The sequence below is a fragment of the Microvirga solisilvae genome, from assembly GCF_022808595.1.
GTDB classification, from domain to species: domain Bacteria; phylum Pseudomonadota; class Alphaproteobacteria; order Rhizobiales; family Beijerinckiaceae; genus Microvirga; species Microvirga solisilvae.
In genome coordinates, this window is sequence record NZ_JAKUCN010000001.1 from 677,497 (window position 1) to 733,347 (window position 55,851).

Here is a 55,851-nt window from a genome sequence, read left to right on the forward strand (position 1 = left end):
CTACACGCTGGAGGACGTTTTGGCCTTCACGATCGTGGGCGGCGTGGAAAACCGCATCAGCTCCACCGACCACGAGAAGATCGCCATCATTCTCAGCGAGGACGGCGATGCGATCATCTTCAACGATTATCCGGCCTGGGGCTACAACGACACCGCGATTGTCTTTGCCGATGGAACGACCCTGTCGTCGGGTCAGATCCGCGATCTGGCGTTTGGCAACCGGGTCCAGCTTGCGCCGGTCGTCACGAACAACACGAGCCAGACAGCGGCCGTCTCTCAGGCAAACGCGCACCATCCGTCACTGATCCTCTACGGCAACAATGATGGCGACACCATCATCGGCGGCCTGGGCACGGATATCATCTACGCCAATGAAGGTGTGAACGCTCTTGGCGGCTTCGCCGGCGATGACTCCCTCTATGGCGGCAACGTCCAGGACACGATCGTCGCAGGCGAAGGCAATGATAGCGCCTTCGGCAACGGTGGCGACGACGTCATTGTCGGCGGCGCGGGATCCGACAAGCTCTATGGCGCCGGTGGTGTCGATCTGATCTTCGGCGACGATGACGAAGGCATCGATCTGCCGTCCCTCCTGACCACCTACAACATCCCCACGGATGACGAGGAAGTCAGCGCAGCGCTCAGGATCACCAACACATGGTGGGGCGGCTTCCAGGCCGAGATCACGATCACGGCGAACAGAAGCGTCAACGCCTGGGACATCTTCCTCAAGAGCCAATTCAACATCGAGAGCATCTGGGGTGGCGCAACAACGGCGGAGGCCAGCTCCACCGACGGTGTCGCCTATGAGATCGGCAATGCGAACTGGAACGGCTCGCTCTATGCCGGTCAGAAGACGACGATCGGCTTCACGGCACGCACCGGCGTGAACGGTGTCGTCAATGCGACTCAAATCCTGAAGGGTCTGTCGATCACGGATTCCCTGTCGTCCGTCTCACTGACCAATGCCAGCCTCACCAACCTGCTCGGCAACACGATGCGCGGCTATGCGGCAGCCGATACCCTCGTCGGTAGCTCCGCTAACGACACTTTCTATGTCGACAACATTGGCGACAAGATCGTCGAGAGTTCCACGTCGAGCAAGCAGGACGAGGTTGTCACCTCCGTCAGCCACGCTCTCGCAAAGAATGTCGAGAACCTGTCGGCGGCCGGCTCCTCCTCCGTCAACCTGACAGGCAACAGCCTGAACAATGACATCGAAGGCAATGCGGGCAAAAACGTCATCAAGAGCGGCACGGGTAACGACACCGTCTCCGCCGGTGCCGGCCATGACTCGGTGAATGGTGGCGACGGAAACGACAAGCTCAATGGCAGCACAGGCAACGACACCGTCGCCGGTAGCACCGGGAACGACACGATCAATGGCGGTGCGGGCAACGATGCCTTGTATGGCGGCCTCGGCAGGGATTACTTCGTTTTCAGCGACAAGCTGAACAAAGTCGGCAATGTCGACAAGCTGGCTGACTTCAACGTGAAGGACGACACGATCCTGCTGGAGAACGCTGTCTTCACGAAGCTCACCAAGACCGGCACGCTGAACAAGGCATTCTTCGCCCTCGGCGCCGTCGCGAAGGATGGCAACGACTACATTCTCTACGACAAGGCGACCGGATACCTGCGCTATGACGCGGACGGCTCCGGCAAGGGCGCATCTATCGTGTTCGCCAAGATGGCAGCAGGATTGTCTCTGACAAACGCCGATTTCTACGTCATCTGACGATAAAAGGCCGGAGTTTATCGAAACCACTCCGGCCTTTTAATTTATTGGTCACCGCTCGGTTAGATCGAGAAGGACAGAACCGCCTTCGTTCCCGCGTGCTGTCGATCGAACTCGATGGCCGATTGCAGATTGGACGCCATCGCCTTCACGATCTTCGTCCCGAGGCCGCTGCCCTGAACCTCGCCAGTTCCCTTCCAGCCCACACCGTCATCCTCGACGGAGAGATGCACCTGCTCACCCGAAGCTGAGAGCACGACGCGAATATCGCCCCTGGCGCCTTCCGGATAAGCGTACTTGAAAGCGTTCGTGACGAGCTCGGTTACGATCACGCCCACAGAGACTGCCTTGTCCGTCGGAATCGGGATCGGCTCTGCCCGAAGCAAAATCGTGTGCTCGCGGCCGGCAGCCCGCATGGCGCCTTCCAGCTCCTCGACGAGCCCTTCGAGATAGGTATCCATCTCGACGAAGCGAACGTCGTTCGACGTGTAAAGGCGCCGATGGATCTGACCGATCGCCGTAATGCGGCTCTGGGTTTCAGCCAATGTGTCCCGTGCCGTCGTGTCGCCCGCAACGGCGCGCTGCTGCATGGCCACGAGCGAGGCCACCAACTGCAAGCTGTTTGCCACGCGGTGGTTCACCTCGCGCAGGAGCATCTCGGCCCGCTCACGTGCCTCGCGCATCTCCCGCTCGGCGGCTTCCTTCGCCCGACGCAGTCGCGCAGCCTCGAGGGCCTGCTCCGCCGCCGTGCGCAGCAGGTCGAGGAACACGCCGCCGACATCCTTGATCACGTAATCGGCAGCTCCGGCCTTAAGTGCCGCAACCGCAATACGCCCTTCGTCCGCACCGGTCACATAGATGACCGGCGGCGGATCGGGGAGAGTCTGGATATCCGCCAGAACATCGAGCCCCTGCCTACCCGGCATGAAATGATCGAGCGCGATCACATCAAAGGGAGCGGCCTCAAGGAGCCGAAGACCTTCGTCGCCGCTCAGGGCGTGTGTCACCTCGAAGCTATGGCGCGAGAGCGACCGCTCGACCAGGCGGCCGAGGCCCGGATCGTCGTCGATATAGAGAAGGCGAATGGGCTGCGTTTCGCTCACTGCGTTTCCGGAACCTGAATGACGGAAAGGAAGAGGCCAAGCTGGCGGATGGCCTGGGAGAACGACTCGTACTCGACCGGCTTGGTGATGTAGACGTTCGCGCCCAGGTCGTAGCAGCGCTGCACCTCGCGCTGATCGTCCGTGGTGGTCAGAACGACCACCGGTGCGCGCTTGAGAAGCTCGTCGCTTTTCAGTTTCGCCAGGATGTCGACACCGTTCATATCCGGCAGGTTGAGATCGAGGAGAACCAGAAACGGACCGTCATTGCGCACATTCTCGCTGAACAGGTGCTCGATCGCTGCCGTCCCATTCGTGAAGGTGCGGATCTCGTTGCACACGCCGGCACGCCGGATGTTCTTTTCGATGAGGCGGGCGTGACCTTCGTCATCCTCGACCATGATGATGGTGACGGGGTGCTGATGGGGCATGTTACGCGGCCTCCGAACTGACGCTGATATATTTGGGCAGAGTCACGGTGAAGGTCGATCCCTGCCCTAATCTTGATGTGACCGATATGGTGCCGCCGAGCCTTCGCACGAGAGCCCGCACATGGGCAAGACCAATTCCCTCGCCCTGCTGATCCTGGGTGCCTGAGCGCCTGAAGAGATCGAAGATCCGCTCGTAATCCTTTTCGTCGATCCCGCGGCCGTTATCCTCGACTTCGTAGCGTATCATATGGCCAAGGTCCCGGCCTCGCACCACGATCCGCCCCGCGCGCGCGAGATCGAGATACTTCACGGCATTGTCGATCAGATTGCCGAACACCTGCTCAATGGCAAGGCGGTCGCTGGTGATGTGAGGAATGTTTTCAAAGATCAGCTCGGCACCGCGCTCCTGCAGCTGATGCGCCAGACTCTGACGCTGGGCCTCCAGCAGTTGATCCATGCTGATAGACTCCGGCACCAGAACCCTCCGGCCTTCACGAGAGAGGCGGAGAATGGCGTTGATCAGCTTGTCCATCTTGACCGTAGAAGAGCGGATGAAGCCGATAGACTCCGCGAGGTCACTCTCGATGGCCGAGCGTGCCTCCGGAGTGATCAAGGCAGGTTGGGCTTCCGACACCTTGCCATAAAATGTCTCGATCTCCTCGTGCGCATTCTCGAGCTCACTCGTGAAGCCCATGATGTTCACGAGCGGCGCGCGAAGATCGTGGCTGACGATATAGGCGAAGCGCTGGATTTCTTCGTTCGCAGCATCGAGCTCCGTCACGCGTTCAGCGAGCATCGCCGCCAAGCGGCGTGTCTCCTCCTCGGATTGGAGCGCCCGCTCACGGCTTTCCCGCAATGCTTCTTGAGCCTGCTTGAGATCGTGAATATCGGTACAGGTTCCGTACCAACGCGTGATACGGCCCTCATCGTCACGCACCGGCTGCGCACGTCCCAAGACCCAGCGATATTCGCCGGAGCGATGCCGCAGCCGGTATTCGATATGATAGGGCTCGCCCGTTTCCAGCGACCGGCGCCAAGTCTTCCAGGCGAGCTCCCGATCCTCGGGATGGAACATGCCGTTCCAGCCAACGCCGTCGGTCGAGCCTTCAGGAACGCCCGTATATTCGTACCAGCGCTGGTTATAATAATCGTGGAAGCCATCGGGGCGCGTCGCCCAGATCAGCTGATCGATGGAGTTGGCGATGGCGCGGAAGCGCTCCTCGCTCTCCCGCAGCGCATTCTCCGCGCGACGATGATCCGTGACGTCGTGCCCCTGCACGAAAATTCCGGAAACCGTGCCGTCTCGGCTGAAGATGGGTTGGTACACGAAGTCGAGGAAATGCTCCTCGGGTTGGTCCTCGGGGCTTTGCTGGAGAACAATACGCACTCCCCGGCCGACGAATGGCTCGCCCGTCTGATGGACACGATCCAGCAGGCCAATGAAGCCCTGCTCCACCACCTCGGGCAAAGCCTCACGGACCGACTTTCCAATCAGGTCGTTACGCCCCACTACCTGACGGTAGGCCGCGTTGGCCATCGTGAAGACATGGTCCGTTCCGCTGAGAGCGGCGATGAAGCCAGGCGCCTGCTCGAAGAGTTCCTGCAGATGCTGGCGTTCCTTGGATAGGCTCTGGTTGACCTCCTGCACGGCCTGGGCACGCCGGAACATGTCGGTCTCGATCAACGCGGATGGGCCTGTCAGGAGCGCAGAAGTCTTGGCCAGATTTCGCAGCTGGTGGAGTTCGGTGACGTCCACCGTGTGCTGGAGGATCGAGATCAGCTCTCCCGCCTCGTTGAACAACGGCGTATGCGTGGCGCTCCAGAAGCGCTCGTCGAACCCCTGTCCATCCGGCAAGGGAATGGCATAAGAGATGAGTGGAATATGATCCGTCACCTTCTCGGCGATGACGCGTTCGAAAGAGCCTCTCAATTGCTTGTGACTTGCCGAGTCCGGATCGCTGGGGAAGGCCTCGAACATGTTACGGCCAACCAGTTCCTCCCGCGTCCGCATCGTAGCCCGCAGGTAAGCCTCATTCATCCCCATGATTACGAGCGAGGGATTGAGCAGGACGTAGGGATTTGGAGAAGCGTTGAAGAGAGCCTCAAAGTTTATTGATTTCAATGTTATAAGCTGGTCGGCAGCCAGCCCCCTCGAAGTGTTGCCGTCTAGAGCTCTGCTTTATTTAGGACGCCTCGAGGCCATGGCCAGATTAGCCGCCTCTACCGCTTCCCTAAGTCGCAAGCGCTTGATTGGAACAAATTCCCATTCACGCCTCCGATACAGCTAATCTCCGTACTCAATCCGGATTTTCGCCGCCGCCTGACGGGCCAGATCCCTCGCCTCTTCAACTGTCGCGCCCGAGGCTAATGCCACACCCATGCGGCGGTACGGTCGCGTGGTGGGCTTGCCGAAGATCCTGACCTCGACTTCGTTCTTCTCGGAACCCAGGGCAAGCGCATTCTTCAACCCCTCGATGGAGAAGCGGTCAGCCTCGCGATCGGAGAGAATGACGGCCGAAGCCGTTGGTCCGTTCAATCGGATGTGCGGGATCGGCAGGCCGAGCACGGCCCGGGCATGGAGGTCGAATTCCGACAGGTTCTGCGAGAGGAGCGTCACCAATCCCGTATCGTGCGGGCGTGGCGAGAGTTCGGAGAAGATCACCTCGTCCTTGGTCACGAAGAACTCGACGCCGAAGATGCCGTAGCCTCCCAGGTTGTCGACAACCTTGCGCGCCATCTCCTGCGCATCGGCAAGGAGCTTTTCCGTCATCGGCGTCGGCTGCCAGGATTCCTGGTAGTCTCCCCGCTCCTGCCGGTGTCCGATGGGCTCGCAATACGACACGCCCTCGCGGGAACGGATGGTGAGGAGCGTGATCTCGTACTCAAAAGCGATGAACTCCTCGACGATGACCTTCCTGCGGTCGCCACGCATATTCGCGACGGCGTAATCCCAGGCCTGTTCGAGCTCCTCAGCGGTGCGGACAGTGCTCTGTCCTTTGCCCGAGGACGACATGACCGGCTTGATCACACAGGGCAGCCCCGTATGCGCCGCCCCTGCCTTCACCTCCTCAAAACTCTCCGCATACCGATACTTCGATGTCCGCAGACCCAGCTCGGTGGCTGCGAGATCGCGGATGCGGTCGCGGTTCATGGTGAGTGAGGCGGCGCGCGCGGAGGGAACCACCGTGAAGCCCTTGTCCTCGAAATCCTGCAGCACCTCGGTGCGGATAGCCTCGATCTCGGGAACGATCAGGTCGGGCTTGTGCTTCTCGATGGCGCTTTTCAGAGCCTCGGCATCGAGCATCGAGAAGATTTCGGCCTCGTCCGCGACCTGCATGGCCGGTGCGTTCGCATAGGAATCGCATGCGACCACATGGCAGCCATACCGTTTGGCCGAGATCGCGAATTCCTTGCCCAATTCGCCCGATCCGAGAAGGAGAATTCTGGATGTGAACACCATTGATGCTTTTTCCCTCGAATGGGCACGAAACACAGGCCGCTCGAATGCGTTCAGTGGAAGCACGATTGCGGGCTTCTTCCAGGACCCACCAGGCGACCCAGCGTAAACCTGCGCTGGGTGCATTCCTGCCGTCACGGATGCGCATTGTGCGAACACAAGGTTCATACGTTAAGGGGAAGCCCAGGAGAAGCGGAATGCTTGGAACGAAGAAAACACAAAACCGCTATGGCCAGCGGGTGACCCGCATGGAACCCCCGACTCTGGACGAGGCCATCGCCGCCGCCCAGGGCCTGACGGATGACCTCGAGTGCCAGATCGAAATTGCCTCGCAGCTCATGGGCATGCCTGAAGATCAGGTCAGGCCTGAGGTCCTCAAGCTCTCTGTGAAGCCCCAGCAGCTGCAACGGGTGGCGATGGCGGACCGGGTTTTGGATCGGGGCGAAGGAACCAAGGTCATCGTTGTCGAGCGCCGCCGGCCCCGTATGGCTGCCCGATAGAATTCAATTTCAAGGCTTGGCGTTGTGGTTTAAAACGCCAATCATCCTCATTCTTTGAAAATTTTCAGCATGGTCAAAGGCATCGTTCTTGCTTTCCTTGCCTTTGCCGTCTTCGCCTGGGGCGATGCGGTCGTGAAGGTCATCGGTCACGATCTCGACCCGTTCGAGGTGACCTTCTTCGGCTATCTCATTCCGCTGCTGCTCTCTCCCGCTTTCATGAAGCCGGGCGATAGGTTGTCCGATATTGTGCGCTGGAAGCGTCCCTGGGCCATGGCTCTCAGGGTGTTCTTCATCTCGGTGACGACGCCGTTGAGCGTCATGACCTTCATCAGGCTCCCCTTCGCGGAGGCCTTCGCTCTCCTCTTCCTGATGCCGAGCCTCGCGACGGTTCTGTCGATCTTCGTGCTGAAGGAAAAGGTTCGCTGGCGACGAGGCCTCGCGGTCTGCGCCGCCTTCCTCGGCGTCCTCGTCATCGTCCGCCCAGGCTTCCGCGAGCTTCAGCTGGGTCATGTGTTCGCCATCGCCGCAGCATTCTGCGCGGCAGGCGGCGTGATCATGGGGCGGATGATCGGCACCACGGAAAAGCGCTATCCGCTGATCGGGAGCGTGTTCCTAGGAACAACCCTTATCGCGGGCATCCTCATGGTTCCCGGCTTCACATGGCCGACACCATCGCAATGGGGATTGCTGCTGGCCTTCGCCGCCACCGCCTTCGTGGCTCAGGCATTCTTCGTTGTGGCGACCACCTATGCGCCTGCGGACAGATTGGGAGCCACCCAATACAGCCAGATCCTGTGGGCCCTTCTCATCGGGGCGCTGTTCTTCGATGAATGGCCGGATGCCATGGCGCTTCTCGGCATCGTTATCGTCGTCGGCGCAGGATTATTTATTTTCGCGCGCGAGCAGACGCTGAAGAACGAGCAGATCGTCTCCGCTGCCGCTGTGCCTGAGCAGCAAGCTGCACCGCTTAAATCCGCTTCCTAAGAACGGCGCTATGCCGCGAGGATCACGGTTCCTTTCGGGTCGCAACCCCAGCTGGTTGATAAGGCCGCACCGATTGAGACTGAATGCGCACGAGAGCGGCACTCAGCCGTGATGCCTCTTCGTAGCGCGTCTCATCATAAGGCGGGGTGTCGGACCGTCCGCTGGCGAGATGCTCGGCTGTTCCGGCCAACCGGCGAAGGGGCGTCGCCACCCATGTCGCCAGCAGATAGAGCAGCCCGAGAGCTACCAGCATTCCGGCTCCAAGAATGCTCCAGAAAGTGCGGGTGATCGTCCGCGTCGGATCGAGCACTGCGTCCGTATCGGCCCGCACGATGATGCTCCAGCCGAAGCTCGGCATGTCGGCGTAGGTGACGGAGGGAATGACGACCGTAATGTAATCCTTTCCATCCGGCCAGCGCTCATGAAGCGAAACCGAAGCCGCCTGCCCCGCGGCGATGGCCGAACCTACGGAAAGCGTCGACCCGCGCAGCCCTTCAGGACCCGAGAGCACCGTGCGGTCACGGGAGACGAGGAGCATCTCCACTCCCGGACCCTTTGTAGCCTGCAGACCGTCCTGCACGAGCCTCCAGTCGAAATGCGCTCCGATCACGCCGGTTACCGCCCCTTGAGCATTTTTGAGTGGGGCTGCGAAATCGACGAAACGGCGCGGCTCTCCGATGGCAGGAAGAAGCTTTTCGAGCAGCACGGCAGCATGGACATCCATCGCAGCAGGACCATTGAGGCCACGACGGAACCAGGGACGCTCTGCAACGCTCACGCCCTCGAGCATCCCCTGGGAAGCGGCCACCACCTTACCTTCCACATCGGCGATACCGATCCACGTATAGCGCCGGTCGATTTGCGCCAATTGATCAAGCTGTCGGCGGGCTGCCTCGGGATCGTCCATGCTGACGATGCGTCCCATGCCTTCGACGGCCTGCCAAAGCTGATGCATGTTGCGTCCGAGTTGTTCGGCGGCGATCTCGCCGAGAACCCGCAGGCGCGCACCGTTCGCCACCTCCGCCCGCTGACGCATGGCATCCGCGAAGATCGTACCCGCAACCACCGCCGGCGCGAGCAGCAGAAGGCCGCCGCCGACGAAAATGATGGTTTTCAATCCAAGACGCATTGCAAGGCCCTATTCACTTCCGATGCTGCTCTCATCGCGATGCGAGAGTGCGCATCCATCCCCTGATCATGACCGAAAGGTTGCCCTGCCCCGCGCCGGGACGCAGATCGGCCGTATGAAGTTTTCGAAGAATGGCGTCGCGCTGCTCCGATGTCGGACGCAAGGCAAGGCGATAGCCGTCATTCGTCTCCGCCCCGACCCGAAGAGCGACATCGCCCACGTCATCGAGGCTGATCGTTCCCATCTCTCCAGTCGAGAGACCGGAAAGGCCTCGGACACGGGCATGATCGACGCCCAATTCGAGAACCCACGAATGGAAACGCTGCATGCCCACCGACACCATTGCCATTTCCACATGCTCGCGCTGGGGCCTGTTGGCGCGTGGGCGCTCGACGCAGACGAGCATGGTGATGGCGAGAACGAGGAGATTGTAGATCGTCCAGAACAGGATGACTCGGATGCCATCGCCTGCCCGCGACACATGCGCGAAGGCGTTGTCGTTCACGAGCGGTAGCAATAGCCCAACGACGGTGAGGACGAAGAAGATCGCGAAGGGCTTCATCATCGGCCACTGGATGACGGTTCTCGTACGGTCGCCGCCCTTGGCCGTCACGCGGAACTTGTGCGGTCCCTTCGTCAGCAGCCCCATCGCCGCAGCCCTCGTGATCGGCCAAGCCGCGATAAGCTGTGACACGTCGTTGAGCACAGGCCAGATGAGCCCGCCGGAGATCCAGTTCAGGGTGATCAGGACGGCGGCATAATATGGCAGGTAATAGGACGTGATGTCCGTTACCGAGGCCTGGACGACGATGATGCCGAAATACCAGTAGAGCAGCGGACAGACGAGGCTGATCAGGCGGAACGGGAAAGTCGTTGTCCAGAACAGAAGCGAGTCGAGCAGGCTCACGCGCTGCATGAAACGAAGATGGCGCGAGGTAAGCGGATTATAGACGTTGCGCACGATCTGCATCATGCCAAGGCACCAGCGCCCGCGCTGCACCACATATTCGTGGAGACCTTCGGGAGCCAGCCCTTCGGTCAAGGCTTCGTTGAGATAGATCGTGCGGTAGCCGTGACTGTCGAGGCGGATGGTCAGCAGGAAATCTTCCGTGACGCTTTCCGTGGGCAGCCCGCCGATTTCCTTGAGGGCCGAGACGCGGACCATGGACGAGGTGCCGCAGCAGACCGCAACACCCCAGGCATCGCGCGCAGGCTCCAGATGGTCGAAGAAGAAGCGCTGCTCGTCGGGATAAGCCGATGCGATATGAAGATTATGCTGGATCGGATCCGGATTGAAAAAGTGCTGAGGGGTCTGCACCAGGCCCACACCGGAATCGTGAAACAAGGCCACGGCACGGCGCACGAAGTTGCGGTGGGGAACGAAGTCCGCGTCGAGAACAGCGACGAAGTCCGGCGCATCCTGATCCTTCAGGCGCTGCGCCAGGGTGTAATTGATGTTACCCGCTTTCGCGTGGTTGTTGTCGGGTCTGGTTCGATGCTCGGCGCCATAGCGCTTGCAGACATCGCTGAGCCATTCGCGCCGTCCGTCGTCGAGCACGAAGACGCGCACATTCGGATAATCGAGCGCTTGTGCTCCCGCGAGAGTTCTCTCCAGAACCTCGAGTTCCTCGTTGTAGGTGGCGATGTAGAGATCGACTCGGGGCGGATTGCTTCCCCACCATGCGAGGTTGCGATCCGCTTCCTCATGACGGTCTTTCCGGCGTGTGAGGAACATATAGGCCAGCGTCGAGGACAGCAGGGTCAGAGCCTCGATCCCGACGAAAATCCATCCGGCAATGGCATCGATAAGGCCTGCCGTCTCCAAGGACGGAACCGTCTCCGTGATACGCCAGAATATATAACGCCAGCCCAGAACCGCGGTCAGCCCGAGAAGAAAGACGCGGACCCAGGTTTTCTTTGGTGAGGCAAGCGGCAAGAGCAGCATGGCCAGGCCGATCACGACGGCCAGGCCCGCAAAACTGGATGTATATTTGTCGAGAACGAGCATCAGAGACCGAAGCCGGAGAACGTCTCACGAATGCCCGACAAAGGACCACTCGAGAAAAGCACCCTGCCCGTCCGTCCGACCGAGCATGACAATTCGGGATCGTTGGCCAGTTCAGGAACGTTCAAGGCCACATCGAAACGCGTCAGGTGTTCCGGGCTGGGGCCGATCGCCAACGTATCGTAGAGGCTGGCCGCACCGGAGCCGCCGAGCCGGGTGATCGTCGCGCTGAAAATCCGGCTGTCGCCATTGAGCCGGAAACGCGCGGGCATTCCCACTCTCAGGTCGGAATAGACCCTTTCGCTGACACTGGCCGTCACCATCACGGCCGAGCAATCCACGAGCCGGACGAGATTCTGACCGCGATTGACGTGCTCGCCGCCGCTTGCCAGGAAATTCCAGACGATCCCGGGATTTTCCGCCGAGAGGTCAGCCGAGGTCAGGCGGTTGACGCGCACACGCTCGGCCGTGATCTGATCCGTCGTGAGCTTCAGGCGGCGCTCCGCATTCACAGCATCAGCCTTGATTTCCGACAGCTTGAGATCGAACTCACGGATGCGCTGAATCGAGAACGGCGCATCATTGTAGGAATCGCCGATGAACACGCCATTCTGAGCAGACGATAGTTCAGCCGAGAGATAAGTGACGCGTTCACGCGTGCTGGCGATCTCTTGCTGGGCCACATCGTATTGGGCCTTGGCACGGTCGAGGGTGATGGCGGTCTGGACGCCGCGACCACTCAGCTCGCGGGTCCGGTCCAGCGCACTCTCAGCCTCGCGGAACTTCGCCTCCGCCGAGTTCAAGGCAGCCTGCGCCTCGGCGATGCGGGAGAAGAGCTGGCGCACACGCCCGTCCTGATAGGATTGCGCTTGAGCCTGCAGAATCTTGCGGGCCTCCTCCACAGCAGCGGCTTGAGCCTTGAGGCGCGTCAGATCCGCCTCCAGGTTGGAGCGGCTGCGCTCCAGATCGATCAGACGGGCATCGTCGAAGCGGCTATCCACGATGCGCGCCACTGTTTCTTCAGGCGCGACCCGCGCTCCGATGTTGCGCACCGAAAACTCGGCTGTTCCCTCAATCGGCGCACGCAGCACCGACGTCTGGGCATTGATGGTCGCGTCGGCGCTGGTTCCCGAGAGGTACTCGCCGACAATGATATAGAGACCCCCAAGGAGCAGGATCGCTCCCAGAACGATACGAACGGTTTTCATGATACGGGAGCTTGCCTGACAAAGACCTGGAATGAGTGACGCGGTTGCCTGCGCTGAAAAGCTTGCCCCTTAGCTACGCACGCGATGGTCGAACCGATCCGGCAGGCAACGTAAAAAATACCTATAAAGTAGTAATACCGCAACAGCGGCTGCGTCCAAGAATAGCGGCCAAGCTAAACTTTTCTGCGATCAAAACACTTTTAGCTTATCTTCATGCCCCAGAATAAATTCACGCAGGGACAAGCAGCACTATAACTACAAGGTCTTCGATGAAGGCGATCAGAAGACGAAAATCTGGGCTTCTCTATGGCCAAAGCATTAAGGCAATGGCGACCCCTGCAGGGCTCGAACCTGCGACCTATTGCTTAGAAGGCAATTGCTCTATCCAGCTGAGCTAAGGGGCCGTCGAGCCGCGAAATGGGCTTCTTCAACCCTGGGCCTTAGTGGGTCCAGGGGCCGACGCGATTGAATTTGAAATTGTCCGAATAGGACGCGGTGCGCCGCTTGATCTCCTGCGGCTCCTCGACCCGGTAGGCAATGCCCTCGCGCTCTGCGTAGGCAATGGCCTCTTCCTTGGTGTCGAACCAGAGACGGAGCTGCTGACGGGTATCGCCCGAGCTCGTCCAGCCCATCAGGGGCTCGATCTCACGGGGCTTGTCCTGCTCGAAAACGAGGAGCCATTGCTTGGTCCGGGCCATGCCGGACTGCATTGCGGATTTGGCGGGCTTATAAATCCGAGCGGGCATTGGTCTTTCGCACTCTCTCCAAGACTTACCCAGTGCCGAGATGGTCGGGGCGGCAGGATTTGAACCCGCGACCCTCTGCTCCCAAAGCAGATGCGCTACCAGACTGCGCTACACCCCGCCGTTCGGCACCGGTCAGGCTGTTCGCTATCACGATCAGCCTGGATTCAGCAAGCGCCTGGACGCTACCGTTTGAAAAGCGGATGCTCGATCCGGTCTCCAGGCTTGATACCCAGCTTGGCCGCGGTGCCGGCATTCAGCTCCAAAACGGCCAGAACAGGCTCGCCGGAGGGAATGGTACGGGTGGATAAAGGTTCCGTATTGGCCGCAATCCGGGCAATCGTGCCGTCCTGGCGGACGAACAGCATATCCAGGGACAGATAGGTGTTCTGCATCCACATGGAGACCGGCTCGACCCGCCCGAAATCGAACAGCATGCCCCGGTCGGGCGCCATGGAGCGGCGATACATCAGCCCCTGAGCCCGGTCCGCATCGTTGCGGGCCACCTCGACCTGGAAGCTCTGCCTTTGGCCGCCCTGGGTGACGATGGAAAGAGCTTCGAGAGCCTGTGCATAGGCTGTTCCCGCCAAAGCGATGACGAGACCTAAGGCCGGAAGAACCGGGCGGAGACGCTGGAACACGAATGGAACCTGTTAGTGAGAGTGCGGCAGAGCCATGTCGGCGAGTCGAACCTCGGCGGCCATGAGGCCCTTCGAGCCGTCACCGAAACGGACGTAGACGCGCTCGCCGGGCTTCAATTCGGCAATACCGTAACGGCGCAGGGTCTCCATATGGACGAAGATGTCCGGCTTGTCTTCGCCCTGGGTCAGGAAGCCGAACCCCCGCAGGCGGTTGAACCATTTCACGATGGCGGGCTCCAAGCCGCTCGTCGGCACCACCTGGACATGGGTGCGCGGCAGCGGAAGCTCGGACGGATGCAGGGCCGTCGATTCATCGAGAGAAAGAATGCGGAAGGCCTGCAGGCCGCGCGGACGCTGCACCGCCTCGACAACGATCCGGGCGCCCTCGTTGGCCGCCTGATACCCGTCCCGGCGCAGGCAGGTTACGTGCAGGAGAACGTCCGGCATCCCGTTATCGGGCACGATGAAGCCGAATCCCTTGGCGACATCGAACCACTTGATCCGACCGCTCACCTGGATGAGATCGACGGGATTCTCTTCCCCAATCGGCTGGGCAGCCTCCCGGCGTCCCTGATCGAAAGAGGAGCTTTCCTCTCGAAGCTTGAAGGAGTTAGAGCCGAAATCGCCAGTCATGAATAAACCCGAACTCGAATCAAAAAATGCAGATCCTTAAAACAAAGATAACATCGTCCTGAATCAGGGGAAGTCAGAAACAACCCTTAGTGTGCGATGAAATTTTCAGCATCCGGCGAGAGCGTTGAAATCACGAGACAAATGCCGACAAAACGGATCCGATTTCTTCATGGACCACCAGGTCCGCCATCTCGTCGAGCGGAGTAGGCTCCCGATTGACGATCACGAGCCGTGCCCCGTTCTCCTTCGCAAAAGCCGGAAAGGCGGCCGCCGGATAGACCACCAGGGATGAGCCGACCACCAGGCAGAGATCACAAACGGCCATCAGCTTCTGAGCCCGGCGCATCGGCTCTTCCGGCATGGCCTGTCCGAAAGAAATCGTGGCGGATTTCAGAATGCCCCCGCAATGAATGCACTCCGGCGGATCGCCGCTTGCCTCGAAGTGCCTCCTCACCCAATCGAGCTCGTGGCGTCGCCCACAGGACAGGCACTTGGCATAGGTGCCATTGCCATGCAGCTCGATCACCTGCTCCTCGGAGAGGCCCGACGCCTGATGCAGCCCGTCGATGTTCTGCGTGATCACCGACGGCATGCGTCCCGATGCGATGAGCGATGCAATGCCCAGGTGGCCCCGACTGGGCTTCGCATCGCGATAGAGATCGTCCATGACGAACTTGCGTCGCCACGCTTCGCGACGCGCCTCGACGCTCTGCACGAAATGCTCGAACGGAATCGGCTTGTTGCTCATCCAGGGGCTGCCCGGAGAACGAAAATCCGGCACGCCGCTTTCCGTCGATATTCCCGCGCCGGTGAAGCCGGCGACGATGCGGGCCTCTTGAATCATTTCCTGCAATGTGGCGATTGACGCTGCAAGGTTCTCGGTCATGTCACTGATATAGATCGCATGAACCCTCAATCACAGGACCGGCCGCACGTGAACGATGATCCTTCCCGCACCAAAGCCAGCCTCGATCGGCAGATCGCCTCCCAACGCTGGGATGCCATCGACGTGGCTCGCGGCATCGCGATTGCGGCGATGGTCGTCTACCATTTCAGCTGGGACCTGAGCTTCCTGAAGCTCATCGAGACCAACATTCTCGAGGTGCCCGCCTGGCGCTGGTTTGCACGCGGGATTGCGGGCTCGTTCCTGTTGCTCGCTGGAATCGGGCTCGCCCTGGCGCATGCGCAAGGATTTCGTCGACTGCCGTTTCTGCGGCGTCTCATGAAGGTCGGCGGCTCGGCACTCGCCGTGACCCTCGCCACGTTCTTCGCATTTCCGGATAGCTATATCTTCTTCGGCATCCTCCACTGCATTGCCGTGTCGAGCCTTCTCGCGCTTCCGTTCCTGCGGATGCACCCTGCCCTGATCTTGATCGCAGCCATCTTCTGCCTTGCTGCGCCTTTGTTGTTGACGAGCCCTGCACTCGACGCCCCCTATCTCGATTGGCTTGGTCTTGGCGCCACCATGCCGATGACGAACGACTATGTGCCGATCTTCCCATGGTTCGGTGCGGTCCTGACTGGCATCGTGCTTGGGAAATGGCTGCTGTCGAAAACCGAGACGCAGTCGATCGCGCGCTGGCGCGCCAAAGCGCTTCTCTTCAGAACGCTGATCTGGGCCGGCCGGAAGAGCCTGCCGATCTATCTCGTTCATCAGATCGTGCTGCTCGGGCTTCTCTATGGTGTGCTGCAGCTTACAGGCCCCAATCCACGCGCGGAAGCGCAGCCCTTCATCAACGAGTGCATGGCGACCTGCCTGCAGAACTCCCAGCCTCAGACCTGCAATGCCGTCTGCTCCTGCACGGTCGACACGCTTCGCCAAAGCGACCTCTGGCGAAAGGTGATGAGTGGCGCGATCACGGCGGATGAGCGCACCCAGGTGTCACGGGCAGCACAACAATGCCTGCGGCGGGCTCCGCTTTAACCGTAGCTATGCTCAGGTAAGCGCTAACATCAGCCTCCCGCGAGGCATCTCCCCATTAGGGCAAACTCTCAAGTGAGCGCAAAGCCACTCGCAGATAGCAACATCATGAGACATCGACCTGAAGTTGCGTACACTAATTTCAGGTTGCAAAGCAACATCAAGACAAACGCTCGTTGTCCCTGCTGCCACGCTAGTTTAAAAACGTCATAACTTTGCAAATGCCCAAGGGTAAGATTGCATTATTTCAAGGCAAAAATTATATCGTAACGTAACAATACAAAGTACCTTCCCTAACGTGACTCAACGAAGTCACTTTAGGGGCAGAAAATGACTTTCATCTCAGAGGCGAATATCGCTCGCCAGATCGGCGACCTTTGCATGTGGATCAGCGAAGGCAGCATCAATCACATTGAAATGGGCATGTCCCTCACTCGGGATCTCGGCTTCGATTCCATGAAGCTCATGCAGTTCTTCGCCGGGATCGAGGAGCTTTATAATGGCATCGGCCTTGAGGATTGGTTTATCGAGCACAGCTCCGGCGGTCGCGACACCATCGGCAGCGTCGTGCGCTACCTGACCCAGGCCCGCATTCTTGTCGCAGCGGAGTGATCGATGAGCTCCCGCAACGCCGCCCTTCCCACTTTCGTGAATCTCTCGTCCGCCGCTCCCAAGCAGGTCTTCGAGCAGGAGCAGCTCTGGGATGAGATCTTCGATCAATGGTATGCGGAGCTTCCCGATGCCCGCGATCTCGGCACCGTGACGCGTGTCGAGAGACGCCACCTCGCCTGGAATCCCGCAACCGATATCGGCGCCGAGACGCGCGGCATCGGCGACCGCATGAAGGCCTATGTCGAGATCGTAGACGAGGTTGCAGGAGAAGCCTTCGAGGATCTGCTTCGCCCCATGGATCGCGCCGATGTCGGCAGCATCGTGATGGCGAGCAGCACCGGCTATTACGGCCCCACGCCGGATTACTTCCTCGCCAAGCGCTTTGGGCTGAAGCCGAATATTCGCCGCACGCATATCGGCCACATGGGCTGCTTTGCGGCCTTCAACGTGATCAAGACGGCGATGGATTCCGTCATTGCGCGCCCGAACGAATACACCATCGGCCTCTGCGCGGAATTCAGCAGCCTTCACTTCCGTCCGGAAGCGACCCGCGAGCAGGCCATCGTCCACAATCTGTTCGGCGACGCGGTCGGCGCTTTCACCATGGCCATGCGCGAGCCGGGACATGGACCGCAGATTCTCGCGACCCATACGCTGCAATCCTTCGAGACGTCCGACATGATGACGCTCTCGGTCATGGATGACGGCGTGCGCATGACGCTTTCGCCCTATGTGCCCTTCGTGATCGCAAGCCTGATCGAGCAGTTCGTGACGGATCTCTGCGCCTCGGCCGATGTGGATCCGAGCGAGATCAAGCATTGGGCGATCCATCCCGGCGGGCCCAAGATCGTCGATCTCGTGGCGCAGAAGATGAAGATCACGGAGCGCCAGTTGGAATCGACCTGGCATATCCTGCGCGAATACGGCAACTGCGCTTCGGCTACCGTGCTGCTCGTGCTCGAGCATCTGGTCAAGAACGATAAGCCTGCGCAAGGCGAAATCGGTGTCATGCTCGCGTTCGGTCCCGGCCTCACCCTCGAAGGCGCGCTCCTGCGCTTCTAACATTTCGTGAGAACAGCGATGTACAAGGCTCATACCTTCCCTCTGGGGCAGGCTCAGCTTGCCTTTGACCTGTCGAACATGGCAGGCGTGCCTCTCGGCTCGGAACCGAAAACCGTCGTTGAAGTGCTGAAGAAGCGCGCGGCTGCGGCTCCCGACAAAACAGCTTTCTACGTGATCGAGGCCCGCGATGCGATCACGGAGATCTCCAACGGCGATCTTTTGAAAGAGGCGAGCAATCTCGCCGGTCGCCTCGCCGCTCATGGCGTGCGTCACAGTGATATTGTACTGCTTGCTTATGAGACTTCGCCCGCGCTTCTGACGGCGTTCTTCGCCTGCCTTATCGGCTCCTTCACGCCCTGCGTGGTGGAAGCCCCGAGCCTCGGCGCGCATGCCGGAGAATGGGCTGAGCGGCTGGCCGTTCGGGCGCGCTATGCCGGTGCGAGGCTGATCCTGTCCAAGCAGGAATGCTGCGACGTGCTGAACGCGGCAGGCTGCGAAGCCACCACCATCGAGGCCCTGCCGAAGGTGATGGAGGCGACCTTCTCCGAGCCTGTCGAAACCGATCCCGTCTTCCTGCAATTCACCTCCGGCACGACATCGCTGCCGAAGGCCCTGCTGATCGATCATAAGACGCTGCTCAACAACGTGCGCGGCCTCGCCTCGGCGCGGGAATGGCACCACGAGGACGTCATCGTCAGCTGGCTGCCGCTCTATCACGATATGGGCCTCGTGGCGCTCACCATGGCCGGCTTCGTGACTGGCATGCCCGTGGTGCTGATGCCCTCGAACCTGTTCACCATGAATCCGGCCCGCTGGCTGTGGGCGATTCATACGTTCAAGGGCACAATCACCTCCGCGCCGAACTTCGCTTATCAGTTCGTCGCCACCCACGCGCCCGAGCACCGCACACGCGGCATGGATTTGTCGACGCTGCGCTGCGCGATCAATGCCGCCGAATTCATCCAGAGCCGCACCATCGAGCAGTTCACGAAGCGCTTCGGTCCGCACGGCTTCAGGAAAGAAGCCTTCGCTCCGGCTTATGGCCTTGCGGAATGCACGGTCGCGGCTTCGATCACGCGTCCATCCGATGTCGTGTCTTTCGATACGATCTCGCGCCAGCGCATGATCACGCAGGGGATCGCGGCTCCCCTCGAGGCTTCAGATAGGGACGCCTGGGCTGTGGCCTGCGTCGGACCAGTTCTCGATGGACATGACGTGCGCATCGTCGATGGCAATGGCAATCCCCTGCCCGATCGTCGCCAAGGCCAGATCCAAATGCGCGGTCCCAGCATCGTGTACGGCTATTTCAAGGAAGCCGTTCCGAGCAACATCCGCGACGGATGGCTCGATACGGGCGATCTCGGATATTTGCATAACGGAAACCTTTTCATCACCGGCCGCATCAAGGATCTCATCATCCGCGCGGGCGCCAACATCTCGCCTTACGAGATCGAGCAGGTCGCGGGCGAAATCGAAGGCGTGCGCTCGGGAGCGGTCGGCGCCATCGGCCTCAACGATCCCGTCAAGGGCACGGAGAACTTGGTGGTCTTCTTCGAGACCACGCAGAAAGCCTCCGACATGGTCGAGGCCATGCGCCAGGCCATCCGCGACCGCCTGAGCCAGAAGCTCAGCATCGCCGTCGATCATGTGCTTCCCGTGCCGCCGCATACGTTGCAGAAGACCACGAGCGGCAAGCTGCAGCGGGTGAAGCTGGTGCAGTTGGCGCAGGAGAAGCTGTCGGCTGTGCATTAATCTCCAAGAGCGCAAAAGTCGCTGGAAAACTCCGGCGACTTTCGCGTTAAGTTCCGAAGCCTGACGCCATCATCCGAGAGGTGCTGTCTTGTTGCGGGACTATATGACCGATCTTCCCCTGGTCGCGATCCTTCGCGGATTGCGGCCCGATGCGGCCGAGGCCGTGGGCTTTGCTCTCGTAGAGGCAGGATTTCGCATCATCGAAGTTCCGCTGAATTCGCCGGAGCCTTTCCGCAGCATCGAGATCCTGGCCAAGGCCATGCCCGCCGACGTGCTCGTGGGCGCAGGCACCGTTCTCTCCCCGGAACTGGCGGACGGCGTCAAGGATGTGGGCGGCAAGCTCATCGTCATGCCCCATGCGGATACCGATGTGATCCGGCGTGCCAAGGAGCACCGGATGCTCTGCGCGCCGGGTGTCGCCACGCCGACGGAGGCTTTCGCCGCGCTGAAAGCAGGCGCGGATGCGATCAAGATCTTTCCGGCGGAGGCCATTCCACCCGCTGTCGTGAAAGCGTGGCGGGCCGTTTTGCCGAAAGAGACAATCGTGCTGCCGGTGGGCGGTATCAAGCCTGACAACATGAAGCCTTATGTGGATGCGGGCGCCGATGGTTTCGGGCTCGGCTCCGCTCTCTTCACTCCTGCCATGAGCGTCGAGGAGATTGGCCGCAACGCGCGCGCCTTCGCCTCGGCGTGGAAGGATCTGCGCGCAAGCTAAGCTTTCTGTTCCAGGCCTTTGCAGGAACCGTCGCAGGCGGTGAGCGTTCACCACGCCAAAGGCTTAACACAGGAGTTTCGAGATGAAGAAACTGGCTTTCGTTCTCGCCGCCTCGGTTCTGAGCACGGCCGCGTTCGCGCAGGACACCACCACGACGATCAAGAAAGAGGAAGGTCTTCTCGGCAGCAAGACCACCATCGAGCAGAAGCGCGAGCCGAGCACCACCTCGTCGACCACGGTCACGACCAGCCCTGGAATCGGCTGCTCGACCGAGACCAAGCAGAAGACGGACGAGTTCGGCGACACCACCACGAAGAAGACGACCGAGTGCTGAGCTGTTCAGCATTCGCGAGACAAGAGGCCCGGCATCGCCGGGCCTTTTTCATGGGCGATGCGCTAGCGGCGCTTTCCGCCACCCCGGAAGAACGGCACCGTCATCAGACGACGGCCAGTCTCATCCACGATTTCGAGTTCGATATTGCCCGCATCGGCGAGCTCCTCGCGCAATTCCTCGACCGTCGCGATGGCTTCGGCCTTGGCTGCGTCCAGATCGGGGAGTTCGATGCCCTCATCGTCCTCATCGACATCGTAACCGTCTCGGATATTGAAGAAAAAGCGCGGCATGGCTTGATGCTCGACAAAAGAGAGTTGGCGAAAAAACGCCTTTGATTGCTGCAAGTTCACTGTAGCCGCTGCCCTTCCGGTTTGGACATCGGAATCTTGAGTGAAATGCCCAGTTATGCAGCACAACTTGCCGTGCTTGCTGGCATGGAGCTTTTTCAAAGCTTTACGCGTTGACGGTCACGCCAAGGGTATGCGGGCAAACCGCTCAGGAAGCGCCATGATTCATCGCTCCATCGCCCTGCTGTCCGCCCTCGGCAGCTCAGTCGTTGCCTTGGCTTCCGACGCCTCCGCTCAAACCTCATGCGGCCCGCGAGAACAGCTCGTGAAGGTGCTCGCCGATCAATACAAGGAAGATCCCGTCGGAATCGGCCTCGCCCAGCCGGGCCAAGTGCTCGAAGTTTTCGCCTCACAGGGCGGATCGTGGTCCATGGTCATGACGATGCCGGACGGCAAAGCCTGCTTGATCGCAGCCGGCGACAATTGGGAAATGGTGACCAAGATCAAAGGTAGCCCGATCTGAAAGCGATCGCTCTCGGATGTCTGCGGATACCTGTTGTCGGGAAGAAAGAAGGTGGCGCGCCCTAGGGGAATCGAACCCCTCTTTCCTGCGTGAAAGGCAGATGTCCTAACCGATAGACGAAGGGCGCACTGTTTTGTTTCGAGGCGTTGCCGTCGAAGTGGGCGGACGTATAGACGGGATCGCGGCCCACCGCAAGCATGAGTTTTGAATTATTCAGGCCTTGCCGCATCCATGATGCGAAGCTCGGCTTTTTCCTGTCCGCCCCAGCGGTCGATGGATAGGGTTCCTGCCACATGAAGCGGATTGCCTATGGCATCCGACAGCGCATTGCCGAGAGGCTGACCCGCCGCGCGGAAGGCGATTCCCCCGATGAAACTGCCATCGCCACCGCGAAGCTTCACCCGCATATGCCCGCCGCTGCCGACTTCACGAGCCTCCACGACACGATGTTGCGGAAACACGAAGACAGGCTCCGGCTGGCCTGAGCCGAACGGCCCTGCCCGCTCGAGCGCCGTCACAAGCATCGGCTGCGCGCCCGCTGCCGTTAGTGTGGAATCGATGGCGAACTGGTCGTTCAGGCGCGTGATGCTGACAGGCTCGTTGAGCTTGTCCGTCACGAAGCCCAGGAAACGGTCCATGTCCGTGGCTCGGATCGTCACGCCCGCCGCCATGGTGTGGCCGCCGCCCTTGATGGCGATCCCTGCCTCCACCGCCGCACGCACCGCATGGCCAAGATCGACGCCCGGTACGGAGCGGCCGGAGCCGGTCGCAGTGCCGTCAGGATTGAGTGTGAAGGCGAAAGCCGGACGACGGAAGCGCTCCTTCGTGCGGGCTGAGATGAGACCGACGATGCCGGGGTGCCACTCGGCCGAGGACGTCACCAGCACCGGCTGGTCGGGAGATTTCTCCAAAGCCAGCATGGCCTGGGCCTCGGCTTCTTGTACCGCCACGACTTCGATGGCCTGGCGCTCCCGGTTTAGTCGGTCGAGTTCGCCCGCGATCTGCCCTGCCTGGACAGGATCTTCCGTCAGCAGCAGCCGGGATCCCAGGGCCGCATCGCCGATGCGCCCGCCCGCATTGATGCGGGGCCCGACGAGATAGCCGAGATGCCAGGCTTCCGGCGCTCCGGCCAAGCCTGCCGTATCGAGAAGCGCCGCCAAGCCTACGCGGCGGCGGCTTTTCATGATCGCGAGGCCCTGGCGCACGAAGGCCCGGTTGAGGCCGATCAACGGCACAACGTCGGCCACGGTGGCAAGCGCCACGAGATCGAGGCTCGCCATCAAATCCGGCTCGGGCCTGTTCTGGAAGAAGCCGCGTGTCCGCAAAGCGCGATTGAGGGCGACGAGAGAGAGAAACACCACGCCTGCCGCGCAGAGATGCCCGAGGCCGGACAAGTCGTCCTGCCGGTTCGGGTTCACGATGGCGAGCGCCTCCGGCAGATGCTCCGGAGCCTGGTGGTGGTCGAGAACGACCGGATCAAGGCCCAGGCGCTTGGCCTCGGCAAGCGGCTCGATGCTGGCGGTACCGCAATCGACCGTCACCAGGATATCCGCCCCCTGCTCTTTCAGGCCGCGAATGGCATCCACGTTCGGGCCGTAGCCTTCCGTAATCCGATCAGGGATGTGGATGGCGTAAGTGACGCCGCAGGCGCGCAGATATTCGGCGAGGAGCGCCGCGCTGCAGGCCCCGTCCACGTCGTAATCGCCGAAGATCGCCACCTTCTCGGAGCGCATCACCGCATCGGCCAGCCGGTTGGCGGCGGCCTCCATGTCGGTGAGGCCGTGCGGATCGGGCATCAGGTCCCGCAGGCGGGGATTGAGGAAACCTTCCGTTTCATGAATGCCGACCCCGCGCCCCGCGAGCACCCGCGCCAGGATGTCCGGCACCCCGTGGGTCTGGGCGATGGCGAGCGCGATGGCGCTCTGGGCGGCGCTGCAACGCTCGACCCAGAAGCGGCCTAGTGTGGATTGCGTCACGCCCAGGAAGGGCTTTGGCAGGGAGATGGGAGATGATTCGGTCACGGAAACAGTATTAACCGCGAAATGTGGTCAAAACACCTTGCGGTATTGGATGAAGCCGCTGCGGGCAGCGACCTTGTCGTAGAGGGCCTGGGCGTCCGTATTGGTCTCGTGCGTCAGCCAATAGACGCGGGCGGCCCCATCGGCCTTCGCCCGCTCGTAGACCGCCTCGATCAGCGCTCGCCCGACGCCGCGCCCGCGCACCTCCTCTGCCGTGAAGAGATCCTGCAGGTAGCAGTAATCGCCCGAAGTCCAGGTGGAGCGGTGATAGAGGTAATGCACGATGCCCACGATCCTGCCGTCGATAATGGCGACGAGCCCGTGCATGGGCTCGGCGGGATCATTGAGCCGCCGCCACGTCGTCTCCGTCACCTCCGCAGGGAGCGTGGATTTGTAGAAGGTCAGATAGCCCTGCCAAAGCGGCTCCCAAGCCTTGCGGTCTTCCAAAGCGAAGGGACGAATCTGGATCATGGTTCTACCGTCCTAACAATCTCAGCCCTCATCCTGAGGAGGTCGCAAAGCGACCGTCTCGAAGGAGGCTCCAGAAATTACTGGATGATCCTTCGAGACGCCGCTTACAGCGGCTCCTCAGGATGAGGTTTGGTGGTGTTTGCAACGTAAAATGGCCGGGCGAGCCCGGCCATTAGTATCGTCACGCAGCGATCTCTTAGTCGAGGTGGAACTTCGACAGCTCGCGGTGCTCGCCGTAGATGCGGCGCACGGTGCCGGTTGCGGAGCGATAGACCACCGTCTCGGTGGTGATCACGTCCTTGCCGAAATGGACGCCCTTCAGAAGCCCGCCGTCGGTCACGCCGGTGGCGGCCACGATCACGTCGCCGCGGGCGAGATCCGTCATGTCGTATTTCTTGTTGGGATCGGTCACGCCCATCTGGAGAGCGCGGGAACGCTTCTCTTCCGTGTCGAGGATCAGACGGCCCTGCATCTGGCCGCCGATGCAGCGCAGCGCGCCCGCAGCAAGCACGCCCTCGGGCGCGGCGCCGATGCCGAGATACATGTCGATGCCCGTGTCGGCAGGCTTCGTCGTGAAGATCACGCCTGCCACGTCGCCATCGGAGATCAGGCGAACGCCGGCGCCCGTCTTGCGGATCGCGGCGATCAGCTCGGCGTGACGCGGACGGTCAAGCACGAGGCAGTTGATCTCGTTCGGCTTCACGCCCTTCGCCTTGGCGAGCGCGTGAATGTTGTCCTCCGGCGAGGCATCGAGATCGACGACGCCCGTGGGATAGCCAGGGCCGATGGCGATCTTGTGCATGTAGACATCGGGAGCGGCCAGCAGCGTGCCAGATTCGGCCATGGCCATGACGGCGATGGAGCCCGGCATGTCCTTGGCGCAGAGCGTAGTGCCTTCCAGCGGGTCGACAGCGATGTCCACCTTCGGGCCGTTCTTGTTGCCGACCTTCTCGCCGATGAAGAGCATCGGCGCCTCGTCGCGCTCGCCTTCGCCGATCACCACGGTGCCGTCGATGGGGAGCTTGTTGAGTTCGCGGCGCATGGCGTCCACGGCGGCCTGGTCGGCGGCCTTCTCGTTGCCGCGCCCGCGCAGCCGGGCGGAAGCCACGGCCGCACGTTCAGTGACGCGGACGAGCTCCAGGGTCAGGATGCGCTCGATGAGTTGCCCCGGTTGGACGGTAATGCCTTGCGACATGGACTTGTCGTCTCCCTCTTGAAGGTTTCGGCGGGCTTTTGCCCGTTCGATGATTAATCTCGCTCGATGCGGATGACTTGGGGCGGCTCGGCGATAAGACCATCCCTCGAAATCTTTTCGACCACGGAACGGATGGAAGCCTCCGTCGCCGCATAGGTGATGAGAACGAGGGAAACCGGCGCGCCGGAGCGGCCATGGGGATCCTGCGTCGCCGCGATTTCGGAGCGCTTCTGCAGGATGCTCTCAAGCGAAATGTCTTCTTCCGCCATGCGTGTCGCCACACCGGCGGCAACACCCGGACGGTCATGGACCGTCAGGCGGATGTAATAACCGCCCTCGTGGCGCTGCATGGGCGCGCGGGGCGCTTTCTCCAGCTGCGCGACAGGCTTGCCGAAGAGCGGCTGGGCGAGGCCCGCGGCCACGTCGGCAATGTCGGCCACCACAGCGGAAGCAGTGGCGTCACCACCCGCGCCGGGGCCGATGAGCGTGAGTTCGCGCACCGCATCGGCGTCGATGGTGACGGCGTTCGTCACGCCCATCACCTGCGCGATGGACGAGGTGCGCGGCACCATGGTCGGATGGACGCGCTGCTCGATGCCGGTCTCCGTGCGCTCGGCGACGCCGAGCAGCTTGATGCGGAAGCCAAGCTCCTTCGCCATGGCGAGGTCGAGCGGCGTGATGGAGGAGATGCCCTCCACATAGATCGCCTCGGCATCGATCTCGGTGCCGAAGGCGAGGCTCGTGAGGATCGCGAGCTTATGGGCCGTATCGAATCCTTCCACGTCGAAGGTGGGATCGGCCTCCGCATAGCCGAGGCGCTGCGCGTCCTTCAGGCATTCCTGGAAGGTCAGCCCCTCCAACTCCATGCGCGACAGGATGTAGTTGCAGGTGCCGTTGAGAATGCCATAGAGGCGCGACACCTTGTTGCCCGGAAGCGCCTCGCGCAGGGTCTTGATGATCGGAATACCGCCTGCAACCGAGGCCTCGAAGGCGATCGAAACGCCGTTGGCCTCGGCGAGCTTCGCCAGCGCCAGCCCGTGCTTGGCGAGCAGCGCCTTGTTCGCGGTGACCACGTGCTTACCGCCGGACAGCGCCGTCTGCACGACCTCCAGGGCTGCTCCGTCGGCGCCACCGACCAGCTCGACGACGCAATCCACATCCGCCGAGCGGGCGAGCTCCACCGGATTGTCGAACCAGGTGAAGCGGGAGAGATCGACGCCACGATCCTTGGCCCGGTCACGGGCCGACACGGCCGTCACTTCGACGGAACGCCCGCCCCTCTGGGCCACGGTCTCATTGCGGCGCTCAAGAATACGGATCACCGACGCGCCGACCGTACCGAGGCCGGCGATGCCCACTTTGAGAGGACGTGTCACGGACCAAAGCTCCCTGTAATACTCTGCTGCTCTTTACGACCGCCAAGCTCCCATGTCCATGTGGGCATGGGAACCAGGGCATTCAGAGGGACAGCCCTATCCAGGAAGGCTCATCCCCTGCGCGCCAGCGGCACCACGTTGTGGAGCGTGTGGTCGGCGGTATCGAAGAACTTGCGGATGTTGCGGGCGGCCTGGCGGATGCGCTGCTCGTTTTCCACAAGGGCGATGCGGACGTAATCGTCACCGTGCTCGCCGAAGCCGACGCCGGGAGCGACCGCAACGTCAGCCTTCTCCACCAGCAGCTTGGAGAATTCGAGGCTGCCCATGCTCCGGAACTTTTCCGGAATCTGGACCCAGGCGAACATGGAGGCGCTAGGGGCCGGAATGGACCAACCGGCCTTCTCGAAGGACTCAATCAGCACGTCACGGCGCTTCTTGTAGGTGGCGCGCATCTCACGGATGCAATCGTCGGGACCATTGAGAGCGGCGGTCGCCGCCACCTGGACCGGCGTAAAGGCACCATAATCGAGATAGGATTTCACGCGGGCAAGCGCTGCGAGCAGCCGCTCGTTGCCGACCGCAAAGCCTATGCGCCAGCCTGCCATGGAGAAGGTCTTCGACATGGAGGTGAACTCCACCGCCACATCGATGGCACCGGGCACCTGCAGGATCGAAGGCGGCGGGTTGCTTTCGTCGAAATAAACCTCGGAATAGGCCAGGTCCGACAGAAGGATGAGTTCGTGCTTCTTCGCGAAGGCCACGAGATCCCGGTAGAAATCGAGAGAGGCCACATAGGCCGTGGGGTTCGACGGATAGCAGACGACCATGGCCACCGGCTTCGGGATCGAGTGCATCATCGCCTTCTCGGCGGCCACGAAGAATTCCGGTGTGGGTTCTGCCGGGACCGAGCGGATCACGCCGCCCGCCATCAGGAAGCCGAAGGCGTGGATCGGATAGCTCGGGTTCGGGACCAGGATCACGTCGCCCGGCTCCGTGATGGCCTGGGCCATGTTGGCAAAGCCCTCTTTGGATCCGAGAGTCGCCACCACCTGGGTATCAGGGTTGAGCTTCACGCCGAAGCGACGCTCGTAATAGCCGGCCTGTGCACGGCGCAGACCGCCGATGCCCTTGGAGGCCGAGTAGCGGTCCGTGCGCGGCTTGCCGACCGTCTCCACCAGCTTGTCGATCACATGCTGCGGAGCCTGGAGGTCCGGATTGCCCATGCCGAGATCGATGATGTCCGCTCCGTTGGCGCGGGCGGCGGCTTTGATGCGGTTGACCTGCTCGAAGACATAAGGCGGAAGGCGCTTGATGCGGTAAAAATTAGACATGGCTCTGTCCTCGAGCGAAATCGGATCAATCTGACCCGGTATAGATTCTAAGGCCTGGTATTGGAATTCGTCTTCTGGCGAGGCCGCTGCGGCGTCTTGACCGGCAGCTGGATCGGCTCAGGCGGCGGCGTTCCGCCCATTTTCGCCGCGGCGGCACCGGCGGCCTCATTCTGGGAGCGCAGGGCATCCAGTTCGGATTCGGCTGCCTTGATCTCCGCAGGCGTCCGCGCCGGTGTCGGGCGCCCCTCTTCCGCCGTTCCGATGGGCATGAAATCGATGTTCTGTGGTCGCGAGCGGGCCACGAAGTCCGGCGTCGGCGCAACCTGGGGGCCGGCGCCCAGAGAAACCGCAACATCACGCACCGGGTTGGAACCACCTGTGCAGGCCGCAACGTTAGCAGCAACCACCACCGCCAACAGAATGCGCGGAGCACGGGACGCCATAAGAGACTGAATACGCATGGTCGCTAACCTAAAGAGATAACTGCACAGATCGGAGATCGAACGCTAAGATGCTCGAAATGCGCACCCTGGGCAATCACGCGAATAGAGGGAGATCGCCTTATGGACAAGCCATACGGTGACCAGAAGACACAGTCTTCGGCTCCGGATTTCGAAGAGCTCTCCCGCAACATGGCTCGTTTCTTCGAGGGAGCGACCAAGGCGACGGCCGCCTATCTCAAGCCCCTGGAAGAACGCGGAGCCGCCCCGGAAGCCGCGAGCGACGCCTCGGAGGCGATCAAAACCCTGGGCCGCGTTGCCGAATCCTGGATGAGCGACCCACAGAAATCGCTGGAGGCGCAATCACGCCTCGGCACGCAGTTTCTCAACCTTTGGGCCTCGACCCTGAAGAAGGCTCAAGGCGAGCCCACCGAACCTGTTGCGGAGCCCGAGCCAAGGGACGGTCGGTTCAAGGACCCGGAATGGTCCGAAAACCCCGTCTTCGATTTCCTGAAGCAGGCCTATCTCATTTCCTCCCGCTGGGCCGAGGACATGGTGGAGGAAGCGGACGGCCTCGACGAGCGCACCCGGCACAAGGCGCAATTCTATCTCAAGCAGATTTCCAGCGCCCTTTCGCCCTCGAACTTCCTGCTCACCAATCCTGAGCTCATCCGCGAGACATTGAAGGAAAACGGCGCGAACCTCGCGCGCGGCATCGCCATGCTGGCGGAGGATATCGAGGCCGGACGCGGCGAGCTGAAAATCCGCCAGACCGATCCCGGCAACTTCAAGGTCGGCGTGAACATCGCCACGACACCGGGCAAGGTGATCTTTCGCAATGACCTGATCGAGCTGATCCAATATGCACCGACCACCGAGCAGGTGCTCAAGCGCCCGCTGCTGATCGTGCCACCCTGGATCAACAAGTACTACATCCTCGATCTCAACGCCGACAAAAGCTTCATCCGCTGGGCCGTGGCGCAAGGCCTTATCGTGTTCTGCATCTCCTGGGTCAACCCTGAGGCGCAGCACGCGGAGAAAGGCTTCGAGCATTACATGCGCGAAGGCATCTTCGCGGCTCTCGACGCTATCGAGCAGGCAACCGGCGAGAAGAAGGTAACCGCCATTGGCTATTGCGTTGGCGGCACGCTGCTTGCCGTCACCATGGCTTACATGGCGGCAAAGCGCGACAAGCGCATCGACAGCGCGACCTTCTTCACCGCGCAGGTCGATTTCACTCATGCGGGCGATTTGAAGGTGTTCGCGGACGAAGAGCAGATCAAGACCGTCGAAGCGCAAATGAAGTCGCGCGGCTACCTGGACGGATCGCATATGGCGAACGCATTCAACATGCTTCGCCCCACGGACCTGATCTGGTCGAACGTGGTGAACGTCTACATGAAGGGCAAAGCGCCGAGCGCATTCGACCTGCTTTACTGGAATTCGGATTCCACGCGCATGCCGGCGGCGAACCACGCCTTTTACCTGCGCAATTGTTATCTCGACAACAAACTCGCCAAGGGCGAGATGGAGCTTGCCGGGGTGAAGCTCGATCTGAAGAAGATCAAGGTGCCGATCTTCAACCTCGCCACGAAGGAAGATCACATCGCCCCTGCCCGCTCGGTCTTCCTCGGCTCGCAGATGTTCGGTGGCCCCGTGGATTATGTGCTCGCAGGATCAGGCCATATCGCCGGGGTAGTGAATTCACCGACCAAGCCGAAATACCAATACTGGACCGGCGGCCCGGCCGAAGGTGCGCTGGAAGACTGGATGGCCAAGGCGACGGAGACCGCAGGTTCCTGGTGGCCCTATTGGTTTTCGTGGATCGAAAAGCAGGCCCCGAAGAAAGTGCCTGCGCGCGAGCCGGGCGGCGGCAAGCTGGAGCCGCTTTGCGATGCTCCAGGGACTTATGTTCTGGCGAGAGCCTGAGGCGCATCCACCAGAACCATTCTTCAACATGCCAAAACGAAAAAAGGCCGGCGTCACCGCCGGCCTTTGTCTTTCGAACCCTTTGGTTCTCAGTACTTGCGAACGATCGGGGCTGCCGGGATGGCGACCTTCGGATCGTCCCAGCGATAGCGCAGGCCCATCGACACGATGTTGACGCTGGCATCGACGTCGGCGACGAAAGGCAGCCCGGCAAAGTCCTGATGACCCCGAACGATGTTGATATCCGTCTCTGCCGCGAAGATGTGGGTGTAGGAGAGATCGAAGGACAGCTTGTCGCTCCACTGGTAGCCAACGCCGAGCGAAGCCCAGATGCGGTCGTTGTCCGGCAGACGCGTGGAGCGGATCTCCGTATCGATCGGCGACTGCTCGTAGGCCAGACCGGCGCGCACGGTCCACTGATTGTTCAGCCTGTAATCCAGACCCAGCGAATAGAGGAACCCGTCGTCATAGTTGAGCGGAAGATCCTGAACGAAAGCTCCGGTGACCGCATTCGTGACGAGCGGGGTCTTGAGAACGCTCCAGTTCGTCCACTCGAAGCCGAGGTGAACGGTCATGGCAGGCGAGATGACCTGCGAGAGACCGATGGTCACCTGATCAGGCGTCTTGAGGGACGCTTCGATCGGCGTACGGATCGAGATGGGAGCAACAGCGCCAGCAGGCAGCGTGAAGTCGCCTTCGAGGTTGTGCGAAATGGCCGAACGGTAGCCGAGACCGATCGTCGTTCCTGCGACCGGGGTCAGGGTCACACCGGCCGTGAAGCCGTAGCCAACATCGTCACCTTCCAGGATGCCGCTCGGCTGGCCGGGGCGAACGACGGTGCCGGGCACTGAGAAGGGTGTCGGCACGGCGCTCTTGAGACGGATGTCGAAATACTGGATCGACGGACCGGCGGCGACCGACAGCCACTCGTTCACCTTGAAGCCGACGACCGGATTGACGTTCAGCGAGAAGATCCGCGACGAACGGGAATAGGCCTGACCGGCCCAGTTCTGACGGGGATCGGTCACGAGACCGTAGGGCGAGGTGCTGGACACGCCGAGCCAGAGCCTGTCGTTGACCTGATAGGAGCCGTAGCCGGCAGGCACGAGGGCGTCCTGTCCGATATCGCCCGAAGCGCCGAAGATGGCGGTCGGCGTCAGGAGCGGGTTCGGATTGATGTCGACCTGAGGAAGGATCAGCGAAAGATGCGTCTCAGCCATCCAGCCCGGCATCATCGTGATGACGGCAGGGTTCCAGAACATCGAGGAGAGATAGCCCGAGCCGGATGCGGCACCGGCGAAGGAATAGCCCTGCGCGGTCGCGCTCTGCTCACGGATGGCGAAAGCGCCAGCCTGGGCGCCGCCCTGGGCAGCGATGAGAGCTGCGAAGGAAATGGCAGCGAGGGACAAAGAACGGTGGAGACGGCTCATGGAAGCTTCCTACCCTTATTGATTTGTTGCGGAGAATCCCGCCTTGGCAATCAGTCTGCCAATGCTTCATTTTGGCCGCAATCTCCTTCTGGGTACCCCACCAGGACTTTAGAAAAACCGAATACTTTGCCGGGGTTCTTATGAAATCTTTCGATTAACAAAGGTCTTCTGGAAGCAATACGCTTCACTACGCATAGTTCATATGTAAACCAATGTATTGAGAGCACAGAACTGCAATTTTGCTACATTCCACCTCCTAGGGGAAATGTCGCGCTTTCTCCGGCCTCGTGGCAAAACGGCAACATATTTGTGCCCAGAACATGCATTGTAGGCCTGTGCGGATGCGCCAAATAGCAAAGTGCCGTTACGAGAGGAGCGCTGGATGAAGCTGGTGAGATTTGGGGAATTTGGAAGCGAGAAGCCGGGCATCGTCGATGCCCAGGGGCAGATCCGCGATCTGTCCGGGATCGTGCCGGACATTACGGGCGCGACCCTGTCGTCAGGGAGCCTTTCCAAGATCCGCAGCGTCGATCCCGGCACCCTTCCCCTCGCCCCGACAGGCCAGAGGCTTGGGGCCTGCGTCGGTCAGGTACGCAACTTCATCGCCATCGGCCTGAACTATGCCGACCATGCCGCCGAGACCGGAGCGCCCATTCCGGCGGAGCCCATCGTCTTCAACAAGGCCCCCTCCTGCATCGTCGGCCCGAACGACGACGTGATCATTCCCCGCAAGTCCCAGAAGACCGATTGGGAGGTGGAGCTTGCCATCGTGATCGGCGAACGCGCCTCGTATGTCGCCGCCAATGAAGCTCTCGATTTCGTGGCGGGCTACTGCGTCTGCAACGACGTCTCGGAGCGCGAATTCCAGCTCGAGCGCGGCGGCACCTGGACCAAGGGCAAAGGCTGCCCGACCTTCGGCCCGCTCGGCCCGTGGCTCGTGACGAAGGACGAAATCCCCGATGTCCAGAATCTGCCCATGTGGCTCGACGTGAACGGCGAGCGCATGCAGACCGGCTCCACCAAGACCATGATCTTCAACGTCGCGCAGATCGTGTCTTACGTCTCTCACTTCATGATCCTGGAGCCCGGCGATGTGATCACCACCGGCACACCGCCCGGCGTCGGCATGGGCATGAAGCCGCCGCGTTATCTGAAAGCCGGCGATGTGGTGAGCCTCGGCATCGAAGGCCTTGGCGAGCAGCGCCAGCGCTTCATCGCCTTCGAGGACAGCCCGCCGGATACGAGCAAAGGCCGTCACGGACACTAATGAAAAAGGCCTTCTGAACGGAGGCCTTTTTACTTATGCCAGTCCCAGCATGAGCTGGATGTTCTGCACCGCGGCGCCCGATGCGCCTTTGCCGAGATTGTCGAGGCGCGCGACCAGCACGGCGTGATTGTAGCTGTCGTGCTGGAAGACGAAGAGCTCCAGTTTATCCGTGTCGTTCAACGCCTCGGGCTCGATGCGCTCGATCTTCTTAGCATTGGAGATCGTCGGCACGACGCTCACCAAGCCACCACCTTGATAGCGCTCCATGAGCGCCTTCTCCAGATCGACCGCCTTCGGCTTGCCGGGCAGCAGGTCGAGGTGAAGCGGAATGCTCACCAGCATCCCCTGCCGGAAATTGCCGACGGACGGAATGAAGATCGGGCGGCGCGTGAGGCCCGTATATTTCTGCAGCTCGGGCACATGCTTGTGCTCGAAGCCGAGGCCGTAGAGTTCGAAGGCAGGCGCCGTACCGGCCTCATAGGCCTCGATCATCGAACGCCCGCCGCCGCTATAGCCGCTCACCGCATTCACGCTGATCGGGTAATCGGTCGGGATGAGGCCCGCATCGATGAGCGGACGCAGGAGCGCAATCCCTCCCGTCGGATAGCAGCCCGGATTGGCCACGCGGTCCGTCGTGGACACGGCCTTCTTCTGTTCAGGAGCGAGTTCCGCAAAACCGTAGGCCCAGCCGGGCGCGACGCGATGCGCGGTGCTGGCATCGAGGATCTTCGGCTTCTTGCCGGACAGGCCGTCGACGAGAGAGACCGTCTCGCGCGCCGCATCGTCATGCAAGCAGAGCACCACGAGATCGACATCGGCCAGGATCTCGCGCTTGGCCTCCGGGTCCTTGCGGCGAGCCGGATCGATGCTGCGGATGGCAACGCCCTTCACGTCCTGCAAGCGCTCGCGAATGCCGAGCCCCGTCGTACCGGCCTCGCCGTCGATGAAAACGGTCTTGGTCTGCTGGCTGAGATCAGCCGAATTCTGGGTCGCGGTTGTCATGCTCGATCCATTCACTTGAGGGCCGCCGATAGGCTTAAGCCGCATAACGCCAATATGGTTCTCGGGAAACAAAAAAGCCGCGCATCGGCGCGGCTTGCGGTCGGGCTCTTCAGACAGCCGTCATCGCACGCGCGCCGGGGCGGCGATCATTCGGCGTCGGATGATGAGAAGGCTCTGGTTCATCAGGTTTGTATGGGATCGCCAGCTCGCTCTGTCAATAAGCGTGACAGTGCGCCAAATAAAAAGGGCGGCCCGAAAGCCGCCCTTTTCGAAAACAAGTCTGAAAGCGATTAGCGCTTCGAGAACTGGAAGCTGCGGCGAGCTTTCTTCTTACCGTACTTCTTACGCTCGACGACGCGCGGATCGCGGGTCAGGAAGCCTTCCTTCTTGAGCGGGCCGCGAAGCTCCGGCTCGTAGTAGGTCAGCGCCTTGGCGAGGCCGTGACGGACCGCACCGGCCTGGCCGGAGAGGCCGCCGCCGTTGACGTTCACGACGATGTCGTACTGGCCTTCGCGCTGAGCGATCTGCAGCGGCTGCGACAGGATCAGGCGGAGAACCGGGCGAGCGAAGTAAACTTCGACGGCGCGGTCGTTGATGACGATCTTGCCGGAGCCGGGCTTGATCCACACGCGGGCGACAGCGTCCTTACGCTTGCCGGTGGCGTAAGCGCGACCGAGAGAGTCGAGCTTCTGGACGTGCTTCGGAGCTTCCGGAGCGGCGTTCTGAGCGTTGGTGCCCAGATCGGCGAGAGACTGAAGGGTCGCCATGGATTAGGCCCTCACGTTCTTGGCATTGAGGGAACCGACGTCCAGGACTTCCGGCTGCTGAGCGGTATGCGGATGCTCAGCGCCGCCGTAGACGCGCAGGTTGCCCAGGATCTGGCGGAAAAGCGGACCGCGGGGGAGCATGCGCTCCACAGCCTTCTCGACAACGCGCTCAGGGAAGCGGCCTTCGAGAATGAAGCGCGCGGTGCGCTCCTTGATGCCGCCCGGATAACCGGTGTGATGGTAGTACACCTTCTGCTCGCGCTTGCGGCCGGTGAACACCACCTTGTCGGCGTTGATAACGATAACATTGTCGCCGCAGTCGACGTGGGGCGTGTAGCTCGGCTTATGCTTGCCACGGAGGCGCATCGCCACGACCGAAGCAAGGCGGCCTACCACGAGGCCCGTTGCGTCGATCACAACCCACTTCTTCTCGACCTCGGCGGGCTTCAGCGAAGTAGTAGTCTTCATCGCGCTGGTTCCCGTTGAGAGCCCCATCGGGCTCAGGTTCTGAAAAACGACAAACCGCCGCGAGATGCGGCGGCGAGTGAGAGGGTGTTTAGTAATTTTACGCCTGTAAGTCAACGATATTCATGCCAAATTGGTATAACGAAAAAACCATATAAATCAGTAATTTATTCGTTTATGGTATTTATATACCACATATGCGGTATCATAAAACCACATGCAATTTGCCGACTCCTGCGGCCAAGGCTATCGTCATTCCCTCGCCTGCTTTCCTTAAGAGGACCAATCATGGCCGACGATCTCATCTTCTACACCAATCCGATGTCGCGCGGGCGTATCGTCCGCTGGATGCTCGAAGAGGTCGGCCAGCCCTACAAAACCGAGATCCTGGAATTCGGGACCACCATGAAGAGCCCGGGCTACAAGGCCTTCAACCCCATGGGCAAGGTGCCGACCATCATCCACAAGGGCATTGTGGTCACCGAGGCCGCCGCCATCTGCGCCTATCTGGCGGATGCCTTTCCGGAAGCGGGCCTTGCCCCACCGCACGGCGATGCCCGCCGTGGCCCCTATTACCGCTGGATGTTCTTCGCCGCAGGCCCCGTGGAAGCCGCCCTCAGCAACACGGCGCTCGGCTTCAAGGTGCCGGACGAGCGACGCGGCATGGTCGGCTACGGCTCCGTCGAGGATGTGGTGAGCGCCCTGGAATACGCCGTCAGCCAATCCGATTACATCGCGGGTGACCGTTTCAGCGCAGCCGATGTCTATGTGGGCTCGCAGATCGGCTGGGGCATGATGTTCGGCACCCTCGAAAAGCGCCCGGCCTTCGAAGCCTATTGGCAACGCATCGCCTCCCGCCCGGCGGCACTCCGCGCGCGGGAGATCGATGATGCGCTGGTGGCCACTCAAAAACAGGCGACAGCATAAATCAAAAGTCAGCGCCGCTCCGGAATCGAGTAGGTCCCCGTCGCGTGGCAAACCACATCGGCGCTGCCTTCTGAAAAAATCGACACCTCTCCCACGGCGAGTCGCTTGCCGAGTTTGAGCAGCCTGCATTCTCCGATCAGGTCGCGAGGTTCGGGCTTGCGCAGGAAATTGAAGTTGAGGCTTGTGGTAACGGCGAGCGCCACCGGGCCGATATGGGCAAGGATCGCGGCATAGAGCGCGAGATCGGCGAGCGCCATCATCGAGGGGCCCGAGATGGTACCGCCGGGGCGCAGATGTCTGTCGTGATAAGTCATGCGCATCCGCGCCGAGAGCGGTCCGACCTCGTCGATGAAATATGTCTGTCCGCCGATATGCAGTTGAGGAAACTCCCGATCCAGAAAGGCGGTGAGTTCATCCTTTGTCATGATCGGGTGGTGAGATGCCATGCGTGAAATGCCCGTTGAACTGCCCTGCCCTATCCCATACGTTGCCGCCATGGATCACAGCAATTACCCGAACGATTACATCCGCGGCATTCTCAACAGCGTGAAGACCATCGCGCTGGTGGGCGCTTCGGCCAGCCCCGCCCGTCCGAGCTGGATCGTCACCAAGTACCTGCTGGAGCGCGGCTACGACGTCATTCCCGTCAATCCGGGCATCGCAGGCACCGAGCTGCTCGGCAAGAAAGTCTATGCTTCCCTGGCCGAAATCCCCGGCCCCATCGACATGGTCGAGATCTTCCGCAATTCGGAAGCCGCCGGTCCGATTACGGATGAGGCACTTGCGCTCGATCCGCTGCCGAAAGTGATCTGGATGCAGCTCTCCGTCCGCAATGACGAGGCAGCTGCCAAGGCAGAGGCCAAGGGCATCAAGGTCGTGATGGACCGTTGTCCCAAGATCGAGTTCGGCCGCCTCTCCGGCGAGATTTCCTGGCAGGGCGTGAACTCGCGGATGCTGAGTTCCAAGAAGCCGGTTCTCTCCGGCAAGGGCTTCCAGAAGCTCGGGCTCAATCGCCCCTGACGGGAAACGCCTGGTGTCCTCCTGGGGCTGCGCAGCAGAACCCGGGATCGCAAGCAGAGAAAAGTACCAGAACCTCAACACTGTCATTCCCGCGCAGGCGGGGATCCATATCCGCCAACGGTGCAGAATGAGCGGGCGGGTTTCCGTTACGCTCTATCCTCCAACCGTCGTGGTTATGGATCCCCGCCTGCGCGGGGATGACACGGAGCTATACTGGTCACGCGATCCCGGATCGTCGCTGTGCGCCGTCCGGGAGGACGCCGTGTGGATCGGGTTCTCATTTTGTTCTTGACAATCATCCTAACCTTAGCTATATCTGATCCTGTCCCGGCTCACCGAGGGGCGCGCTCATGAGGCGTCGTGATTGTGGAGCCAGGAGCGGTCCTGCGGATGTGGCTTCACGCGAGCCCGCCGGCAGGAGGCCGCCCGCAGGTCGCAAGGGCTCATCCTTGGGACGGCTGCGGTGTCCGCCTAAAAAAGCCGTGCGCGAGGAGCCGTCGGGTTCTTCTCTCACTCCACACCGAGCCGGACGCTTCCTCGCGCCCCCTCAATCCCAAAACCTCGGAGCAACACGCTCGCGAGGACACTTCCACATGCCTTTGCCCGCTCGCTCTTTGACATCTCATACCCACCATTTCTCATGCTTTGGGCCACCTTGACCCGACGAACGTTTCGTTCTTTAAAGAGAACAGAACGTCACTCTCAAGAGAAAAAGGGCTGCCCATGTCTGATCGTCTGCCAGGCTTCAACACGCTTGCCATTCACGCGGGGGCTGCCCCCGATGCTGCGACCGGTGCCCGCGCGACGCCGATCTATCAGACCACGTCCTTCGTGTTCGACGACGTGGATCATGCGGCCTCGCTTTTCGGCTTGCAGGCCTTCGGCAACATCTATTCCCGCATCGGCAACCCGACCAACGCCGTTCTCGAGGAACGCGTCGCGGCACTCGAGGGCGGCACGGCGGCCCTTGCCGTGGCCTCGGGCCATGCGGCGGAATTCCTGACCTTCCACACGCTGCTTCAGCCGGGCGACGAGTTCATCGCCGCAAAGAAGCTCTATGGTGGCTCGATCAACCAGTTCAACCATTCCTACAAGAACTTCGGCTGGAACGTGGTGTGGGCCGATTCCGATGATCCCTCGACCTTCGAGGCGGCCGTTACGCCGAAGACCAAGGCGATCTTCATCGAGTCCATCGCCAATCCGGGCGGCGTGATCGTCGACATCAAGGCGATCGCGGCCATCGCCAAGAAGCACCGCATTCCGCTCATCGTCGACAACACGATGGCCTCGCCCTACCTGATCCGCCCGTTCGAGCACGGCGCCGACATCATCGTGCATTCGGCCACCAAGTTCCTCGGCGGCCACGGCAACTCCGTCGGCGGCGTGATCGTGGACGGCGGCTCCTTCAACTTCGCGGGCGACGACCGTTATCCGATGCTCTCCAAGCCGCGCCCCGAATATGGCGGCATGGTGCTCGGCGAAACCTTCGGCAATTTCGGCTTTGCCATTGCCGCGCGCGTACTCGGCCTGCGTGATCTCGGCCCCGCGCTCTCGCCGTTCAACGCCTTCCTGATCCTCAACGGCATCGAGACCCTGCCGCTGCGCATGCAGCGCCATTCGGACAATGCCCTCGCGCTTGCTGAGCACTTGGCGAACCATAGCAAGGTATCCTGGGTCAGCTATCCGGGTCTGCGGAACGACCGCTACCACAACCTTGCCAAGGAATATTGCCCGAAGGGCGCGGGCGCGGTGTTCACCTTCGGGCTGAAGGGCGGCTACGAGGCCGGCGTGAAGCTCGTGTCTAACCTGAAGCTGTTCTCGCATCTCGCCAATATCGGCGATACGCGCTCGCTGGTGATCCACCCGGCCTCGACCACGCACCGCCAGCTCACCGACGAGCAGAAGACGCAGGCCGGTGCAGGCCCCGAAGTCGTGCGCCTGTCCATCGGCCTTGAGGACAAGGAAGACCTGATCGAGGACCTTAACCAGGCTCTCGATGCGGCTTAAGCTCTTTTCACAGAGTTCCAGCTTTTCTTCGGCATCACCGGCCTAGTACCGGTGATCTCGATTACAGGAAACGCCGCGCTCTCATGAATCGTCATGGCCGGGACAAGTTCGGCCATGACTGACAAGGGGCGGACGCAGGCAACAAAAAAGGCGGCTCAAAGCCGCCTTTTCATGAAAAGAACTCAGGCCTCGATCACGCAGCGCGTGAGGAACCGCCGGCCTTCTTGTAGGTGTTGTGGATCGCGTTGAGCGAGCGCTCCAGAGCCGTCCAGAGACGGCCGATTTCTTCGGCGCCCTGCGAATTCGGCTTGTACTCGGCAGCGCCCTCGCCTGTTGCCAGCGACAGCGTCAGCTCGGGGCGATGAGTGATCTGGCCGGCCCAGACCGGAACCTGCAGCGCATTCAGCGCGCCGCGGGCATCGGCAACCACCGGATCTTCCTTGTCGCCATGCTTGGCCGGAGCCGCGTTGATGACAGCGGCATAAGGCTTGCGCATCTCACGGGCGAACGCGACCGTATCCTGCAGGGCCGCGATGTCGAAGAGGCTCGCACGAGCAGGAATGATGACGAGCGTCGCGTGCTTGATGGCTTCGGCAACGATGGGCGACTTGTTCGGCGGGGTATCGATGAGAACCCACTCGTAACCGTCGCGCTTGGCGTCTCTCAGAGCATCGCCGAGATTGCGCACATTGTGCTTCAGGCCGAGGAATTCCTGGTCGCGGATCTTGTGCCAGAGAGAAAGAGATCCCTGCGGATCGTTGTCGATCAGCAATGTCTTGCGGGATGGGTTGGCAATATAGCTCGCGAGATGTGCAGCGAGCGTGCTCTTACCCGAGCCGCCTTTCCGCGAAGCAAAGACCAGCACATTCATGCCTGACTCCTCATAAGCCGTTATCGTAAAGCCCGCCGCTCTTCGGCTAATGCGGGCTTAATATTGTTCATCTGCAGCATAAAAACAAAGCAAAACAATAAGCACAAGGCCAAAGGCGAAATGCTTATTATTTTACCGTTGATTACTCTAGATCGACTAGGATTCCTGAATCTGACTGACAAGCATTTAAGGCGTCTTGTAGGGCTAGAATCAGGCCCCTAGGATAAAGTATCAAAAGCGCCTGAGTTTGCCTCAAATGTCAACCGAAGCCTTGAATACGATAGGCACCTCTCCGCATGTTCCTACACCATGCGAATCCTGCACTTTTTGACGAGGCGTATCGTTGCGAAAGTCACCAATATGCTTGAAAACACGTTTCATATGGACGAGTAGCTGCACCAGCACTACCCGGATGACTTGCGCGAAGCCAAAGGTATGATCTCTAGCGATAGTCCTAGAAGAAGCAAAATGATTGGCACATAAAAAGGTACAAGAAAAGGACATGGGCAAGAAAGGGACATGGGAATGAGTAATCTCCCCGAAATCGAACAGATCCGCGCAATCCAGTCCACTCTCCAAGACGAGAAAATTCGCGACTACAAGCGCCGCGTTTCGTTCGGCGACCTTCTGACGGATCGGTGGGAAAACGCTCGCCAGTATGGCTTCGAGGAAGGCTCCTCAATTTATGACAATGCACTAGTCATTGGGAACGTGAAGGTTGGGCGTCAGACCTGGATCGGGCCCAATACCGTGCTTGACGGCTCAGGTGGGCTGGAAATTGGTGAATATTGCCAGATCGGCCCTGGTGTTCAAATTTTCACCCATAATCATATCCGGTGGAGCCTAACGAGAGGCAAGGAAGGCCCGGAACGAAAGCCAACCAAAATTGGTAATGGAGTCTTCATCGCTGCCAATTCGGTCATCATGGCTGGCATTACAATTGGGGACGACGTTGTGATAGGAGCACTGTCCTTCGTCAACAAGGATGTTCCAACCGGAACGATTGTTGCAGGCACTCCGGCTCGACAGATCGGGCTATCTGCTTCGCTTCTGGATGATTGAGTCGCCTTCTGTATCTGGTTCTCATTTGATCGTTATATGCATATTCCCAATCAGAATGTACATTCTTGAGCGAAAGCCTCGATGTCGACGGGCTCTCCCAGGCTTGGCCGATGACAGCCCCTCACAGCTTAATCGCCTTGTAAAATTCAACTCATAAGCTTTTGTTCCGTATCAGAAATTCAAACGCTAGGCTCTTCATAGAAAAGCACCGCCAAGTTTCCTTAGTGGCTAAGAAAATCAGGTCTATTTCCTTCAAAACAACGGCCTTCAGCAACCTTCTTACAATATCGGAACCACCTTTTAAGCTGGCCGTTAAGCTCCCGACTTCACTGCTAAATGGAGCTGTCTCATGTCGAAGAAGATTCTGCTTGCTGGCGCCGTTCTCGTGGCTCTTGCCCCGATTGGCGCATTTGCCCAGAGCAACCCGGGTGCCGGTGGCGCTGCTGCCGGTGCAGCGACGGGCGCCGTCGGCGGCGCGATCGTCGGTGGCCCGATCGGTGCTGCTGTCGGCGGCGTAACGGGTGCAATCGTCGGCGGTCTCGCTGGTGAAGCTCAGCCGCGCTTCCGTCAGTATGTCGTCCAGCAGAACGTTCCGTCCTACCGCTATACGGAAGAGGTTCGCGTGGGCGCAGTGCTCCCGTCCTCGGGTGTTCAGTACTATGAAGTGCCTGCCGAGTACGGCGTGACCCAGTACCGCTACACCGTGGTCAACGACACCCCGGTTCTGGTCGATCCCGGCACCCGCCGCGTCGTCCAGGTCATCCGCTAAGCTCTAGTGGAATTGACTGAGTTTGGGCGGCCTCGTGCCGCCCTTTCTCATGCCTGAACCACACTCACGCGAGCATGGACGACGGCCATGGCGAGCACAGCCATGGCGAAGACCTGATGTGCGAGGCCTGCCCAAAGGGGCACTACAAGCAGCAGGGTCACGATACCAAGAACCATCTGGGCCAGGAGCAGACATGCCATTCCCGTTGCGCGTCGCGACGCTCCTGATTTTGAATCATAGCGCCGCATTTTCCAGGCATGCCAAAGGGCATATGCAACCAGAGCGTAGGCCAACAAGCGATGGTTGAACTGAACCAAAAGAACGTTGTCGACGAAGTTCTCGATCCAGGGTTTCACCACGAAGAGCGCGGATGAAGGCGGAACGAGCGCTCCATCCATCAAAGGCCAGGTATTATAAGTGTAGCCAGCCTTCGAACCGGCCACGAGGCCGCCCAGAGCGATCTGCGCGAGGATAAGACCCACCAGAATCCGCGGAGCATAACCAGCACTTGCCTCAGAGGCAGTCGCACTTCGATCCTTCAGGCCCGCCGCTACCCAGACCAGACAGGCCAGGATAATGCTGGCGACTGTTAGATGCAGAGCGAGTTTGATCGGAGCAACAGCGGTCATGCCGGGTTCGAGCCCCGAAGCGACCATGATCCAGCCGATCGCGCCCTGGAGACCGCCGAGAGCCCCTATGCCGAGGAGGGTCAGGGCAAGCCTGCGTTTGATAATTCCGCGCGCCCAGAACCAGACCAGCGGAATGAAGAACACCAATCCCAGGAGACGTCCAAGCTGCCGATGCCCCCACTCCCAGGCATAGATGAACTTGAACTCAGACAGGCTCATGCCCTTGTTCACGAGCTCATACTGCGAGATCTGCCGGTACTTCTCGAACTCCGCCTGCCATGCCTGCTCGGTCAGCGGCGGAATCGCGCCCGTCACGGGCTTCCACTCGGTGATCGACAGACCGGAGCCCGTCAGGCGGGTCGCGCCACCAACGGCAACCATGAGCACGACCAGGGCCGCAAGGGTGTAGATCCAGATGCGGACCAGCTTGAGGGACCGTGCCTTCGGGGATTGGGTGTCAGGCAGGCGCGCCAGCGGCACGCTCTCCGTTGAGGCTGCGACAGCCATGCTCGTTCTCACCAATGATTTAGGACTTGAACCCAGGATATGGCCTGTCACATAGAGGCTTGGCCTCCTGGAGGCAATCAATGCCGGTGACGCACCGCTCAGGTGCGCTCTATAAGGATATGAGCATGCGTGTGCGCAAGCTGATCGGAACGGTGGTGATGCTGGTCTTCATCATCACTTATGCGCTGTTTGCCATGGCTGTAGCCGAAGGGCGGATTACCGAGGCGCCTAAACTCGTCCAGACCGTCGCCTATGTTGTGCTCGGCCTGATCTGGATCGTTCCGATGATGCCGCTTGTCCGCTGGATGGCGAAGCCGGACAAGCCGCATTCCTACGAGAGATGACGGAGGACGCTTTTCGGCTCAGGCTCAAGCGCCACCGATTCCTTCGATGATCTTTCCCGTGCCGCCGCAATTCGCGCAGGGCGTCACGCCAATTCGACCACTGCCCTTGCATTCGGGACAGATATTCTCGCCGGCGCCTGGGGTGCCCGGCTTTGCCTCATCGCCCGGGTTCAGCTTCGTGTCGCCGGAGGCTGCTTGATCGCGTGGGGTATTGCTCATGGCCGCACTCGCATTGAGATCTCTGCCGGTCAACGCTGAAGAGGATTCGCGGTTTCGCAAGCCGCACAAAAGAAAAAGCCCGCTCGAAAGCGGGCTTTTCGAAATTCAGAGATAGCCGGATCAGTTGCAGATCTGGCGAGTACGATACTCCCAGCCCCAACCTGGCACCCATTCGCGATAACGCTCGTTGGTGCAGCGCTCGACATAAACGCGGCGCGGACGGCGCTCGTACACGACCGGAGCTGGCTCCTCCACATAAACCCGGGTCGGCGGGGGCGGCGGAGGCGGAGCAACATAAACGGGAGCCGGAGCAGCGTAAGCGGGCTGCTGGGCAATCGTCGCGCCGACAATGGTGCCGACTGCGAGGCCACCAAGAGCGCCGACGGCAGCGGCAGCACCGGGAGACATGCCGCGATCACGGGCAAATGCCGGCTGGACGGCAGGCAAACCGGTCACGAGCGCCAGAACCGCAGCCGTGCCAGAGAAGAAGCTGAAGACCTTCATGAATCGTCACCTACGAGAAGCAGGGAGATTTCAGTTCTCCCTTTCTTGATCGTGACTATATGTCGTCAAACCTCACTGGAAGCTGAACAGATTGTGGCAAGGCTTAGGCTTGAGGCTCTTTCACCATGAATGGTGAGCAGAGTCTTAACGCCACCTCCACTCAGTCACCCGTCGTCCGCAACGGAACAGAAAGCAGCACACGCACCAGATCGGCCTGACGATTGGTTTCCGTTTTGCGGAACAGATTCTTGAGGTGGAAGACCACGGTAGTCTGAGCGACTTCAAGCTCTTCGGCAATCTGGTCAAGGCGCTTGCCATCGATCAGCATCAGCGCAACGCGGGTCTCGGACGGCGTCAGGTTGTAGAGCCGCACGAGGGTATCGCCGGAAACCTTGGTGCGTTGTTCCGTATCGATTACCAGAAGAACAACCGCCTCCGGACGTTCCTCGGACGAGAAGCGCTGTCCCGGAACGAGCACGAGATACGGACGCCCGCCGGAATTGCGCGGGAAGGACACGATCTCATCGAGGGATTCTTCTTCGAACGCCTTCTCGATGGCTTGGTGCAGCTTCGCATTCTGCTTCGTCGCCGCGCCCTTCAACACACCGGCGGAAACACCGAGACCATCGTTCTCCCCGACAATCCGCTCGGCCTCCTTGTTCATGAGCCGAACAGCGCCCTTTTCATCGACGATCACGACGCCGACCAGGAAACGGTCGAAGGCGAAAGTCGCCTTGTAGAGCGCCTCGACAGTGCGCCCACGTGAGGATTTGAGAATTTCCTGCCAGGCCTCTTCCGCGCGGGTCACAGCCGTCGATTGCACGCGGGCGACTTGATTCAACCGCGCCTCAATAGTGGCAAGAAGAATCTCGTAATCGATCGGCTTGACCAGATAGTCATCGGCACCGGCCTGCTTGCCCACGAGAACATCGTTCCGCTCGGCCAGGGCCGTGAGGAAAATGAAGGGAACGTCAGCCTTGTCTCCCTGCTCCCGAATGGCCTTCAGCACATCGTACCCGCCGAGGCCCGGCATGGTGATGTCGCACAATACGAGGTCAGGGCGCTCGTTCTCGAGCAGACTGATCGCTTCACCACCATTGGAAGCCTGGAGCACCCTGTAATTGGCAGCCTCCAACTCCTCGGCGATATCGGTCCGCAGATCGTCTTCGTCTTCAACGCAAAGAATCGTTTTCTGAGCATTCATTAGCTTGGTCACTTATGCAGCCTGCTGCGCTTGATCGGCATTCGATAGAGGCAAGTCGAACGTAAACAAGGATCCTCCGGCCTCATAGCTTTCAACGTGGATGTCTCCCCCATGCAAGTGCATGATTCTTTGCGCAAAATTCAGTCCGATACCAGTCCCTGCTATTCCAGAGGCCGTTCGGGCACGATAGAACCGATCAAAGATCTTAGGCAACTCGTCCACAGGAATGCCGATACCCCAGTCTCTCACCGAGCAGAAAGCGCGCGCGCCTTCCGTCCAGACCTTGATCTCAACGGCCGGGTTCTCGCCAGAGTACTTAACGGCGTTTGACAAGAGATTGATGACAACCTGCTCGATCAGCATGATGTCACAATAGACCCTGACAGGCAGCTCAGGCACCTCGAATCGGATGTCGGCATGGGCATTCAGCTCGCTTTGGCGCTCACAGATATCCATGACGAGATGCACGAGATCGCAAGGCTCAGGGTTCAACTCGATTCGGCCGGCGTCGAGCTTCGCGGCATTCAGGACACTCTCCACCAGACGCGTCAGGCGGCTTCCTGCGCTTCTGATCTTCTGAATGCGGGTAGATAGCTCATCCGGCGTCAGGTTAGGCCCACGCCGCAGGATGCGTTGGGCGCTGGAATCGAGGATTGCCAGCGGGGTCCGGAACTGGTGGGATACCATGGAAACGAAATTGCGGTAGGCGTTGGTCGTCTCGCGCTCACGTTCGAGCGCCGATTGGAGCGCCTTGGCGACCTGCTTGTAGCCGGAAATATCGGTCAGGCGCACGAAAATCGTGGCCCCATCGGCCTTCGTCACAGACAGGCGAGCCCAGACATCCTTCTTGATCAGAACATCGATTTCGATCTCGTCGAAGGGCGGCTGCGCCACCAGAAGCCGCTCATCCGCTCCCTCGCACATGGAGAAGCAGCGCAAGAACACCGGAAGGCTCATTTCTTCCCGGCACCAGAGCGCGACCGGTGCCGCCGCCCAGATCTGCTCGTTCGCGAAGAGCAACTTACCGGTCCAGTCAAAGGCAGCGAAGCCTTCGGCTGCGGATTCGATGGCTGCGATCAAGCGACGCTCCGCCTGCCGCAGCGCCGCGGTGCGCTGAAGGATCTTGATTTCGAGGTCGAAGTTCTGGCGCTCCGCCTGCTTGCGGGCGAGCCATTGCTCGGTCACGTCGCGAACGAAGGCGATGCCCAGCTTGCGCTGAGCCATGGAAACGGGGAAGCAGTTGATCTCGAGGCAGCGCTCCTGACCGGCCTCGCCCGGCGCTACGTCCTCGAACACGGAGCTCGTTCCCTCGACGGCCAGATGCAACGAATGGATCACGTCCGCTCTCGCGAAGAGCGGATCGAGCTCCTGCATCTGGCGTCCGATGGCGTCATCCGGGCCAACGCTCAACAACCCCTCCATCCCGGGATTCCAGAGCAGGCATTCCAACTTCTCGTCGAACATGACGATGCCCTGGTTGCTCACATTGTTGATGACGAGATCCGACAGCTCCTGCTCCTGACGGAGCAGTTGCTTGGCCTGGCTCGCTTCCTGCACGCCCCTGAAGAGACGCAGGAGCAGGAATGCCGCACTCAGCACGATGCCGACGATGAAAGCGAAACTTTCAAAGACGACCCGCATGTAGTTTTCACGCTTGGACGCCGTACTCTCCCGACCATGGACGAGCAGCGTGTTGGCGGCTTCCCGCAGGAAGATCGCCAGATTTCTCGCCTCGACCTGAAGACGCGCAGCGCTATCTGGATCGACACCGCTTTTCAGCAACGACTCCGTGATTGTCAGGTGAAGGTAAGCCTGCCTCAAATCGCTCTGGAGGCCGAGGCTCCTGAAGGTTTCGCCCTGGGGGCCCTCTAACAGGACAGCGAGCCGGCTGATCAGGATCGTGATGCGGAAAGACGGATCCTCTTCCGGAACTGAGATCTCTTCACCAGCTGCTCTTCGTCCCAGTCCTTCAGCAAGCATGGCGGCTTCGAACTGGGCTTGGCTCGCCATCCAGACATTCGTATGCATACCATCCGTGCGTAGCTCCCGCTCGACCTCAAGCAGCCGCGCAACCGTAAAGCCAAGGCAGACAACGAGGCTTGCGATGGCGAAGAGCGTGACAACGGCTGCTTTGTAGCTGGGCAGGTGAAGCTTCATAACTACTCTACATTGAGCTTGATCAGCTGCCAGACCCAGCGGGAATCGTACCTCACGTCCTGAAGGACGGGACGCTGGTCACGGGGGTACACGATCCAAAGAGGCCCCTTGTCCCTTGCCGTTATGACTTGGCCATCAACCTTCATGGCGAGGATAGGCTCGAACTGGAGATCTTCCATCGGAATCGCAACCCGGTAGTCGTTCAAGGCTGTGGCCGTCATGCTCTTACCTTTGGCACCGACCCTCTCGAGAACGGCCCTTAGAGGAACACCCTCGAACGTCATAGGCTTCACCGACACCTCCGATGACGTGGTGTAGGCAATTTTCCCAAAAGCCTCGAGCATAGCTCTATCGAATTGCGCCTGCCTGGGGGCGTTCGTTTGCGAGATATTGCCGGAGATCGTCAGCAGGACCGGTCCTTGGGGACGAGCCAGAGGCTCGACAGCAAAGGCAGGCGCACCCCCGACAAGCAAGACAGCCAGCATTCCCCACAGCATGACGTAACGCACCAACAGGCCCCTTCGATACGATTATGTTCTAACGTAATTGTTTTGAATCATTTCCCGGCAAAAATCCAGGGAGTTCTATAGAAACTTGACCCCATTATATTGATGAACATGGCTCAATAGCAGCATTTCATCATGCGCAATCACATCAGCCGCCATTGAAATTGATATGTTATAATATATAATTATTTACACATTGATTGCGGACAGCAGTCTGGCATCAGCCCCCCACGTCCTGTAACTCACGGGCACGTGTTCGAGATGATCGTTGCAACATTTGCAAGCTTGGCAGAATGCGTTGTAGTTTTCGAGTAGAGCCAACGCATCATTGTTACTGCAAAATTGCAAAAAAGGAGCCCTTATGCGCAAACTCTATGCCATCCTTGGAAGCGCCGGAATTCTGGGAGCAACTCTGCTCGGTTCCAGCCTTCCCGCCCAGGCGGAACCTACCTTGGAATCGATTCGCCCCCAGCTTGAGCGGGCTTATCCGAACGAAGGCTACACTCAATATTATCGCCGCCGCCATTATCACGATCGTCATTACTATCACCGCAGAGGCAACGGCGATGCCCTGGCGGCAGGTGCTGTCGGTCTAGCGGCTGGCGCCTTGATCGGCGCCGCGATCGCCAGCCAGGCTCAAGCTCAGGCCGCCCCTCCCCCGCCTCCCGGCACGGTCGATCCGCAGATGGCCGCTTATTGCGCCCGCAAGTACCGCTCGTACGACCCCGCAACAGGAACATTCATGGCGAACAACGGTATGCGCTACGTCTGCACCTATCCGTAAAGATATCTACCTTTGCAGCCGCACAAACCCACCGCCTCAAACGGTGGGTTTGTTGTCTCTGGATCGGTGTGTTTCCAGATTCCGATCCTTTACCTCCGAAGGCATTGCCTTAGAACAAGGCTGAAAGCCGAACCCAAGAATATGAAAGGCGCGCTCATGGCTCTTCCTCCCGACAGCGGCGGCACTGTCATCCCTCCCAATGAAGCGGCCATCGTCACGGCCGGCAACATGACGGAGTTGGAACTCGTGCTGCCAGACATGGGCGACGAGGATCTTCCTGAAATCGCGATTTTCCTGGTGGCCTGCGCCATGCGCTTTCACAGCGACCCGAGCTTCGTTCAGGAGCAGCTGGAATGGCTCGTGCGCATGCACGATACCGAGGTCGACGAGGGTTTGAAGCCCGATCAGCTGAACTCAGCCAACGACGACTGACGAGGGCTGCCCGCGCCCTCAGTCTATAAAGACGACCCGCGTCCCCTTCTTGACCAACCCCGCTAGTTCCTCCACATCCCAATTCGTCAGCCGTACGCAGCCATTGGAATAGACTTTGCCGACCTTCTCAGGTTCCGGCGTTCCATGAATGCCGAAGGACTCGACCGAGAGGTCGATCCATGTCGAGCCGACAGGATTGTTCGGGCCAGGCTTGATCTCGAATTTTTGCTTCGCCTTCACACCTTTGAACGCATAATCGGGATTGTAGGTGTAGGTCGGATTACGTGCGACGGCTCGCACGGCGTGAGAACCGGAAGGCGCAGGCTTCTCGTCACTGCCGATCGAGGCCGGATAGGTCGCGATGATTTCACCATCCTTTCCGAGCACACGCAGAATTCGATCGTTTTTGATGATCTCAATCTTCTCGATATCAATATGCTCCTTGCCTGCAGCCAACTTCACATTGGCGACGACAACGCTTTCCCCGGCTTGATCGAAGCGCTTTCCAGGGTTGAGCTCCTTCAGCAGATCGACATCCATGTGAAATTTCTCGGCCAGCAATTCCTCCGGACTGGAATAGGGCAGTCTCTCGAGCTCCGCCTGCTCCTCCATTTTTTCAGGGATAGCCGCAAACGGCCCTTTCACATCCTCGGCCGTGACGGTGTAGGTGATCAGCACCGGATCGACTGAGCCTTCGTTCAGCTTTGTCCAGAACTCTTTATCGAGCAAGCCGTCGGCTTTCAGGCCATGGGCCTTTTCGAAAGCCTTCATGGCGTTCTGCATATTCTCGCCATTACGCCCATCGATGGCCCCAGGGGAGAATCTCGACCGGTCGAGCAGAACCTGTGCCTTGACGAGAACGGGACTGACATCGCTCCCTGATTTATCGGAGAAATCCGCAGAGTTCACCGCCTCCAGATCCAGATTCTGAGGAGCGGCAGCAGCTCCTGTCACGCACAACAAGCCAAACACGGCACGCACCAGCACTTTCATCGCCGACTCCAAAAGCACCATATCAGGATGAGGCGGATAATTCTGTCAAAGACGAAAGGCGCCGGTGCGTTCCCGGAGCCTTACTGACAAATGCGGTAATCAGCCTTGCGCTTTCTCATGTCGAGATGAAGATGATCGCCATGAGCGCTATCCGATCCAGGTCCCAGCACTGTCGTGAAGATGGCGCAGGCTTCCTTCTGGACCGCCGATTGAAATGCCGCCTCTGGGGAACCTTCCGTCTGGAATTTAATGCCTACCGGCGCCCGCTTGTCGAACTCGAAACCCATCACATCGACGCCATTACCGAAAGCATGCTCGCTCAGCTTGCTGCCGGAGCGCTGATCGCGGCACTCGTAGGAGGTGCCAATCAGAAGCTTGGTCGGAGCGCTTTGAAGATGCTCGCTCGTGCGCGGCGCGACCACATCCTTCATCCAGCGTGCAAGGCCTTCGGCAAAGCTGCATTCCATCAGCGAGGCAGGCGAGACTTCGATGCCATCCGCAAGAGCCGAGACAGAGACAGGATTGTCGACCTTGCAGGCATTGTCCTGCACTGGCGGGCGCTTCTCGAAACGAAGTCCCAACTGAGTGAGGCGCTCGATGCAGGCTGCAGCCGCTTCTTCAGCTGCTGGGTCCTTCTCCTTAGCGGCCTCCTCGACAGAAGTCGGCTCGCGATTGTCCTCGGGCGGCGCAGGCCGATCTGGTCTTGGCGGCGGCAAGGGAGGCATCGGCGCCTGGGCCATACCGTTTTCGGCAATCATGAACATCGCCCCTGTTAGAAATAGAGACATGAGACGCCGCGATTGCAAGGAGCGCAGCGATATAATCTTCGAGGGGACAGTCGTTCCTGAAAACCTCACCATGCCTGTCAACGAACCTTGGCAGGCAAGCGTTCCGTTCATCCTTTGGAGTGGCTTGCAGCCGCCTTGAGCCGCACCACTTCTTTCTTGATCCCTGGAGAGTGCCCTCTCGCAGCGGCCCATGGCGCCTCGTTTCGGAAAGGAAGGACGCATGATGAGTCTGATCCCATTCCCATCCACTGGATACAATGGAGAGTTGGAGTCAGGTCCGACGCTGCACGATCTGCAAGAAAGCCACTGCACGAAACGCGTGGCAGAGCTCAAGGCGGAGGTAGAGCGGCTCAGGCAGCAACTCAGGGAAACAGAAGAGGCGCTGGAACGGGAACAGGCCCGCTTGCCAGAAATCGGCGAGTTCGTACGCTGCCCCCTGACCGGCTTCTTCGGTCAGGTTACCAAGATCACCCCACGCACCTATGGCCGTCCCTGGGTCGAGATCCTGCTCTATCTCGGCAAAGGCATGCCAGGCCACGTCAACATCGATCTGTTCGGCAATTGGGAGCTGATGGACCAGCCTTCCGAGGACGATCAATAACCCGCCATCGAAGCAGGCTCATTCATGCGAGCCTGCCAGCCATTCAATCCGTATTTGTCCGAAACGGCCTGACGGCGCTCAATGCGCCATGACGACCTGCGCCTCTTCCCGAAGGGGAGAACTTCCAGCCCCGAATGTCGGATCCGCATGACGCTCGCCCGAACGCACGACCTGGGTCGGCTCATAGGACTGCGTTACGAAACGAGGGCGGTTGCGCAGGTCCATGAGCGCGCGCAGCTCTGTCGCCGGCAAGTCCATAGGCTTGGCATCCCGCCACCGCCTGCGGAATTTCGGCTGTTTCGAGAAGAGGCTCCAGGAGCTCTTCACCTCCTCTTCCACCTGCAAAATGATCCGTCCGGAAAACGATTTCCGGAGATTGAAGCGCCCCGTCAAAGCCATTGTTACTATCCTTGGGAATGTGGATCTTCGTCCGAGGGATGTTCTAGCGTGTCTCGGTCGCCAAAGCCTTAAGGCACAAGGTAAATGGATTGTCAGACGCATCATTCTTGGGCTTGAGAACGGTTTTTCGCCGCAATCCACAGGGCGAAGATCTGCGTTTTCAGGCGCGGGAGTCGTCGCGGACTTTGCCGGCATCGTTTAACTTTCCCGGATGGTCTTAAGCCCGCATGGAGAAAAGGCATGTCTCATTTTCTCGGCATCGATGTCGGAACGTCCGCGATCAAGGCGCTGATCGTCGATGATCGGCAGGCTGTCGTCGCCGAGGCGGACATTCCCCTCGACATCGCGCGTCCACGAAATCTTTGGTCGGAGCAGGATCCCGAGAGCTGGTGGCAGGCAGTCCAAGCGGCTGTCGATGAATTGCGAAGCAAGGCTTCATCAGCTTTCGCCGAAATCAAAGGCATCGGACTCTCGGGTCAGATGCATGGCGCCGTGCTCCTCGACGAAAGCGAGCGCCCCCTGAGGCCTGCTATTCTCTGGAACGATGGCCGCTCCTTCCAGGAGGCGGAGGAGCTCGGGCGGCAATATCCCGATCTCTCGCGAGCCATGGGCGTGATCCCGATGCCGGGCTTCACGGCCCCCAAGCTTCTCTGGCTCGCGCGCCATGAGCCGGAGATATTCCGGGCGGTGAGAAAGGTGGTTCTGCCGAAGGACTACATTCGCCTGAAGTTGACCGGAGCCTGCGTGACGGAGATGTCCGATGCTGCCGGCACCTGGTGGCTCGACGAGGCAGCGCGCGATTGGTCGGACGCCACGCTCGCAGCGACGGGGCTGAACCGTTCCCACATGCCCAAACTGGTGGAAGGTTCGAGTCCCTCCGGCATGTTGCGCGGCGAGCTTGCGAAGGCATGGGGCCTGAGTGGCGCCATCGTCGTCGCCGGTGGCGCGGGCGATGCTGCGGCCGGGGCGGTCGGGCTTGGAGCCGTCGAGGACGGCTCTGCCTTCATTTCTCTTGGCACGTCGGGGCAGCTCTTTGTCACTACACGCCATTTCAAGCCCAAGCCGGAAGCACTGGTTCATTCCTTCTGCCACGCCATTCCGGATCGCTGGTTCCAGATGGCGGCAATGCTGAATGGGGCGAGCTGCCTTGCGTGGGCTGCAGGATTGCTCAAAGGCAATATCGTTGAACTTCTGCAGCAGACCGAAGAGGCCTATCGCGCTCCGTCCCCCCTGCTCTTTCTCCCCTACCTCGCCGGTGAGCGCACACCTCATAACGATCCCCATGCGCGTGGCGTGTTCTTCGGATTGTCGCCGGACACGCGCCAGACCGATCTCGTGCAGGCTGTCCTGGAAGGCGTCGCCTTCAGCTTCGCCGACGCCAAAACATGCCTTGAGCAGGCCGGAACACAACTCTCCTCCGCCGGGCTGATTGGCGGCGGATCGCGCAGCCGCTTCTGGGCACAGATATTCGCCAATGTCCTCGACATCCCCCTCATACGCTACCAGGGCAGCGACAAAGGGCCCGCCTTCGGAGCCGCGCGGCTGGCGCGGCTCGCAGCAACCGGCGAGGCACCGGAGACGATCTGCACACCGCCTGCCGTGCTGGAGAGAATCGCGCCGGAACCGCGCTCCGTCGAACTCTATGCTCCACGCATCGAGGCCTTCCGCCGACTCTATCGCGCCCTCAAGCCGGAGTTCAGTCAGGCCTTGAGCGGCAATTGAAAGTGATCCGGCCGGCCCTAATCTTCCCTCATCCTGAATAACAAGCCGCCTCATGCGAAGGCAGGCACGTCAGGGAGGGCCCATGACAGGATCATCACCGATCCTCGAAATGTCCGGGATCTCGAAAACATTTCCGGGCGTGAGAGCGCTCTCCGACGTTTCGCTCAACGTCTATCCCGGTGAGATCCACGCTCTCATGGGCGAGAATGGGGCCGGCAAGTCGACCCTCATGAAGATCCTTTCCGGCGCCTATCAGGCCGATGGCGGCGGCGAGATCCGCATCGACGGCAAGCCTGTGGCGATCAACGGCCCCCTCTCCGCTTTGCATCACGGCATCGCAACGATTTACCAGGAGCTTTCCCTCGCGCCCAACCTGTCGGTCGCCGAGAACATGCTCCTGGGCCGAGAGAAGAGACGCGGCCCAATAATCGACCGCGGCTCGATGGAGGAAGCCTGCCGCACCGTGCTCAAGAGGCTGGGTGTCACTTTCGGCTCGTCGACCAAGGTGAGTGAACTGTCGATGGCCGAGCGGCAATTGGTGGAAATCGCCCGCGCGCTGATCGCCAATGCGCGCATCCTGATTATGGATGAGCCGACGACCTCTCTGTCCTCCCGAGAAACGGAAGCGCTCTTCGCGCTCGTGCGGCAGCTTCGGACGGACGGCATGGCGATCATCTATATCAGCCATCGCATGGCCGAGGTCTACGAGCTCGCCGACAGGGTCTCCGTATTGCGGGACGGCACCTATGTGGGAACACTGGAGCGTGAGGAAATCTCTGCCGACCGACTGGTGCGCATGATGGTGGGGCGCGACCTGTCCTCATTCTACAAGAAGAACCACGACGCGAAAGGCAGCCGCGGCCCTGTGATCCTCTCCGTCCGCAACATGGGTGACGGGCAGCGTGTCCATGATTGCTCCTTCGACCTTCATCAGGGCGAGACACTTGGCATTGCGGGGCTCGTAGGAGCCGGACGGACGGAGCTTGCGCGCCTGATCTATGGAGCCGACCGCCGCACCATTGGCGACATCACCCTTCAGGGAAAGCCCCTTTCAATTCGTCGCCCCGAGGACGCCATCGAGGCAGGCGTCGTCTATCTGACCGAGGACAGAAAACATCTGGGCCTGTTTCTCGACATGACCGTGCGCGAGAACGTGAATCTCAACGTGCTCGGCCGGGATGCGCGCAAGGGCAAAATCCTGAACCTCAGGGCCGCCAGGGAGCGGGCCGCGGGAGCGATCAAATCGCTTGGCATCCGCGTCGCCGGAGACATCGTGCCCGTGGGTACCCTCTCCGGCGGCAACCAGCAGAAGGTTCTGCTTTCCCGTCTGCTGGAAACCCGGCCCCGTGTTCTCATCCTCGACGAACCAACGCGCGGTGTCGATATCGGCGCAAAATCCGAAATCTACCGTCTGATCGACGAACTCGTGCGCCGTGGCGTCGGCGTCATCGTCATTTCCAGCGAACTCCCCGAGATCGTCGGCATCTGCGACCGCGTCCTGGTGATGCGCGAGGGACGGATTGCAGGCGAGGTCGGGGGGATCGGCCATCCGCCCATATCGCAGGAAAACATCGTCGCCATCGCGACGGGCGTAAAGGAATCCGCCGCATGACACTCCCCAACGAGACAAGCGCATCCGTTCAGACCTCTGGAGCAGCGGGAGTCGACGCTGGGACGCGCAGCCTGCAGAAGCGCCTCGCCTGGCGCTCCACCCTTCAGGCCATCGGCATGCTGCCGGTGCTGATCATTCTCGGCATCGCTTTTGAACTCATGTCCGGGCGCTTCATGAGCGTCCAGAATATTTCCATCGTGGCTCAGCAGGCGTCGATCAACATCGTTCTCGCCGCCGGTATGACCTTCGTCATCCTCACAGGCGGCATCGACCTGTCGGTCGGCTCGATCCTCGCAGCCGCCGCCATGGTGGCAATCCTCGGTTCACA

General features: G+C 60.4%; 57 protein-coding genes and 3 tRNA genes (2 of these 60 cut by a window edge). 24 read left to right on the forward strand and 36 right to left on the reverse strand.

Annotation, left to right across the window (positions count from 1 at the left end; all coding sequences use genetic code 11):
• Positions 1–1,738, forward strand: partial view of a calcium-binding protein gene (locus MJ639_RS03270; RefSeq protein WP_243368699.1) — the 3' portion only. 815 nt of this gene lie to the left of the window's left edge; the window shows 1,738 of its 2,553 coding nt (coding positions 816–2,553); the start codon falls outside the window, past its left edge; its stop codon occupies positions 1,736–1,738.
• A 62-nt stretch (positions 1,739–1,800) separates the two neighbouring features.
• On the opposite strand, the gene MJ639_RS03275 is transcribed toward MJ639_RS03270, so the two are convergent.
• From MJ639_RS03275 to purT, 4 genes are all read right to left on the reverse strand, one after another.
• Positions 1,801–2,841 (reverse strand): sensor histidine kinase, encoded by a 1,041-nt coding sequence (locus tag MJ639_RS03275; protein WP_243368702.1) that lies wholly within the window; start codon positions 2,839–2,841, stop codon positions 1,801–1,803.
• The gene (locus MJ639_RS03280; protein ID WP_243368703.1) at positions 2,838–3,269 is read right to left on the reverse strand and encodes a response regulator; all 432 of its coding nucleotides are present in this window, start codon (positions 3,267–3,269) and stop codon (positions 2,838–2,840) included. Before MJ639_RS03280 ends, MJ639_RS03275 begins: the two co-directional genes overlap by 4 nt.
• Position 3,270: 1 nt before the next feature.
• A complete protein-coding gene (locus MJ639_RS03285; RefSeq protein WP_243368710.1) occupies positions 3,271–5,391 on the reverse strand; it encodes a PAS domain-containing protein in 2,121 nt (706 codons plus the stop codon).
• 162 nt (positions 5,392–5,553) lie between these two features.
• Positions 5,554–6,729, reverse strand: coding sequence for a formate-dependent phosphoribosylglycinamide formyltransferase (gene purT / locus MJ639_RS03290; protein WP_243368712.1), 1,176 nt, complete (start codon positions 6,727–6,729; stop codon positions 5,554–5,556).
• A gap of 194 nt (positions 6,730–6,923) precedes the next feature.
• On the opposite strand from purT, the gene MJ639_RS03295 reads away from it, so the two are divergent.
• Together MJ639_RS03295 and MJ639_RS03300 are read left to right on the forward strand one after the other, a co-directional pair.
• Entirely contained in the window at positions 6,924–7,226 is a 303-nt protein-coding gene (locus MJ639_RS03295) for a hypothetical protein (protein ID WP_243368714.1), read from the forward strand.
• 69 nt (positions 7,227–7,295) lie between these two features.
• Positions 7,296–8,210: a DMT family transporter gene (locus tag MJ639_RS03300; RefSeq protein ID WP_243368716.1), complete on the forward strand. Its 915-nt coding sequence runs from the start codon at positions 7,296–7,298 to the stop codon at positions 8,208–8,210.
• A 22-nt stretch (positions 8,211–8,232) separates the two neighbouring features.
• On the opposite strand, the gene MJ639_RS03305 is transcribed toward MJ639_RS03300, so the two are convergent.
• From MJ639_RS03305 to MJ639_RS03345, 9 genes are all read right to left on the reverse strand, one after another.
• Positions 8,233–9,327: a cache domain-containing protein gene (locus MJ639_RS03305; protein WP_243368718.1), complete on the reverse strand. Its 1,095-nt coding sequence runs from the start codon at positions 9,325–9,327 to the stop codon at positions 8,233–8,235.
• 43 nt (positions 9,328–9,370) lie between these two features.
• Positions 9,371–11,347, reverse strand: coding sequence for a glycosyltransferase (locus tag MJ639_RS03310; RefSeq protein WP_243368720.1), 1,977 nt, complete (start codon positions 11,345–11,347; stop codon positions 9,371–9,373).
• Positions 11,347–12,552 (reverse strand): HlyD family secretion protein, encoded by a 1,206-nt coding sequence (locus tag MJ639_RS03315; protein ID WP_243368722.1) that lies wholly within the window; start codon positions 12,550–12,552, stop codon positions 11,347–11,349. The genes MJ639_RS03310 and MJ639_RS03315 overlap by 1 nt, the downstream gene beginning before the upstream one ends.
• A 327-nt stretch (positions 12,553–12,879) precedes the next feature.
• A tRNA-Arg gene (locus tag MJ639_RS03320) sits at positions 12,880–12,956 on the reverse strand.
• A 36-nt stretch (positions 12,957–12,992) separates the two neighbouring features.
• Entirely contained in the window at positions 12,993–13,298 is a 306-nt protein-coding gene (locus MJ639_RS03325) for an ETC complex I subunit (protein WP_279306477.1), read from the reverse strand.
• A 41-nt stretch (positions 13,299–13,339) separates the two neighbouring features.
• Positions 13,340–13,416: transfer RNA gene (locus tag MJ639_RS03330), tRNA-Pro, on the reverse strand.
• A 64-nt stretch (positions 13,417–13,480) separates the two neighbouring features.
• The gene (locus MJ639_RS03335) at positions 13,481–13,936 is read right to left on the reverse strand and encodes a DUF192 domain-containing protein (RefSeq protein ID WP_423790745.1); all 456 of its coding nucleotides are present in this window, start codon (positions 13,934–13,936) and stop codon (positions 13,481–13,483) included.
• Positions 13,937–13,948: 12 nt separating this feature from the next.
• Positions 13,949–14,569 (reverse strand): cold-shock protein, encoded by a 621-nt coding sequence (locus MJ639_RS03340; RefSeq protein ID WP_243368726.1) that lies wholly within the window; start codon positions 14,567–14,569, stop codon positions 13,949–13,951.
• Between the two features lie 130 nt (positions 14,570–14,699).
• Positions 14,700–15,455, reverse strand: coding sequence for an SIR2 family NAD-dependent protein deacylase (locus MJ639_RS03345; protein WP_243368728.1), 756 nt, complete (start codon positions 15,453–15,455; stop codon positions 14,700–14,702).
• A 48-nt stretch (positions 15,456–15,503) separates the two neighbouring features.
• Here MJ639_RS03345 and MJ639_RS03350 point away from each other — a divergent pair, with 48 nt between their 5' ends.
• The 6 genes from MJ639_RS03350 to MJ639_RS03375 all read left to right on the forward strand — a co-directional run bounded on the left by MJ639_RS03350 (position 15,504) and on the right by MJ639_RS03375 (position 20,965).
• A complete protein-coding gene (locus MJ639_RS03350; RefSeq protein WP_243368730.1) occupies positions 15,504–16,493 on the forward strand; it encodes a heparan-alpha-glucosaminide N-acetyltransferase in 990 nt (329 codons plus the stop codon).
• A gap of 327 nt (positions 16,494–16,820) precedes the next feature.
• Complete coding sequence (locus tag MJ639_RS03355) at positions 16,821–17,102, forward strand: hypothetical protein (RefSeq protein ID WP_243368731.1); 282 nt, start codon at positions 16,821–16,823, stop codon at positions 17,100–17,102.
• A 3-nt stretch (positions 17,103–17,105) separates the two neighbouring features.
• Positions 17,106–18,164: a type III polyketide synthase gene (locus MJ639_RS03360; RefSeq protein ID WP_243368733.1), complete on the forward strand. Its 1,059-nt coding sequence runs from the start codon at positions 17,106–17,108 to the stop codon at positions 18,162–18,164.
• 18 nt (positions 18,165–18,182) lie between these two features.
• Positions 18,183–19,916, forward strand: a complete 1,734-nt coding sequence (locus MJ639_RS03365) for an AMP-binding protein (RefSeq protein ID WP_243368735.1) — start codon at positions 18,183–18,185, stop codon at positions 19,914–19,916.
• Between the two features lie 103 nt (positions 19,917–20,019).
• A complete protein-coding gene (locus MJ639_RS03370) occupies positions 20,020–20,631 on the forward strand; it encodes a 2-dehydro-3-deoxy-6-phosphogalactonate aldolase (RefSeq protein WP_243368737.1) in 612 nt (203 codons plus the stop codon).
• Between the two features lie 82 nt (positions 20,632–20,713).
• Positions 20,714–20,965, forward strand: coding sequence for a hypothetical protein (locus MJ639_RS03375; protein WP_243368739.1), 252 nt, complete (start codon positions 20,714–20,716; stop codon positions 20,963–20,965).
• Between the two features lie 62 nt (positions 20,966–21,027).
• Here the strand turns inward: MJ639_RS03375 and MJ639_RS03380 are convergent, their stop codons facing one another.
• Positions 21,028–21,255 (reverse strand): DUF6894 family protein, encoded by a 228-nt coding sequence (locus tag MJ639_RS03380; RefSeq protein ID WP_243368741.1) that lies wholly within the window; start codon positions 21,253–21,255, stop codon positions 21,028–21,030.
• Between the two features lie 217 nt (positions 21,256–21,472).
• Between MJ639_RS03380 and MJ639_RS03385 the strand changes: the two genes are divergently transcribed.
• Entirely contained in the window at positions 21,473–21,775 is a 303-nt protein-coding gene (locus MJ639_RS03385) for a hypothetical protein (RefSeq protein WP_243368743.1), read from the forward strand.
• Between the two features lie 52 nt (positions 21,776–21,827).
• Here the strand turns inward: MJ639_RS03385 and MJ639_RS03390 are convergent.
• The 7 genes from MJ639_RS03390 to MJ639_RS03420 form a co-directional block, all read right to left on the reverse strand.
• Positions 21,828–21,902: transfer RNA gene (locus MJ639_RS03390), tRNA-Glu, on the reverse strand.
• Between the two features lie 82 nt (positions 21,903–21,984).
• On the reverse strand, positions 21,985–23,796 hold the full coding sequence (recJ, locus tag MJ639_RS03395; RefSeq protein ID WP_243368745.1) for a single-stranded-DNA-specific exonuclease RecJ: 1,812 nt from the start codon (positions 23,794–23,796) through the stop codon (positions 21,985–21,987).
• Between the two features lie 27 nt (positions 23,797–23,823).
• Entirely contained in the window at positions 23,824–24,264 is a 441-nt protein-coding gene (locus tag MJ639_RS03400) for a GNAT family N-acetyltransferase (protein WP_243368747.1), read from the reverse strand.
• 196 nt (positions 24,265–24,460) lie between these two features.
• A complete protein-coding gene (glpX, locus tag MJ639_RS03405) occupies positions 24,461–25,459 on the reverse strand; it encodes a class II fructose-bisphosphatase (protein ID WP_243368750.1) in 999 nt (332 codons plus the stop codon).
• Positions 25,460–25,512: 53 nt separating this feature from the next.
• Entirely contained in the window at positions 25,513–26,835 is a 1,323-nt protein-coding gene (locus MJ639_RS03410; RefSeq protein ID WP_243368752.1) for a homoserine dehydrogenase, read from the reverse strand.
• A gap of 110 nt (positions 26,836–26,945) precedes the next feature.
• Positions 26,946–28,166 (reverse strand): LL-diaminopimelate aminotransferase, encoded by a 1,221-nt coding sequence (locus tag MJ639_RS03415; protein ID WP_243368754.1) that lies wholly within the window; start codon positions 28,164–28,166, stop codon positions 26,946–26,948.
• A gap of 47 nt (positions 28,167–28,213) precedes the next feature.
• Positions 28,214–28,627, reverse strand: coding sequence for a hypothetical protein (locus MJ639_RS03420; RefSeq protein WP_243368756.1), 414 nt, complete (start codon positions 28,625–28,627; stop codon positions 28,214–28,216).
• A gap of 102 nt (positions 28,628–28,729) precedes the next feature.
• On the opposite strand from MJ639_RS03420, the gene MJ639_RS03425 reads away from it, so the two are divergent.
• Positions 28,730–30,535 carry a PHA/PHB synthase family protein gene (locus MJ639_RS03425; RefSeq protein ID WP_243368758.1) on the forward strand — a complete coding sequence of 602 codons (1,806 nt, stop codon included), beginning with the start codon at positions 28,730–28,732 and terminating at the stop codon, positions 30,533–30,535.
• 89 nt (positions 30,536–30,624) lie between these two features.
• On the opposite strand, the gene MJ639_RS03430 is transcribed toward MJ639_RS03425, so the two are convergent.
• Entirely contained in the window at positions 30,625–31,965 is a 1,341-nt protein-coding gene (locus MJ639_RS03430) for an OmpP1/FadL family transporter (RefSeq protein ID WP_243368760.1), read from the reverse strand.
• A 382-nt stretch (positions 31,966–32,347) separates the two neighbouring features.
• Between MJ639_RS03430 and MJ639_RS03435 the strand changes: the two genes are divergently transcribed.
• On the forward strand, positions 32,348–33,232 hold the full coding sequence (locus tag MJ639_RS03435) for a fumarylacetoacetate hydrolase family protein (RefSeq protein WP_243368762.1): 885 nt from the start codon (positions 32,348–32,350) through the stop codon (positions 33,230–33,232).
• Between the two features lie 33 nt (positions 33,233–33,265).
• Here the strand turns inward: MJ639_RS03435 and argC are convergent, their stop codons facing one another.
• The 3 genes from argC to rplM all read right to left on the reverse strand — a co-directional run bounded on the left by argC (position 33,266) and on the right by rplM (position 35,469).
• The gene (gene argC, locus MJ639_RS03440; protein WP_243368764.1) at positions 33,266–34,234 is read right to left on the reverse strand and encodes an N-acetyl-gamma-glutamyl-phosphate reductase; all 969 of its coding nucleotides are present in this window, start codon (positions 34,232–34,234) and stop codon (positions 33,266–33,268) included.
• A 290-nt stretch (positions 34,235–34,524) separates the two neighbouring features.
• Positions 34,525–35,001: a 30S ribosomal protein S9 gene (gene rpsI / locus MJ639_RS03445; RefSeq protein WP_243368766.1), complete on the reverse strand. Its 477-nt coding sequence runs from the start codon at positions 34,999–35,001 to the stop codon at positions 34,525–34,527.
• Between the two features lie 3 nt (positions 35,002–35,004).
• Positions 35,005–35,469, reverse strand: a complete 465-nt coding sequence (gene rplM, locus MJ639_RS03450) for a 50S ribosomal protein L13 (protein WP_239352895.1) — start codon at positions 35,467–35,469, stop codon at positions 35,005–35,007.
• A 285-nt stretch (positions 35,470–35,754) separates the two neighbouring features.
• Between rplM and MJ639_RS03455 the strand changes: the two genes are divergently transcribed.
• A complete protein-coding gene (locus MJ639_RS03455; protein ID WP_243368768.1) occupies positions 35,755–36,393 on the forward strand; it encodes a glutathione S-transferase family protein in 639 nt (212 codons plus the stop codon).
• A gap of 8 nt (positions 36,394–36,401) precedes the next feature.
• On the opposite strand, the gene MJ639_RS03460 is transcribed toward MJ639_RS03455, so the two are convergent.
• The gene (locus MJ639_RS03460; protein WP_243368770.1) at positions 36,402–36,839 is read right to left on the reverse strand and encodes a PaaI family thioesterase; all 438 of its coding nucleotides are present in this window, start codon (positions 36,837–36,839) and stop codon (positions 36,402–36,404) included.
• On the opposite strand from MJ639_RS03460, the gene MJ639_RS03465 reads away from it, so the two are divergent.
• Positions 36,838–37,413 (forward strand): CoA-binding protein, encoded by a 576-nt coding sequence (locus MJ639_RS03465; RefSeq protein ID WP_423790746.1) that lies wholly within the window; start codon positions 36,838–36,840, stop codon positions 37,411–37,413. The genes MJ639_RS03460 and MJ639_RS03465 overlap by 2 nt on opposite strands.
• 723 nt (positions 37,414–38,136) lie before the next feature.
• Positions 38,137–39,420 (forward strand): O-acetylhomoserine aminocarboxypropyltransferase, encoded by a 1,284-nt coding sequence (locus MJ639_RS03470; protein ID WP_243368772.1) that lies wholly within the window; start codon positions 38,137–38,139, stop codon positions 39,418–39,420.
• A 193-nt stretch (positions 39,421–39,613) separates the two neighbouring features.
• Here MJ639_RS03470 and MJ639_RS03475 read toward each other — a convergent pair whose 3' ends face one another.
• The gene (locus MJ639_RS03475) at positions 39,614–40,291 is read right to left on the reverse strand and encodes a ParA family protein (protein ID WP_243368774.1); all 678 of its coding nucleotides are present in this window, start codon (positions 40,289–40,291) and stop codon (positions 39,614–39,616) included.
• A gap of 525 nt (positions 40,292–40,816) precedes the next feature.
• Here MJ639_RS03475 and MJ639_RS03480 point away from each other — a divergent pair.
• Positions 40,817–41,353 carry an acyltransferase gene (locus tag MJ639_RS03480; protein WP_243368776.1) on the forward strand — a complete coding sequence of 179 codons (537 nt, stop codon included), beginning with the start codon at positions 40,817–40,819 and terminating at the stop codon, positions 41,351–41,353.
• A 349-nt stretch (positions 41,354–41,702) separates the two neighbouring features.
• Positions 41,703–42,122, forward strand: coding sequence for a DUF1236 domain-containing protein (locus MJ639_RS03485; RefSeq protein WP_243368778.1), 420 nt, complete (start codon positions 41,703–41,705; stop codon positions 42,120–42,122).
• Between the two features lie 47 nt (positions 42,123–42,169).
• On the opposite strand, the gene MJ639_RS03490 is transcribed toward MJ639_RS03485, so the two are convergent.
• Positions 42,170–43,258: a COX15/CtaA family protein gene (locus MJ639_RS03490; RefSeq protein WP_243368780.1), complete on the reverse strand. Its 1,089-nt coding sequence runs from the start codon at positions 43,256–43,258 to the stop codon at positions 42,170–42,172.
• A 119-nt stretch (positions 43,259–43,377) separates the two neighbouring features.
• Between MJ639_RS03490 and MJ639_RS03495 the strand changes: the two genes are divergently transcribed.
• Positions 43,378–43,602: a DUF2842 domain-containing protein gene (locus MJ639_RS03495; protein ID WP_243369031.1), complete on the forward strand. Its 225-nt coding sequence runs from the start codon at positions 43,378–43,380 to the stop codon at positions 43,600–43,602.
• A gap of 24 nt (positions 43,603–43,626) precedes the next feature.
• Here the strand turns inward: MJ639_RS03495 and MJ639_RS03500 are convergent, their stop codons facing one another.
• From MJ639_RS03500 to MJ639_RS03520, 5 genes are all read right to left on the reverse strand, one after another.
• Positions 43,627–43,821 (reverse strand): hypothetical protein, encoded by a 195-nt coding sequence (locus MJ639_RS03500; RefSeq protein ID WP_243368782.1) that lies wholly within the window; start codon positions 43,819–43,821, stop codon positions 43,627–43,629.
• A gap of 120 nt (positions 43,822–43,941) precedes the next feature.
• Positions 43,942–44,325, reverse strand: coding sequence for a hypothetical protein (locus MJ639_RS03505; protein ID WP_243368783.1), 384 nt, complete (start codon positions 44,323–44,325; stop codon positions 43,942–43,944).
• A gap of 160 nt (positions 44,326–44,485) precedes the next feature.
• Positions 44,486–45,529: a helix-turn-helix transcriptional regulator gene (locus tag MJ639_RS03510; protein ID WP_243368785.1), complete on the reverse strand. Its 1,044-nt coding sequence runs from the start codon at positions 45,527–45,529 to the stop codon at positions 44,486–44,488.
• A gap of 12 nt (positions 45,530–45,541) precedes the next feature.
• Positions 45,542–47,686 (reverse strand): sensor histidine kinase, encoded by a 2,145-nt coding sequence (locus MJ639_RS03515; protein ID WP_243368787.1) that lies wholly within the window; start codon positions 47,684–47,686, stop codon positions 45,542–45,544.
• Positions 47,687–47,688: 2 nt separating this feature from the next.
• Entirely contained in the window at positions 47,689–48,195 is a 507-nt protein-coding gene (locus tag MJ639_RS03520) for a putative pterin-binding protein (RefSeq protein WP_243368789.1), read from the reverse strand.
• Positions 48,196–48,553: 358 nt separating this feature from the next.
• Between MJ639_RS03520 and MJ639_RS03525 the strand changes: the two genes are divergently transcribed.
• Together MJ639_RS03525 and MJ639_RS03530 are read left to right on the forward strand one after the other, a co-directional pair.
• On the forward strand, positions 48,554–48,976 hold the full coding sequence (locus tag MJ639_RS03525; RefSeq protein ID WP_243368791.1) for a BA14K family protein: 423 nt from the start codon (positions 48,554–48,556) through the stop codon (positions 48,974–48,976).
• 156 nt (positions 48,977–49,132) lie between these two features.
• A complete protein-coding gene (locus tag MJ639_RS03530) occupies positions 49,133–49,408 on the forward strand; it encodes a hypothetical protein (RefSeq protein ID WP_243368793.1) in 276 nt (91 codons plus the stop codon).
• A gap of 18 nt (positions 49,409–49,426) precedes the next feature.
• On the opposite strand, the gene MJ639_RS03535 is transcribed toward MJ639_RS03530, so the two are convergent.
• Together MJ639_RS03535 and MJ639_RS03540 are read right to left on the reverse strand one after the other, a co-directional pair.
• Entirely contained in the window at positions 49,427–50,401 is a 975-nt protein-coding gene (locus tag MJ639_RS03535; protein ID WP_243368795.1) for a L,D-transpeptidase family protein, read from the reverse strand.
• A gap of 80 nt (positions 50,402–50,481) precedes the next feature.
• A complete protein-coding gene (locus tag MJ639_RS03540; protein ID WP_243368797.1) occupies positions 50,482–51,159 on the reverse strand; it encodes an extensin-like domain-containing protein in 678 nt (225 codons plus the stop codon).
• A gap of 250 nt (positions 51,160–51,409) precedes the next feature.
• On the opposite strand from MJ639_RS03540, the gene MJ639_RS03545 reads away from it, so the two are divergent.
• Entirely contained in the window at positions 51,410–51,790 is a 381-nt protein-coding gene (locus MJ639_RS03545; RefSeq protein WP_243368799.1) for a hypothetical protein, read from the forward strand.
• A gap of 78 nt (positions 51,791–51,868) precedes the next feature.
• Here the strand turns inward: MJ639_RS03545 and MJ639_RS03550 are convergent, their stop codons facing one another.
• Positions 51,869–52,189 (reverse strand): hypothetical protein, encoded by a 321-nt coding sequence (locus MJ639_RS03550; protein WP_243368800.1) that lies wholly within the window; start codon positions 52,187–52,189, stop codon positions 51,869–51,871.
• Positions 52,190–52,429: 240 nt separating this feature from the next.
• Here MJ639_RS03550 and xylB point away from each other — a divergent pair, with 240 nt between their 5' ends.
• The 3 genes from xylB to MJ639_RS03565 form a co-directional block, all read left to right on the forward strand.
• Positions 52,430–53,911, forward strand: a complete 1,482-nt coding sequence (xylB, locus tag MJ639_RS03555; RefSeq protein ID WP_243368801.1) for a xylulokinase — start codon at positions 52,430–52,432, stop codon at positions 53,909–53,911.
• Between the two features lie 82 nt (positions 53,912–53,993).
• Positions 53,994–55,523: a sugar ABC transporter ATP-binding protein gene (locus tag MJ639_RS03560; protein WP_243368802.1), complete on the forward strand. Its 1,530-nt coding sequence runs from the start codon at positions 53,994–53,996 to the stop codon at positions 55,521–55,523.
• Positions 55,520–55,851, forward strand: the start of a protein-coding gene (locus MJ639_RS03565; protein ID WP_243368803.1) for an ABC transporter permease subunit. The gene runs 700 nt beyond the window's last position; only the first 332 of its 1,032 coding nucleotides appear in the window; the start codon lies at positions 55,520–55,522; its stop codon lies beyond the right edge, outside the window. The genes MJ639_RS03560 and MJ639_RS03565 overlap by 4 nt, the downstream gene beginning before the upstream one ends.

Excerpts from the sequence above, each read along its gene's own strand:
- MJ639_RS03280 (WP_243368703.1), bottom strand. The coding sequence starts at position 3,269 with ATGCCCCATCAGCACCCCGTCACCATCATCATGGTCGAGGATGACGAA.
- purT (WP_243368712.1), bottom strand. The coding sequence starts at position 6,729 with ATGGTGTTCACATCCAGAATTCTCCTTCTCGGATCGGGCGAATTGGGC.
- MJ639_RS03295 (WP_243368714.1), top strand. The coding sequence starts at position 6,924 with ATGCTTGGAACGAAGAAAACACAAAACCGCTATGGCCAGCGGGTGACC.
- MJ639_RS03300 (WP_243368716.1), top strand. The coding sequence starts at position 7,296 with ATGGTCAAAGGCATCGTTCTTGCTTTCCTTGCCTTTGCCGTCTTCGCC.
- MJ639_RS03310 (WP_243368720.1), bottom strand. The coding sequence starts at position 11,347 with ATGCTCGTTCTCGACAAATATACATCCAGTTTTGCGGGCCTGGCCGTC.
- MJ639_RS03315 (WP_243368722.1), bottom strand. The coding sequence starts at position 12,552 with ATGAAAACCGTTCGTATCGTTCTGGGAGCGATCCTGCTCCTTGGGGGT.
- MJ639_RS03325 (WP_279306477.1), bottom strand. The coding sequence starts at position 13,298 with ATGCCCGCTCGGATTTATAAGCCCGCCAAATCCGCAATGCAGTCCGGC.
- MJ639_RS03340 (WP_243368726.1), bottom strand. The coding sequence starts at position 14,569 with ATGACTGGCGATTTCGGCTCTAACTCCTTCAAGCTTCGAGAGGAAAGC.
- MJ639_RS03345 (WP_243368728.1), bottom strand. The coding sequence starts at position 15,455 with ATGACCGAGAACCTTGCAGCGTCAATCGCCACATTGCAGGAAATGATT.
- MJ639_RS03355 (WP_243368731.1), top strand. The coding sequence starts at position 16,821 with ATGACTTTCATCTCAGAGGCGAATATCGCTCGCCAGATCGGCGACCTT.
- MJ639_RS03360 (WP_243368733.1), top strand. The coding sequence starts at position 17,106 with ATGAGCTCCCGCAACGCCGCCCTTCCCACTTTCGTGAATCTCTCGTCC.
- MJ639_RS03365 (WP_243368735.1), top strand. The coding sequence starts at position 18,183 with ATGTACAAGGCTCATACCTTCCCTCTGGGGCAGGCTCAGCTTGCCTTT.
- MJ639_RS03370 (WP_243368737.1), top strand. The coding sequence starts at position 20,020 with ATGACCGATCTTCCCCTGGTCGCGATCCTTCGCGGATTGCGGCCCGAT.
- MJ639_RS03375 (WP_243368739.1), top strand. The coding sequence starts at position 20,714 with ATGAAGAAACTGGCTTTCGTTCTCGCCGCCTCGGTTCTGAGCACGGCC.
- MJ639_RS03380 (WP_243368741.1), bottom strand. The coding sequence starts at position 21,255 with ATGCCGCGCTTTTTCTTCAATATCCGAGACGGTTACGATGTCGATGAG.
- MJ639_RS03385 (WP_243368743.1), top strand. The coding sequence starts at position 21,473 with ATGATTCATCGCTCCATCGCCCTGCTGTCCGCCCTCGGCAGCTCAGTC.
- MJ639_RS03400 (WP_243368747.1), bottom strand. The coding sequence starts at position 24,264 with ATGATCCAGATTCGTCCCTTCGCTTTGGAAGACCGCAAGGCTTGGGAG.
- glpX (WP_243368750.1), bottom strand. The coding sequence starts at position 25,459 with ATGTCGCAAGGCATTACCGTCCAACCGGGGCAACTCATCGAGCGCATC.
- MJ639_RS03415 (WP_243368754.1), bottom strand. The coding sequence starts at position 28,166 with ATGTCTAATTTTTACCGCATCAAGCGCCTTCCGCCTTATGTCTTCGAG.
- MJ639_RS03420 (WP_243368756.1), bottom strand. The coding sequence starts at position 28,627 with ATGCGTATTCAGTCTCTTATGGCGTCCCGTGCTCCGCGCATTCTGTTG.
- MJ639_RS03425 (WP_243368758.1), top strand. The coding sequence starts at position 28,730 with ATGGACAAGCCATACGGTGACCAGAAGACACAGTCTTCGGCTCCGGAT.
- MJ639_RS03430 (WP_243368760.1), bottom strand. The coding sequence starts at position 31,965 with ATGAGCCGTCTCCACCGTTCTTTGTCCCTCGCTGCCATTTCCTTCGCA.
- MJ639_RS03435 (WP_243368762.1), top strand. The coding sequence starts at position 32,348 with ATGAAGCTGGTGAGATTTGGGGAATTTGGAAGCGAGAAGCCGGGCATC.
- argC (WP_243368764.1), bottom strand. The coding sequence starts at position 34,234 with ATGACAACCGCGACCCAGAATTCGGCTGATCTCAGCCAGCAGACCAAG.
- rpsI (WP_243368766.1), bottom strand. The coding sequence starts at position 35,001 with ATGGCGACCCTTCAGTCTCTCGCCGATCTGGGCACCAACGCTCAGAAC.
- rplM (WP_239352895.1), bottom strand. The coding sequence starts at position 35,469 with ATGAAGACTACTACTTCGCTGAAGCCCGCCGAGGTCGAGAAGAAGTGG.
- MJ639_RS03455 (WP_243368768.1), top strand. The coding sequence starts at position 35,755 with ATGGCCGACGATCTCATCTTCTACACCAATCCGATGTCGCGCGGGCGT.
- MJ639_RS03465 (WP_423790746.1), top strand. The coding sequence starts at position 36,838 with ATGCGTGAAATGCCCGTTGAACTGCCCTGCCCTATCCCATACGTTGCC.
- MJ639_RS03460 (WP_243368770.1), bottom strand. The coding sequence starts at position 36,839 with ATGGCATCTCACCACCCGATCATGACAAAGGATGAACTCACCGCCTTT.
- MJ639_RS03470 (WP_243368772.1), top strand. The coding sequence starts at position 38,137 with ATGTCTGATCGTCTGCCAGGCTTCAACACGCTTGCCATTCACGCGGGG.
- MJ639_RS03475 (WP_243368774.1), bottom strand. The coding sequence starts at position 40,291 with ATGAATGTGCTGGTCTTTGCTTCGCGGAAAGGCGGCTCGGGTAAGAGC.
- MJ639_RS03480 (WP_243368776.1), top strand. The coding sequence starts at position 40,817 with ATGAGTAATCTCCCCGAAATCGAACAGATCCGCGCAATCCAGTCCACT.
- MJ639_RS03485 (WP_243368778.1), top strand. The coding sequence starts at position 41,703 with ATGTCGAAGAAGATTCTGCTTGCTGGCGCCGTTCTCGTGGCTCTTGCC.
- MJ639_RS03490 (WP_243368780.1), bottom strand. The coding sequence starts at position 43,258 with ATGGCTGTCGCAGCCTCAACGGAGAGCGTGCCGCTGGCGCGCCTGCCT.
- MJ639_RS03495 (WP_243369031.1), top strand. The coding sequence starts at position 43,378 with ATGAGCATGCGTGTGCGCAAGCTGATCGGAACGGTGGTGATGCTGGTC.
- MJ639_RS03500 (WP_243368782.1), bottom strand. The coding sequence starts at position 43,821 with ATGAGCAATACCCCACGCGATCAAGCAGCCTCCGGCGACACGAAGCTG.
- MJ639_RS03505 (WP_243368783.1), bottom strand. The coding sequence starts at position 44,325 with ATGAAGGTCTTCAGCTTCTTCTCTGGCACGGCTGCGGTTCTGGCGCTC.
- MJ639_RS03510 (WP_243368785.1), bottom strand. The coding sequence starts at position 45,529 with ATGAATGCTCAGAAAACGATTCTTTGCGTTGAAGACGAAGACGATCTG.
- MJ639_RS03515 (WP_243368787.1), bottom strand. The coding sequence starts at position 47,686 with ATGAAGCTTCACCTGCCCAGCTACAAAGCAGCCGTTGTCACGCTCTTC.
- MJ639_RS03525 (WP_243368791.1), top strand. The coding sequence starts at position 48,554 with ATGCGCAAACTCTATGCCATCCTTGGAAGCGCCGGAATTCTGGGAGCA.
- MJ639_RS03530 (WP_243368793.1), top strand. The coding sequence starts at position 49,133 with ATGGCTCTTCCTCCCGACAGCGGCGGCACTGTCATCCCTCCCAATGAA.
- MJ639_RS03535 (WP_243368795.1), bottom strand. The coding sequence starts at position 50,401 with ATGAAAGTGCTGGTGCGTGCCGTGTTTGGCTTGTTGTGCGTGACAGGA.
- MJ639_RS03540 (WP_243368797.1), bottom strand. The coding sequence starts at position 51,159 with ATGATTGCCGAAAACGGTATGGCCCAGGCGCCGATGCCTCCCTTGCCG.
- MJ639_RS03545 (WP_243368799.1), top strand. The coding sequence starts at position 51,410 with ATGATGAGTCTGATCCCATTCCCATCCACTGGATACAATGGAGAGTTG.
- MJ639_RS03550 (WP_243368800.1), bottom strand. The coding sequence starts at position 52,189 with ATGGCTTTGACGGGGCGCTTCAATCTCCGGAAATCGTTTTCCGGACGG.
- xylB (WP_243368801.1), top strand. The coding sequence starts at position 52,430 with ATGTCTCATTTTCTCGGCATCGATGTCGGAACGTCCGCGATCAAGGCG.
- MJ639_RS03560 (WP_243368802.1), top strand. The coding sequence starts at position 53,994 with ATGACAGGATCATCACCGATCCTCGAAATGTCCGGGATCTCGAAAACA.